Source organism: Pseudomonas sp. V98_8 (assembly GCF_029967975.1).
Lineage (GTDB): Bacteria > Pseudomonadota > Gammaproteobacteria > Pseudomonadales > Pseudomonadaceae > Aquipseudomonas > Aquipseudomonas umsongensis.
On sequence record NZ_JASCAE010000004.1, the window covers coordinates 115344 to 173014 of the forward strand.

Consider the following 57671-nt stretch of genomic DNA (forward strand, 5'->3'; position numbering starts at 1 on the left):
GCATATCCTGGCGCGGTTCATGGCGGCCGATTCGGTGAAATCGATTGCCAAAGCCCGTCGCATCTCCATGGCCTGGATGATCCTGTGCCTGGGCGGCACCGTGGCTGTCGGTTTCTTCGGTATCGCCTACTTCTCGGCCAACCCGGCCGTGGCCATGCCGGTCAGTGAAAACCACGAGCGTGTGTTCATCGAACTAGCCAAAATCCTCTTCAACCCATGGGTTGCCGGCGTTTTGCTGTCGGCCATCCTGGCTGCCGTCATGAGCACCCTGAGCTGCCAGTTGCTGGTGTGCTCGAGCGCCCTGACCGAAGACTTCTACAAGACCTTCCTGCGCAAATCCGCTTCCCAGGTTGAACTGGTCTGGGTCGGCCGCGCCATGGTGCTGCTGGTTGCCCTGATCGCCATCGCCATGGCGGCCAACCCGGAAAACCGTGTACTGGGCCTGGTGAGCTACGCCTGGGCAGGTTTCGGTGCCGCGTTCGGTCCGGTCGTACTGATCTCCGTGATCTGGAAAGACATGACCCGCAACGGCGCACTGGCCGGCATCCTGGTCGGCGCGATCACCGTGATTGTCTGGAAGCACTTCGAATTGCTGGGCCTGTACGAAATCATCCCTGGTTTCATCTTCGCCAGCCTGGCGATCTACATCGTCAGCAAGCTGGGCACGCCGACTGCTGGCATGCTGCAGCGCTTTGCTGCGGCTGAGGCGGATTTCCGTCTGAACAAGTGATGGGGATGAGCTGAGGCTCTGACCTTTCGCAAAAACGGCCCGTCTCCTACTGGAGGTGGGCCGTTTTTTTTGGGCGGAGGCTTACGAAATTTCCGGGCAAGGTCCTAGGACGTTTCCTTCAAGACGTAGCGGTTTCCATGAACTGGTGGGGCGTAGGTTTCATGGATAGTCTTTGGTGGTCACTGACTATTCAGTGGTGGGGTGTAGGAACCCGTTAAGACCATGAGAAACGCTTTGACGTCGACACTGATTTGCGGCCACTAACGTGCGCCCGTAAGATCTGTTGCGGCGGCTGTGCGCGGGCACGCTTCGGCGTGGTCGAGTTCTCTGGTCTCGATATTCCTACCCCGCGTATGGCTGCCACCCAAGCCTGTAGGAAGGCCGATGGTAGCCCCGCTTCTACCAGAGGATAAAAAATGCAAGCCATTCATCCCGATCCACCCTACGAAAAGCCGATCCCCCATCCCGACAACCGCTTCATGGCATTGACCAGCAACTGCACCGACATGCCCACGCTGTTCGTCGACACCCACGCGCCACTCGACATCCTTACCGATGCCGCAAACTACAGAATCCGCGCAGTTACCCAAGTGCTTGACAATCTGTCGATGCGCGGCTCGATCGAGTGCGAGTCCTTCATCCTCAGCGACTTTGCCTTACTCTGCGCCATTCCGTTGCGCGATGGCTGTGACGTGCTGGATGTGGTTGGGCGGCGGTTGCGGGCGCGGCCTTCATCAGGGGCGTAGGCCTCGCCAATGGGCGGAGTTCGTTCATGTAAAAAATGGTTCGCAGCTTGATAGTGCGGATCTTTTTTGGGTATTTCCACTGTAGGGGCGAGCATGCTCGCGATGAACCTGAGAACGCCGTGGGGTGTCAGGCACCCAGCGTCATCGTTGACGACCATCGCGAGCATGCTCGCTCCTACAGTTTCCTAGGATTCTGTGACGAACCCATTTTTTGGGAAGCCAGGACCGAAAACAGGCTTAGTCATTCAGTTTTCGTGGTCCTTTTCAGTGCGGCTCGTAAGACATTTCCTGATTTTCTCAACCATCTTGAGTTTCCTCTCTGTCCACGTACTTTGCGTTAAGCCACTCATGCCGAGTCGGCTTATCGATCGTTAACAGGGGTGCGCTTTTCATGACTGGGGCGCCCGTAGAGAGGGAGATCAGCAATGGCACAAGGACATTTCATTCGCCTGGGTGACAAGACCACTTGCGGTGGCCAAGTTTTGGAGGCCGACACGCGGGTCATGATGTTTGGCATCGCCCATGCTCGTGAAGGCGACCGGGTTTCCTGCGGCAAGAACGACGAAACCTACACCATCGTGGGAGGCGTCTCCTACATCAACAGTCATGGCAGGATCGTGGCGGGCTCGCTGGACAGCTTCAGCACTTGTCCGTGCAGAGCCAGGTTGATCCCCTCGGTGTTTACCGCCACTTATGAGTCGCGTAGCAGTGCTGCGCCCCAGACCACAAGGGCCGCGGCGCAACCGAACACACCTCTCGCCAGCAATCCGGCACCACGATCAGCCGGTTTCGCGCCTGCGTCGAGCACTCCCAAGCCAGTGCCCTTAGGCAGTGCAGCTGCCCAAGAGCCAGGCTTCTACATCGTGCCCAAAAGCACCACCCGCGAAGAGCTCGAAGCCTCCTTGTTCACCCTGCGTGACCCGGCGGTGATGGGCAAATTCAAGCTGCTCAATCCCAACCTGCGCGACGTCAAAGCCGGTTCGATGATCGTGCTGAGCGACCCGAACAACTACCAGTGCACCCGTGAAGAAGCCCTGCTCATGGATGTGGCAGCCAAGACCAACCAGATCATTGAAACGCTTAGCCCTGAAGAAGCGGATTTCATGGTGCAACACCGTGATGTCATCCAGACCTTCCTGACCTATGGCTCGAACGCTACTGGCATTGGCGCGAGCGTGTTCAAGAACAACCTGGACAATGTAGGCAATGCCTTGAGGGATATTGAAGCGTTGCAAAAGAATACGCTGCAAAGAGATGGGCACCTGCGTTCGCCAGCGTTCTTTGTAGAGCGCCAGCGTCTGCTCGCGCAACTGAACAGCCATATGACGACGCTGACCCGCAAGGGCATTGGATTCCCTGACCATATCAATTTGAAAAAAATGTTGGGGATTTCCAGTCAAAGCATGGTCCACCACTGGACCAATGCCAGTCCCGGGGGGCAAATACCGGGTCATGCGAGCCATCTTCAAGGTGTGGCGAAGGCTTCTAAGTACGTCAAATACGGCGGTTGGGTAGGGACTGCAGTCGGCGGTGGAGCATCTGCCATGAAGGTGCAGGATGTGTGTACGGCTGGAAATACCGAGGCTTGCGAGCGGGTTAAGTTTACTGAAGCAGGGAGTTTTACCGGAGGAGTTGTAGGTGGCGCAATCGCAGGTGCAGCTCTATCAACCTCCGCAGTCGGCGGACTTTGTGTTGGGCTGGGTATACCATCAGGCGGTGTGGGATTACTGGTCTGTAGTATTGTTGTGGTGGGGGTAGGCTCCTTTTCTTCCAGCGCTATTGGGGGCGCTGTTGGTGAAGTAATGGGCGAGCGTATTTTCGAGGCCACTCAATGAGCGTTAGCGTTGCAGACGCACTATTTCTGGCATCAGGGCTAGTAGTTTTCGGTGGGGCACTTGTTGTTTTTGGGGTTGCATTGCACCTGGGCTACACCAAGGGAGACGTCATGTCTGAGCATTTCCAAAACAGTTCTCCACTTATAACTGTTGCAGTGCGCATAGACAAAGGATTGAGGGGTAAGACTCGGATGGTTTACTCAATATCCAGTGTCGTTACGTTTCCCCGCTTTTTTCTGAAGCGCGGCCTTGTCACTGCTGAGGATATCGACAATTTCCCCCATGACCTCAGGCGAAAGCTTGTAGTGCTGCAATGGACTCTTCTAGGGGTGGTAGCAGGGATGGTGCTACTTGGCCTTATAGTGATGTCGGGGATATACAGGTAACTACTCCATAAATATGGGCATCCAACTTGTTTGGCGTGCCCATTCATCATTCCGCTCCGCGATGTAAGTTGGCCGCTCGGCCGCGAGCCCCTGACTTGCCGCCCAGTAAAAGGTAAACTTGCCGGCCTTCGCAGGAGCAACCATGAATTATCGCCACGCCTTCCATGCCGGCAATCACGCCGATGTGTTCAAACACCTGACCTTGACCCGCCTCATCGCCCTGATGTCGCGCAAGGAGCAGCCGTTTGCCTATCTCGATACGCACGCCGGCATTGGCCTGTACGACCTCCAGGGCGATCAGGCCAGCCGGACCGGTGAGTATCTGGAAGGCATCGCGCGTTTGTGGGATCAGCCGGATCTGCCGATCCTGACTGCCGATTACATGCAGGTGTTGCATGAGATGAACCCGGACGGCCAGTTGCGTTTTTACCCGGGCTCACCGGAGTTGGCGCGGCGCCTGACGCGCCCGCAGGACCGGGTGTTGCTCAACGAGAAGCACCCGGAAGATGGCGTGCTGCTCAAGGACAACATGGCCGGTGATCGTCGGGTCAAGGTGCATCTCGGCGAAGGCTGGCATGTGCCGCGGGCGTTGTTGCCGGTGCCGGAGAAGCGGGCGGTGATGTTGATTGATCCGCCGTTCGAAAAACTCGACGAGATGCAGCGCTGCGCCGCGGCCTTGAAAGAGGCGGTCGGGCGGATGCGCCAGACTGTGGCGGCGATCTGGTATCCGGTGAAGGATCAGCGCGCGCTGCGGCGGTTCTATCAGGACCTGGCCGGTACCGGTGCGCCGAAGTTGTTGCGGGTGGAGCTGCTGGTGCATCCGCTGGATACGCCTGACAGCCTGAACGGCTCCGGCCTGGCCATTGCCAATCCGCCGTGGGGGCTGGAGGAAGATTTGCGCGAGTTGCTGCCGTGGTTGTCCGAGAAGCTCGGGCAGACCCAGGGTGGGTGGCGAATGGATTGGTTGATCGCCGAATGAGGCGTTGATCGTTCCCACGCTCTGCGTGGGAATGCAGCCCGGGACGCTCCGCGTCCCAAATCAAAAGCCGAACGCGGAGCGTCCGTTGAGCCATTCCCACGCAGAGCGTGGGAACGATTAGCGTGAGAGCGCTCGGGCAGTGGTCAGATCGGGCAGGTCACGCCGGTGCCGCCAATGCCGCAATAGCCTTCCGGGTTCTTGGCCAGGTACTGCTGGTGGTACGCCTCGGCGAAGTAGAACGTCGGCGCTTCGTCGATTTCGGTGGTGATGATGCCCTTGCCGGCCTTGGTCAGTTCGACCTGGAACACTTGTGCGCTTTTTTTCGCGGCTTCCAGTTGGGCCGGGTTGGTAGCGTAGATCACCGAACGATACTGGGTGCCGAGGTCGTTGCCCTGGCGCATGCCTTGGGTCGGGTTGTGCAGTTCCCAGAACATCTTCAGCAGTGCTTCGTAGCTGACCTTTGCCGGCTCGTAGACCACCAGCACGACTTCGCTATGGCCGGTCAAGCCGGAGCAGACTTCTTCGTAAGTCGGGTTCGGGGTGAAGCCGCCAGCGTAACCTACGGCCGTGCTGACCACGCCTTCCCGCTGCCAGAACTTGCGCTCCGCGCCCCAGAAGCAGCCAAGGCCGAAGATCGCAAAATCCACATCCATCGCGAATGGGCCCAGTAGCGGGGCGTCGTGGACGAAGTGTTTTTCCGGCACGGTCATGGGGGTTTCGCGGCCAGGCAGAGCTTGTTCTTTTGTTGGGAGCACGTTTTTGTTCACCAGAATTTCCGAGCGCAGAACCATCTTCAGTCCTCTCAGTCGTTGGAATAATCAGAAATGCAGTTTGCCCGAGAGTTGACGCGATGTCAGGCAATCGGGCCGCGCGGATAGCGTTTGAGCTTGTCGATCAGGTCGAGGCCCGGGATCGGTTGGTCGAACAGGTAGCCCTGGCCGACGTCGCAACGGTGGCGACGCAGGAAGGCCAACTGCTCGGCGGTCTCGATGCCTTCGGCCACGACCTTGAGTTTCAGGTTGTGAGCCATGGCAATCACGGCAGAGGTGATTTCCATGTCGTCCTGGTTATCCGGGATTTCGTGAATGAAGCTTCGATCGATCTTGATGATGTCGATGGGGAATTTTTTCAAGTAACTGAGCGACGAGTAACCGGTGCCGAAATCGTCCATCGCCAGGGTCAGCCCCAGGCGCTTGAGCTGGTCGAGCTGCAGGCGAGTGTCATCGGTGGCTTCCAGCAACAAGCCTTCGGTCAGTTCCAGTTCCAGCAGGCGCGAGGGCAGTGCTTCCTCCTTGAGGATGTTGGCGATGGACGCCACCAGGTCCGGGTCGGAGAACTGCTTGGGCGACAGGTTGATTGCCACCTGCAGGTTGCCCAGGCCGGCGGCGGTCAGCGCCTTGCTCATGCGGCAGGCCTGGCGGGCGATCCATTTGCCGATCGGAATGATCAGGCCGGTTTCTTCGGCAACACTGATGAACTGGTCCGGGCGGATCATGCCCTTTTCCGGGTGGTTCCAGCGCAACAGCGCCTCCATTCCCAGCAGGCGTCCGCTGCGCAGGCAGAGCTTGGGTTGGTAGAACACGTCCAGTTCGTTCTGGGTCAGGGCGCGGCGCAGGTTGTTTTCGACGAACAACTTGTAGCTGGCTTCGGCGTTCAGGGCTTCGGTGAAAACCTGCACCTGATGTTTGCCGTTGGCCTTGGCCTTGTGCAGAGCCAGGCCGGCGTTACGCATCAGGGTCTGCGGGTCTCGCCCATGCAGGGGCGCGCAAGCCAGGCCAACAGAGCCGGTCACGCTGATCAATTGGTTGTCGACGAACATCGGTTTGTCGAGGGTCGTGAGCAACTGGTTGGCGACCTGCTGCCCGAGTTCAAGGCCAGTGTTGTCGAGCAAGACCGCGAACTCGTTGCTGGCAAACCGCGCCAGGCTGCCGCCCGGGTTGAGGCTGTTGCGCAGGCGCCGGGCCAGGCTGATCAGCAGCTTGTCGCCGGTCTGGTGGCCGAGGCTGTCGTTGATCCGCTTGAAGTTGTCGATGTCCACCAGTAGCAGGCTGATAGGTGCGTCACTGTCGCGGGCGAAGCGTTCATCGAGGTTGCGGATGAAAGCCGGGCGGTTGCCGAGGTTGGTCAGGTTATCGGTGTAGGCCAGGCGCTCGATGCGTTGCTGGGCGAGCTTGGTCTGTGTGATGTCTTCGTAGATACCGATGTAATGGGTCAACTCGCGGTTGTCGCCATAGACCTTGGATATCGACAGTTGCCCCCAGTAGGGTTCGAGGTTTTTGCGTCGACTCTTGAACTCCCCCTGCCAACTGTTGCTCTTGGCCAGCGCCGAGGGCGCGTCGAACAGCAGTTCACTGAGGTTCTCCAGTGCCGGCAGTTGCGCCAGGCGCTGGCCGTGGACTTCTTCGGTGGTGTACTGGGTGATTGCCGTGAAACTCGGGTTGACGTACTCGACGATGCCATCGCAATTGACCAGCAAAAAGGCGTTGGCGCTTTGCTCGACCGCACGCTGGAACAGATGCAGGGCGCTGGTGGCGGTGCGTCGATTGTGATTGCTGATGACCTGGGCGAACTGATCCGCCAGCTCGCCGGCGAAGGCGATTTCGTCCTGCTGCCAGGCGCGGGTCACGCCTGTTTGTTCCAGGCACAACACGCCGACCACCTGGCCGTCGACTCGAATGCTGGCATCGAGCATCGCGTTGACATCACGCGAGCGCAGGCTTTCGGCGATTTCCCGGGTGCGCGGGTCGCGCATGGCGTTGTGGGCGTCGATGGCGCGACCGGTATGCAGGGCGTCGAGGTAATCGGGGAACACGCTGACGTCGATGGGTGCCGGCAGCAGGTATTCCTGGGTCGAACGGTGATAGGCCGAGATGGGCGCCAGCATCGAGCCTTCCAGGTGCCACAGGCTGGCGCAGTCGATCTGGTAGATCTCGCAGGCGCTGCGCGTGATCAGTTTGGCGGCTTCCTGCAGGGAGTTGTTGCTGCTGTAGCGTTGGCGAGTCAGCAGCAGGATCAGGTCCTGCTGGGCGCGCACCCGGTCCAGATGCTGCAGTTGTTCCTGCTGGGCGCGCTGATTGAGCTCCAGGGCGATTTGCAGGCGCGAGTTCTGGGTTTCGAGATCCAGCGCTGGCAGCAGTGGGTCATCCTCGAACAGGCCGTCGATGACCAGCAGGTAGCCGCGCAGCAGGTGTCGATTGTGTTGTTTGTAGGCTTCGCCCAGCTCCAGCAGGTTCAGCGCGCCCGAGGCGGTGTGCAGGGTATAGCGGATCAGATAGTGGGTGCTCTCGCTCAACTGCGCCTGGATCGCGTCATGCAGCTGATAGCGTGCTTGCGCCTCCATCAGGCTGGCGTAGGGCGAACCGACCAGGGCGCACAGTTCCACGGCCGGCAGGCCAAACTGACGTTCGCAATTGGGATCGAGAAACAGCAGTGCCCAACTGGGTTCATTCAGCCGTTCGAAACGCAGCATGCCGAGCCGCGAGGGCACAGGCAACTGCGTCACTACCTCGGCCACCATACGGCTGGCGGCATCGGGTTGGCTTTTCATGGAGGGGACTCGCTTCGAATGTGCTGATCGCGCCGGGCTCTCGCCCTCTTTACTGTTGCCTGCGGCAAGGTTGCATCATTGCGACACTGACTGACAAGAGAGATGAAGGCCAAGTGCTATAAGAATATGTCGGCAGAGGCGAAGATTTCTCCAGCGCGTGACTGAAAGATTGTATTGAGCCCAAAAGATCGCAGCCTGTAGGAACTGCCGCAGGCTGCGATCTTTGCTTTTTAATGCAGCGAAATAGCGATCGATTGCAAAAGGCCGCCATCCCGGTCGTGATATCGCACCTGAACCCGTTCCGCGTCGACGATCAGGTGCGCGAAGTTATCCTGGCTGATGACCTTGCCCTTCAATTCGTGCCGATAATTGCCTTGAGCGGTTCGCGCGAGCGGCTGGTCAAGCAGGAAGGTAGACGCCTTCGCATAGGGCAGCAGTTTGCTGTTGCACAGGGGCGAGGAGACGATGGTGTGAACTTCAAAGCCCGGGTCCTCGCTGTGGGTCAGGCGGCTGATCAGTGAGCCATGGACGTCGCCTGATACGATGAAGACATTCTTGATCGCGTGTGTGCGAATCGTTTCCAGCAGCCGCAGCCGCTGTTCGGGAAAGCCTTTCCAGGCGTCATCACCCTGGCGCTTGCTGTCGGGATAGAACATGACGCTGGTGACCACGAATTTGACCCGGGCCGAGCTGTTGACCAGCCAGGTGCACAAGGCCTGCTCCTGCTCGATATCGAGGATGCGTCGGTCGCTGGCTGCAAGATTGCGCCGGGTTCGGCTGTCGGTGACAAACCACTCGATATCGCCATCGGCAAACAGGTACCAGTATTTGTCCAGCGTCTTGTCGACTTGGCCATCGGCGCAGAGTTCGTGTGCCGGGCCATGGCTGGCCTGGTAGATCTCATAGGCGTTTATCGCATTGGCATACAGAAAGTCATCGGACTTGTTTCTGTTGGCCGGCCAATTGTCTTCGATCTCATGATCATCCAGGATCATGTAAGTCGGCAGGGTCGACATTAACTTTGCAATGTTTGGCTGGGAAAAGGCCACGCGATACTTGAGAAGAATATCCTTGAGCTCGCGGTCCGGAGCAATGAGGTTCAAGTCATCGACATAGATCTGGTCGCCGGCCATCAGCATGGCGCTGATCGGCGGTTCGGCCTGCCCGGCCAGTCTTGATATTGTTGCGAACATCCTGTCACCCAGGTGCGGTTCGGCGGCAATGCCTGCGGTGAGGCGTAGATAGCGACAAGAGCCCACGACATAGGCCCTGGATTTTCCGGTCTGGTTCGAGCGGGTACGCAGGCGATGAATCTGCCCTGGCCATTGCAAGCTCAGTTCCTGCATTGCCTCGGCAGCGCACACAGGATGCATCGCGCTGAACCATCCAGCCTGATATTCATACACGGTGTCGGCAGCCAGGTCGCTGAGAGCCAGGACCGCGGACATGTCCCGGGCTTTCTCGAGTTCAGCGAAAATTTCGTTTGACCAATGCTCGTCATCGAGTCGCCGATAGCGAATGCCGGCGAATGCATGGGCGTCTTTACTTGATTCTCCACGCAAGAATATACGTGCATGGTTCGTGGTGGTGTGGCCGATGATCGGCCCGACAGTTGGTTTGAACATATTCGAATCCATTCGATTTTTAATCAATCGGCTTTAAATGGCCTTGCAGGCAAGGCTAGTTATTTGGCCTTGAAAAAAACCGGGCGCAAATGGATTCGATTTGTGGGGGATATCAGCCACAAATGTAGGAAGGGATCTGTCGAGGTAATTACAGTGGGCAAAAAAAAGCCCCGCCAAATTGGCGGGGTTGAGGTACGAGCGTGGCGCTCGGAAAACGTGAAACGCGACAGGCCCTCCCCTGAAGGAGGGCCCGCCGGTGTTACAGCAGGATGGTGCGGATGTCCGCCAGCAGGTCGCTCAGTCGCTTGGTGAAGCGAGCAGCAGCGGCGCCGTTGATCACACGGTGATCGTAGGACAACGACAGCGGCAGCATCAGTTTCGGCTGGAAGGCCTTGCCGTCCCAGACTGGCTGGATGGTTGCCTTGGAAACACCGAGGATCGCCACTTCCGGCGCGTTGACGATCGGCGTGAAGCCGGTGCCGCCAATGTGGCCGAGGCTGGAAATGGTGAAGCAGGCGCCTTGCATGTCGTCAGCGGTGAGCTTCTTGTCGCGGGCCTTGGCGGCCAGCGCAGCGGCTTCGGCTGCCAGTTGCAACAGACTCTTCTGGTCAACGTTCTTGATGACCGGTACGAGCAGGCCTTCAGGGGTGTCGACGGCGAAGCCGATGTTCACGTATTTCTTGCGGATGATCGCTTTGCCGCTTGGTGCCAGCGAACTGTTGAAGTCCGGCAGCTCCTTGAGCAGGTGCGCGCAGGACTTGAGCAGCAGCGGCAGGATGGTCAGCTTCACGCCGGCCTTCTCTGCAGCGGCTTTCTGAGCGATACGGAACGCTTCCAGCTCGGTGATATCAGCCGAATCGAACTGAGTCACATGCGGGATGTTCAGCCAGCTGCGGTGCAGGCTCGACGCACCGATCTGCATCAGGCGGGTCATCGGCACTTCTTCGATTTCACCGAAGCGGCTGAAGTCCACGACCGGAATCGGCGGGATACCCGCGCCGCCGGTTGCGCCAGCAGCGGCGGCCGGTGCTTCCTTGGCCTTCTGCATCATGGCCTTGACGTAAACCTGCACGTCTTCTTTCAGGATGCGACCGTGCGGACCGCTGGCGCCGACAGCGCTCAGCTCGACACCGAATTCACGAGCCAGTTGGCGTACGGCCGGGCCTGCGTGAACCTTGGCGCCAGGCTTGGCTGGAGCAGCAACCGGAGCGGCCGCAGCAGGTGCGGCGGCAGCAGGAGCAGGAGCAGGAGCAGCGGCTGGCGCAGGAGCGCTCGCAGCAGCGCCAGCAGGTGCCGGGGCAGCGGCAGGCGCTGCACCTTTGACTTTCAGCTTGAGGATCAGGTCGCCGGTACCGACTTCGTCGTCCAGCTTGATGGAAACGCTTTCCACCACACCAGCGGCAGGCGATGGAATTTCCATGCTCGCCTTGTCGGATTCCAGGGTGATCAGCGACTGATCGGCTTCAACCGAGTCACCGGCCTTGACCAGCACTTCGATGATCTTGGCCTTGCCCGCCGAACCGATGTCCGGAACGTGGATGTCCTGAACGCTGTCTGCAATGGGAGCAGCAGGGGCAGCTGCCGGAGCAGGCGCAGCGGCAGGTGCAGGCGCTGCAGCCTGGGCAGGAGCGGCGGCAGGTGCAGCAGCACCGGCCACTTCCAGGTCTAGGATCAGGTCGCCGGTGCCAACTTCGTCATTGAGCTTGACGCTGATGGCCTTGACCACGCCAGCGGCAGGCGACGGGATTTCCATGCTCGCCTTGTCGGATTCCAGGGTGATCAGCGACTGATCAGCCTCGACGGTGTCGCCGACCTTGACCTGGATCTCGATGATCTGGGCCTTGCCCGACGAACCGATGTCCGGCACGTGCACTTGCTGTACCGAAGCGGCAGCCGGTGCAGCAGCGGGCGCGGCCGGCGCTGGAGCTGCGGCAGGAGCAGGTGCAGCCGCAGCTTTTGCAGCAGGCGCAGCGGCAGCCGCTGGAGCCGCAGCAGCGGCGCCTTCGACTTCCAGTTCCAGCAGTTCGTCGCCTTCTTTCAGACGATCGCCCAGCTTCACTTTCAGGCTCTTGATGATACCGGCCTTCGGCGCAGGCACTTCCATGCTCGCCTTGTCCGACTCAAGTGTCAGGATGCTCTGGTCGGCTTCGATGCGGTCGCCGACCTTCACAAACAGTTCAATTACTTCACCTTCACCGCTGCCGATGTCAGGTACGCGAATGAGTTCGCTCACAGAATCTCTCCTCAGCAGTCCAGTGGGTTGAGTTTTTCCGGGTTGATACCGAACTTGGCAATGGCTTCAGCCACCACCTTAGGTTCGATGTCACCACGGTCAGCCAGTGCTTCCAGGGCTGCCAACACCACGAAATGACGGTCGACTTCGAAGAAATGACGCAGTTTCTTGCGGCTGTCGCTGCGGCCAAAACCGTCGGTGCCCAGGACTTTGAATTCCTTGGACGGTACCCACTGACGGATCTGCTCGGCGAACAGTTTCATGTAGTCGGTAGAGGCGATGACCGGACCTTTACGGCCATTCAGGCACTCTTCCACATAGCTCAGCTTAGGCTTCTGGCCAGGGTGCAGACGGTTGGTGCGCTCAACGGCCAGGCCGTCGCGACGCAGTTCGTTGAAGCTGGTAACGCTCCACACGTCGGCACCGACGTTGAACTCTTCACGCAGGATCTTCGCCGCTTCGCGCACTTCACGCAGGATGGTGCCGGAGCCCATCAGCTGAACGTGGTGTGCCGCTTCGCGGTTGTCTTCCTCGAGCAGGTACATGCCCCGCTTGATGCCTTCTTCGGCACCGGCCGGCATGGCTGGCTGCTGGTACGACTCGTTCATCACGGTGATGTAGTAGAAGACGTCCTGTTGCTCTTCGGTCATCTTCTTCATGCCGTCCTGGATGATCACCGCCAGCTCATAGCCGTAGGTTGGATCGTAGGTGCGGCAGTTCGGGATGGTGGCAGCCAGCAGGTGGCTGTGACCGTCTTCGTGTTGCAGGCCTTCACCGTTCAAGGTGGTACGGCCGGCGGTACCGCCGATCAGGAAGCCACGGGTACGGCTGTCGCCAGCGGCCCACGCGAGGTCGCCAATACGCTGGAAGCCGAACATCGAGTAGAAGATGTAGAACGGCAGCATCGGCTGGTTGTGGCTGGAGTACGAAGTACCGGCAGCGATGAAGGAGCTCATGGCGCCCGCTTCGTTGATGCCTTCCTCGAGGATCTGGCCCTTCTTGTCTTCCTTGTAGAACATCACCTGGTCTTTATCGACTGGCTCGTAGAGCTGGCCGACGGACGAGTAGATGCCCAACTGACGGAACATGCCTTCCATACCGAAGGTACGGGCTTCGTCCGGAATGATCGGCACGATGCGTGGGCCGATTTCCTTGTCCTTGACCAGTTGCGCGAGGATGCGCACGAAGGCCATGGTGGTGGAGATTTCACGGTCGCCCGAGCCGTCCAGGATAGCCTTGAGGGTATCGAGTGGTGGAGTCGGTACGGCGAAGCTCTGCGCGCGACGCTGTGGCACGAAGCCGCCCAGTGCGGTACGACGCTCGCTCAGGTAGCGGGCTTCGGCGCTGTTTGGCTCAGGCTTGAAGAACGGCAGGTTCTCCAGTTCTTCGTCCTTGACCGGGATGTCGAAGCGATCGCGGAACAACTTCAGGCTGTCGACATCGACTTTCTTGGTGTTGTGCGCGGTGTTTTTCGCTTCGCCGGCACCGGTGCCATAACCCTTGATGGTCTTGGCCAGGATGACGGTCGGTTGTTCTTTGTGGTTGACCGCTTCGTGGTATGCCGCGTAGACCTTGTACGGGTCGTGGCCGCCACGGTTGAGTTTCCAGATCTCGTCGTCCGACAAGTCTGCAACCATCGCCTTGAGTTCTGGCGAGTTGAAGAAGTGTTCACGTACGAACGCGCCGTCTTTGGCCTTGTAGTTCTGGTACTCGCCGTCGATGACTTCGTCCATGCGACGTTGCAGGATTCCGTCGACGTCCTTGGCCAGCAGTGGGTCCCAGAAACGGCCCCAGATGACTTTGGTCACGTTCCACTGGGCACCGCGGAACACGCCTTCGAGTTCCTGGATGATCTTGCCGTTGCCGCGAACCGGGCCGTCGAGGCGCTGCAGGTTGCAGTTGATGACGAAGATCAGGTTGTCCAGCTTCTCGCGGCCAGCCAGGGAGATCGCGCCCAGGGATTCCGGCTCGTCGCACTCGCCGTCGCCCAGGAAGCACCAGACTTTTTGCTTGCCGGCAGGAATGAAGCCACGGGCTTCCAGGTACTTCATGAAACGCGCCTGGTAGATCGCCTGGATCGGGCCCAGACCCATGGATACGGTCGGGAACTGCCAGAAGTCAGGCATCAGCCAAGGGTGTGGATAGGACGACAGGCCCTGGCCGTCGACTTCCTGGCGGAAGTTGTTCATCTGGTCTTCAGTGATGCGGCCTTCCATGAACGCGCGGGCGTAGACGCCTGGCGAAGTGTGGCCCTGGAAGTAGATCAGGTCGCCGCCGTGTTCGTCGGTCGGGGCCTGGAAGAAGTAGTTGAAGCCGATGTCATACAGGGTCGCGCTGGAAGCGAAGCTGGAGATGTGACCGCCGAGGTCAGAATCTTTCAGGTTCGTACGCATTACCATGGCCATCGCGTTCCAGCGTACCAGCGAGCGAATGCGGCGTTCCATGAACAGGTCGCCAGGCATGCGTGCTTCGTGGGTTACCGGGATGGTGTTGCGGTAAGGCGTGGTGATGGCGTAAGGCAACTGCGAACCGCTGCGGGTTGCGAGTTCACCCATACGGGTCATCAAATAGTGAGCACGGTCTTCGCCTTCTTTGTCGAGAACCGATTCCAGGGCGTCCAGCCATTCCTGGGTTTCGACGGGATCGAGGTCTTGCATGGCTTGCTCCAGGGCGGAAAGGCTACCAGAATCGGTTGCCTGAGTTAGCGACTGGCCTTGTGGGCAGACGTTATGAATTCTTGGATTGCCGATAGGTTGTTCCGGCGGTGTGTAGTTTTACTACAAATCATCCGGCATTTCAGCCTTGCTAATGTATATACGAGTAGTAAAACTACAGATGAGCGGCTTGTGGCCCCCGGCTGCGTTGTGAGAATAATCGTTAAGGTTGGTCTTTTGCCAACCGAAAAAGGTGAAACCTTGATGTTGGCTGCCAATAATAAAGAATTTTCAGCTATTTCTAACTTTTGTTCGACACTCCTTCAGGTAGTGGGGTTACGAGATTCACTACATGCAGCCTGTTACACGCCGATCAAGGATAGACCATGAGCCTGCCCCCGCTTGTCGACCTGCCCGCCATTCTCTTGCCGTTTGTCACCCGCGCCGAGCAGTCGTTCCATGCTGCTGTCGAGTCATTGGATGACGACCATGGCCTGTCCGCATGGACGCCCGAGCGCTGGGCGCAATTTTCCCGAGTAACTGCCGCCAGCGACTTTGTCACCGAGCAATCGGTGCGCGATCCGCTGATGCTGCTGGAGCTGGTGCGCTCCGGCGAACTGGACCGTGGCTATGCCCCCGGCGAGTTATGCGCGCAGATCGCTGCAGCCGTAAATGCCGCCGAGACCGATGAACAGCTCAGCCGGGCATTGCGCCGCCAACGGGCGCGCCACCAGGTGCGGATCGTCTGGCGCGACCTGACCCGCCAGGCCGATCTGGTCCAGACGTGCCGCGACCTTTCGGACATGGCCGATGCCAGCATCGACCAGGCCTATCAATGGTTGTACGCACGGCATTGCCAGCAGTTCGGCGTGCCCACCGGCCGGCGCAGCGGCGAGCCGCAGCAGATGGTCGTCCTCGGCATGGGCAAGCTGGGTGCGGTCGAACTCAATCTGTCCTCGGACATCGACCTGATCTTTGCCTATCCCGAAGGCGGCGAAACGGTCGGGGTCAAGCGCCCGCTGGACAACCAGGAATTCTTCATCCGTCTTGGCCAGCGCTTGATCAAGGCGCTGGACCCGATGACCGTCGACGGTTTTGTGTTCCGTGTCGACATGCGCTTGCGGCCCTACGGTTCGTCGGGTGCCCTGGTGTTGAGCTTCAACGCGCTGGAGCAGTACTACCAGGACCAGGGCCGCGACTGGGAACGCTACGCGATGATCAAGTCGCGGGTAGTGGCCGGGGATCAAGTGGCCGGTGCGCAATTGCAAGAGATGCTGCGACCGTTCGTATATCGGCGCTACCTGGACTTCTCGGCGATCGAAGCGTTGCGCACGATGAAGCAGTTGATCCAGCAGGAAGTGCGGCGCAAGGGCATGGCCGACAACATCAAGCTCGGCTCCGGCGGCATCCGTGAGGTGGAGTTCATTGCCCAGGCCTTCCAGTTGATTCACGGCGGTCGCGACCTGAGCCTGCAACAACGTCCTCTATTAAAAGTACTGAGTACGCTGGAAGGTCAGGGCTACCTCCCGCCGGCGGTGATCAGTGAGCTGCGTGAAGGTTACGAGTTCCTGCGTTACACCGAGCATGCGATCCAGGCGATTGCCGATCGCCAGACCCAGATGCTGCCGGACGGCGCCCAGGATCAGGCGCGCATTGCCTTCATGCTGGGCTTTGCCGATTGGCCGGCGTTTCATGAGCGCCTGATGTACTGGCGCGGCCGCGTGGCCTGGCACTTTGCTCAGGTGATCGCCGACCCTGACGAGGAGCAGGGCGCCGAAAACGAAGTGGTGGTCGGGGGTGAGTGGCTGCCGCTGTGGGAGGAGGCTCAGGATGAAGAAGCCGCCTGCCGACAGTTGCAGGAGGGCGGTTTCGCCGATGCCCCCAAGGCACTTAAAGCTTTGGCCAGTTTACGCGGCAGCCCGCAATTGCGCGCCATGCAGCGGCTGGGGCGTGAACGTCTCGACGCCTTTATTCCGCGCTTGCTGGCCCAGGCTGTCGAGCACGCCAATCCGGATCTGGTGCTGGAACGGGTGTTGCCACTGGTGGAAGCCGTGGCCCGCCGTTCTGCTTATCTCGTCTTGCTGACCGAAAATCCCGGTGCCCTGCGCCGCTTGCTGACCTTGTGTGCAGCGAGCCCGTGGATCGCCGAACAGATCACCCGCTTTCCGCTGTTGCTCGATGAGTTGCTCAACGAAGGCCGGCTGTTCAAGCCGCCGTTGGCGCCGGAGTTGGCCGCTGAGTTGCGCGAACGCCTGACCCGGATTCCCGAGGACGACCTCGAGCAGCAGATGGAAGCCTTGCGCCATTTCAAGCTGGCGCACCGCTTGCGGGTCGCCGCTTCGGAAATCGCCGGCAGCCTGCCCTTGATGAAAGTCAGCGATTACCTGACCTGGCTCGCCGAAGCGATTCTGGAACAAGTACTGGCCCTGGCCTGGCGGCAAACGGTCGCCAAGTACGGCACGCCGCTGCGCACCGATGGCACCTTGTGCGATCCCGGCTTCATCATTGTCGGTTATGGGAAAGTCGGCGGCCTGGAATTGGGGCATGGTTCGGATCTGGACCTGGTGTTCATCCATGATGGCGATCCACAGGCAGAGACCGACGGGCCGAAGTCGATCGATGGCGCGCAGTTTTTCACCCGGCTGGGACAGCGGATCATTCACTTGCTGACAGCGCAGACCAACTCCGGTCAGCTCTATGAAGTCGACATGCGCCTGCGTCCGTCCGGTGCATCCGGGCTGCTGGTGAGTTCGCTGGGGGCATTTGCGCGCTACCAGGAAAATGAAGCCTGGACCTGGGAGCATCAGGCGTTGGTCAGGGCGCGGGTATTGGTGGGTAGCGACGACGTCGGCCGGGCATTCGAGCAGGTTCGCGCAGCGATCCTGGGCAAGGCACGCGACTTGCCGACCCTGCGCCAGGAGGTCAGCGAGATGCGCGCCAAGATGCGCGATAACCTGGGCAGCAAGAGTACCGCGGCCGGCACCGGGGCAAATGCCTTCGAAGCCACAGTGCCCTTCGACCTCAAGCAGGACGCCGGAGGTATCGTCGATATTGAATTTATGGTGCAATACGCGGCCCTGGCGTGGTCCGAAACGTACCCGCCATTGCTGCGCTGGACAGACAACATCCGTATTCTGGAAGAATTGGAGAAGGCCGGGCTGATGCCTGTCGAGGACGCCACTCTGTTGCGTGAAGCTTATAAAGCTTACCGCTCCGCCGCCCACCGGCAGGCCTTGCAGAAGAATGCCGGGGTGATACCGGGCGACCAGTTCGCGGACGAACGGCGACAGGTCATGCGGATCTGGCATGAACTGGGGCTAAGCTGATATCGCGATAGCAGAAGCGACAAGATTCAAATGTGGGAGCGAGCCTGCTCGCGAAGAGGTCGTCATAAGCAACATGTATGCTGACTGTCACTCCGTCTTCGCGAGCAGGCTCGCTCCCACAGTAGATTTGCAGTGTTTTGTAGAATTCTCGAGGCGGGGAGGCGTAGGCCTCCCCGGTTCGTTTATGGAAACCACATGAAAATTCTGATCGTTGGGCCCAGTTGGGTCGGTGACATGGTGATGGCGCAGACACTGTTTCAGTGTCTCAAGCAACGCCACCCGCAATGCGAAATCGACGTGCTGGCCCCCGAGTGGAGCCGGCCGATTCTTGAGCGCATGCCCGAAGTTCGCCAGGCCTTGAGCTTCCCGCTCGGCCACGGCGCACTGGAACTGGCGACGCGTCGGCGCATCGGCAAATCCCTGGCCGGCCAGTACGACCAGGCGATCCTGTTGCCCAATTCCCTGAAGTCGGCACTGGTCCCGTTCTTTGCCGGCATCCCCAAGCGCACCGGCTGGCGTGGTGAGTTCCGCTACGGCCTGCTCAACGACGTACGCACGCTGGATAAAGAACGTTACCCGTTGATGATCGAACGCTTCATGGCCCTGGCCTACGAGCCAGGCCTTGAACTGCCCAAGCCTTACCCGCGCCCAAGCCTGCGGATCGACCCGGTGACTCGCGAGGCGGCATTGGCCAAGTTTGGCCTGGCCCTCGACCGCCCGGTGTTGGCGCTGTGCCCCGGTGCCGAGTTCGGCGAGTCCAAGCGTTGGCCGTCCGAGCATTACGCCAAGGTGGCCGAAGCGAAGATTCGCGAGGGCTGGCAAGTCTGGCTGTTCGGTTCGAAAAACGATCACGCCGTGGGTGAAGACATCCGTTCGCGGTTGATTCCCGGCCTGCGTGAAGAGTCGGTGAACCTCAGTGGCGGCACGTCGTTGGCCGAGGCTATCGATTTACTGTCCTGCGCCGATTCGGTGGTGTCCAACGACTCTGGCCTGATGCACGTCGCCGCCGCGCTGAACCGCCCGCTGGTGGCAGTCTATGGCTCGACGTCACCGGGGTTCACGCCACCCTTGGCCGAACACGTCGAGATCGTGCGCCTGGGCATCGAATGCAGCCCATGCTTCGACCGCACCTGCCGTTTCGGGCATTACAACTGCCTTCGGCAACTGATGCCGCAGGCGGTGAACGAAGCCTTGCAGCGTTTGCAGGGCACTGTGGTCGAGGTCAAATAGTTTGCGGGTATTGCTGATCAAGACTTCATCGCTGGGCGACGTGATTCATGCGCTGCCGGCGCTGACCGACGCCTCGCGGGCCATCCCCGGCATCACCTTCGACTGGGTGGTGGAAGAAGGCTTCGCTGAAATTCCGACCTGGCACCCGGCGGTGGGCAAGGTGATTCCGGTGGCGATCCGTCGCTGGCGCAAAAACCTCTGGCAGACCATCAAGAGTGGCGAGTGGAAGCGCTTCAAGCAGAGCCTTCGCGCCACGAAATACGATCTGGTCATCGATGCCCAGGGCCTGCTCAAAAGCGCTCTGCTGACCCGGTATGTGAAAGCCCCGGTGGCCGGCCTCGATAAAGGTTCGGCGCGCGAACCCGTCGCCGCGCGTTTCTATAACCGGCGCCTGGCGGTTGCCCGCGGTCAGCATGCGGTAGAGCGGGTGCGTCAGTTGTTCGCCATCGCCCTGGGTTATGACTTGCCCAAGGGGCTGGGCGACTACGGCCTGAGCGTCGAGCGCTTGGTGGAATTGCCGCGCAAGAACCCCTATGTGGTGTTCCTGCATGGCACCACCTGGGACACCAAGCACTGGCCTGAGGCCTACTGGCGCGAGCTGACCGAACGGGTCGGTTACCTCGGCGTGGGCGTGAAACTTCCCTGGGGCAACGGCGCGGAAAAGGCCCGTGCCGAGCGTATCGCTGCCGGCTTCAAGCACGTCGAGGTTTTGCCCAGGCTGAATCTGGCCGGGGTCGGCAAGGTGCTGGCTGGCGCGCAAGCCTGCGTGGCGGTGGACACCGGCCTCGGTCATCTGGCTGCGGCCCTTGATGTGCCAACGCTGTCGCTGTTCGGCCCGACCAATCCGGGCCTGACCGGGGCCTACGGCAAGTCGCAGATTCACATGGCCAGCGATTTCCCCTGCGCCCCGTGTTTGCAAAAGAAATGCACTTATCAACCGACGGCCGAAGATGCCAATCGGTTTGACCTGAAACGCGAGTGGCCATTGTGCTTCACGCGCCTGAATCCCGAGCGTGTCGCGAGCCGACTGAGCACGTTGTTACTGGCTGAGGAGCTGCGCTGATGCAATTGGCATTTGTCCTGTACAAGTACTTTCCCTTTGGTGGCCTGCAGCGAGATTTCATGCGCATCGCCCTGGAGTGCCAGAAGCGCGGACACCAGATTCGCGTCTACACGCTTATCTGGGAAGGCGAGGTGCCACCGGGTTTCGAGGTGCTGGTGGCGCCGGTCAAGGCATTCTTTAACCATCGGCGCAACGAAAAACTCAGTGAGTGGATGGAAGCGGACCTGGCCAAGCGTCCGGTGGATCGCTTGATCGGCTTCAACAAGATGCCGGGTTTGGACGTCTACTACGCCGCTGACGGCTGTTTCGAAGACAAGGCGCAGAACCTGCGCAATTCGCTGTACCGACGCTGGGGTCGCTACCGCCATTTCGCCGAGTACGAGCGTGCGGTGTTCGCCAAGGACGCCAAGACTGAAGTGTTGATGATTTCCGAGGTCCAGCAACCGCTGTTCATCAAGCATTACGGCACGCCACTGGAGCGCTTCCACCTGCTGCCGCCAGGCATTGCCCAGGATCGTCGCCGGCCGGTGGATGCGGACGAAATTCGTGCCGGGTTCCGCGCTGAATTCAATCTGAAGGACGATGACTTGCTGCTGGTGCAGATCGGCTCCGGGTTCAAGACCAAGGGCGTGGATCGCAGTCTCAAGGCCCTGGCCGGGTTGCCCGCTGATCTGAAGAAGCGCACCCGGCTGTTTGTAATTGGCCAGGACGACCCCAAGTTATTCCAGATGCAGAGCGCCACGCTGGGGCTCGGCGACAACGTGACGTTCCTCAAGGGTCGCAGCGATATTCCGCGTTTCCTGTTGGGCGCCGATCTGTTGATCCACCCGGCCTACAACGAAAACACCGGCACCGTGCTGCTTGAAGCATTGGTGGCTGGGTTGCCGGTGCTCGTCAGTGCGGTATGCGGGTACGCCCATTACATCGCCGAGGCCGACGCCGGCCTGGTGCTGGACGAGCCATTCGATCAAGTCCAGTTGACCCAGTACCTGACCGGTATGCTGAACGACGCTCAAGCAAGGGCGGCCTGGAGCCGCAACGGTTTGGCCTTCGCCGAGACGGCCGACCTCTACAGCATGCCGCAGCACGCGGCCGATGTGATTCTGGCGGAGCACGCTTAAATGAAGTTGATGCTGGCTGAACCGTTCAAGAGCCTCTGGGCCGGACGCGATCCGTTCGCCGAAGTCGAGGGCTTGCAGGGCGAGGTATACCGGGAGCTTGAGGCTCGCCGCACGCTGCGTACCGAAGTGAACGGCAACGGGTTTTTCGTGAAAATCCACCGTGGCATCGGCTGGGGCGAAATATTCAAGAACCTGCTGACCGCCAAGCTGCCGGTCCTGGGGGCTGGCCAGGAGTGGAAGGCCATCCAACGCCTGCAGGAAGTCGGCGTGCCGACCATGACCGCCGTCGCTTATGGCGAGAAGGGCACCAATCCGGCGGACCAGCATTCGTTCATCGTCACCGAAGAGCTGGCCCCGACTGTCAGTCTCGAAGATTACAGCATCAACTGGATCAAGCAGCCGCCCGAGCCAAAACTCAAGCGTGCGCTGATTGCCGAAGTGGCGCGCATGACCGGCATGATGCACCGTGCCGGGGTAAACCACCGTGACTGTTACATCTGCCACTTCCTGCTGCACACCGACAAGCCGGTGACCGCGGACGATTTCAAACTCTCGGTGATCGACCTGCACCGCGCCCAGACCCGTCCGACGATCACCGCGCGCTGGCGTAACAAGGATCTGGCGGCGCTGTATTTTTCCGCGCTGGATATCGGCCTGACCCGACGCGACAAGCTGCGTTTCCTCAAGGGCTATTTCCAGCAGCCGCTGCGCCAGGTCTTGAGCGAAGAAGCCGGTCTGCTGAGCTGGCTCGAAGGCAAGGCCAACAAGCTTTACGAGCGTAAACAGCGATACGGGGACGCGCTCTGATGGCAGGCTGGAGGCTTGAGCCTGCTTACAACGATCTGGCAGAAGACTTCGGCAGCCTTGATGCCGTGTTTGCGCTGCAAGGTGAGCGCCTGACCCGCGATCCGTTGTCGGAGGTCATTCGCGTCCAGCGCAATGGCGTCAACTATTACGTCAAGCGCTACGTGGGGGCGGGCAAGGGCTTGCGGCGCTACCTGGGTAAGCCACGGGTGAAAATGGAGTGGCAGAACCTCAAGCGTTTCGCCAAGTGGGGCATCCCCACCGCCGAGGTAGTGGCCTGGGGCCTGGAGCGGCGCGGTGCGGCGTACGATCGTGGGGCGATGATCACTCGCGAACTGCCACATACCGAAGACCTGTCGGCACTGGCCGAGCGGCACGATGCGAAACTGGCGGACCGCGCCTGGGTCGACAACATCAGCCGACAATTGGCCAGTTACACCCGCACAATGCACGAACATCACTTTACCCATAACGATTTGAAGTGGCGCAACCTGCTGGTCGACGATCAGGCCCGCCTGTTCCTGATCGACTGCCCCAACGGTGATTTCTGGAGCGGTTTCTGGCTCAAATACCGAATCACCAAGGACTTGGCCTGCCTGGACAAGGTCGCCAAGTATCAACTGTCGGCTACCCAGCGCCTGCGCTTTTACCTGCAATACCGCCAGTGCAGCCGACTCAATGCCGCCGATAAAAAGCGCATCCGGCACGTGGTGAGATTTTTCGAGGGACGCGAATGACTGATTTTCTGGCCGCTGAAGACCGTGCGCTGCTTGAGCGCCACGGCCTCGGTACTTTCGATGCGCTCTGGGCCCGGCAGCTCGATGCCGTGGACGAACCCAACACCTCGCGTGGAGGCTGGAGCAGCGTGTTTCGACTGGATCTGGAGGGTCAGGGTTTCTACCTCAAGCGTCAGAGCAATTACCAGATGCACACCTTGCACGCGCCCTTTGGCGAGCCGAGTTTTGCCCGGGAGTTTCGTAACATCAGCCGTTACGAAAAGCTCGGCATTCCAGCGCTGAAAGCGGCGTTTTTCGGTGAGCGCAAGGTCGACGGCGAAGTCCGTGCGATTCTCCTCACGCGCGCCCTGGACGGCTGGGATGACCTGGATGCGCTGCTGAAGCGCTGGTCGGACCTCGGCGAGGCACAACATGTGGCGATACTTCAAGCCTGCGGAAAACTGGCGCGGCACCTGCACGGCAAGCGTCAGGTGCATGGCTGTTTTTACCCCAAGCATATTTTCCTGTGTGCCACCGGTGACGGCTACCAGGCGCAACTGATCGATCTGGAAAAGACTCGGCCACTGCTGTTCGGCCAGCGGGATCGGGTCAAGGATCTGGAGCCGCTGTTGCGTCGGGCGCCGGAATGGAGCGAGGCACAGCTGCGCATTTTGCTGGCCGCCTATCTGGATCAATCTCAGGACAGCACGCTGATCGATAGCTGGCTGGCGCGTCTGACCGCGCGACGTAGCCATAAGGAGAAGCGCTGATGCGTTTGTCCGAGCTGAAGAACGCTGGCCGTCAGCCGAGCCTGCCCATCAGTCTTTCATTGGCCGATGCTGCCGGGCCGGCGCAGTTGCAGTTGCTGACCCTGTTGCGGGTATTGCCTGGGCAGCGTTATGTCGGTGCCGGTGTCTGGCGCGGCCGGCCGGTGCTGGCCAAGTTGCTGGTTGGCAACAAGGCGGCGCGGCATTTCCAGCGCGAGTTGGACGGCGTGCGACTGCTCTGCGCCCAAGGCCTGACCACGCCACTCCTGTTGGCTGATGGCCTGAAGGATGGCGAGGGTGGCTGGCTGCTGTTTGAGTTCCTCGAGGGTGCCCAGAGCCTGGGAGATGCCTGGCAGCAGGTGGAAGGCCTGCCGGTGCTGGCCGACGAGCAGTCAGCCGTGCTGGCGCAAGCCTTGGGTGCGATCGGCCAGATGCATCGAAAAGGTTTGTGGCAAGAAGACCTGCACCTGGACAACCTGTTGCGCCAGGGCAATCGACTGTATTTGATCGATGGCGCCGGGATCTGCAGTGAAACGGCGGGCCAGCCACTCTCGCGCCAGAAGGTCCTGGAAAACCTCGGGGTGTTTTTCGCCCAGTTGCCCAAGTCGCTGGAGCCGTTCACCGAAGAATTGCTGGTGTACTACCTGCTGAGCAACGGCGAGCATGCCCTGCCCATGGAGGCGCTGCAAAAGCAGGTCGACAAGGTTCGTAGCTGGCGCCTGAAGGACTTCCTGATCAAGACCGGTCGCGAATGCACGCTGTTCAGCGTCCGGCGCGGTGCGTTCGGCTTGCAGGCGATCCGTCGCGAGGAAGAGGCGGCAATGCTGCCGGTATTGGCCCAGGCTGATGCCTTGCTGGATCAGGGGCATCTGTACAAGACCGGCGGCGCGGCGAGCGTCGGCAAGGTCGAGGTGGACGGTCGTACGCTGGTGATCAAGCGGTACAACATCAAGGGTTTCGCCCACTGGCTCAAGCGCTTCTGGCGCCCGAGCCGCGCCTGGCACTCCTGGCGCGAGGGCAATCGCCTGGCCTTCCTCGGCATCGCCACGCCCAAGCCGCTGGCGGTGCTGGAAAAGCGTTTTCTCTGGTTGCGCGGTCGTGCCTATCTGATCACCGAGCATCTGCCGGGGCCGGACATCATCGAGCGTTTTGCGCCGTACATTGAAAGCGGCGATGCTCCTGAGGCGGAGCTACTGGCGCTGGATCACCTGTTCGCCGAATTGATTCGTGAGCGCATCAGCCACGGCGACTTCAAGGGCCACAATCTGTTCTGGCAGCAGGATCGTTGGGCGCTGATCGATCTGGATTCGATGTGCCAGCATGGCTCGCTCGCCAGTTTCGCGCCGGCGTATGCTCGGGATCGGGCGCGGTTCATGCGCAACTGGCCTGAGACAAGTGCGCTTTATCAGGTCATCGATCAGCGATTGCCCAAGGACATCTCTGGCGCGGCCTGAGTCCCTTCAAAAGATAGGCGGACAAGTTCCTGCGAACGGTCCTACATGATTTTGAGAAGCCATGAACTGTGGCCTGAATGACCGCGATGCTAGTTTGCCTGACGCTTTCGGAGGGCAGGCTTTGACGATCAAGACGGTAGTTGCATCAGGTGTCATCTCACTGGCTTTGACAGGGTGCGGGACCGTCTCGACGGTCTTTCAGGACGAGGCCGACGCGGCCCATGGCCTTCGACGGCAAAAAACCTATTGTCAGTCCATTCCTCGGGTCTACAGCGGCCTGGCCTACGATTTTTGCATCTTGAATGCGCCGCCCGATCCAACCGGCATCTACGTCCCGGTCATTTTGGTGGACCTGGTGTTAACCGGTGTGCTGGATACTGTTGTCCTGCCGTATACGATTTACCGGCAGGGCATGGATGGCAATATCCGCATTTACTGGCGGCCTGCGGGCGGGTAACCAGCGGCAAGCTCCACACCGCGGTCGCTTGCAGCTTGCCGCTAGAGGCTTGAAGCTGCTTTTAAGCTATAATCCCGCCCTTTAGCTGTCTCTCGCCCGTTGCGAGGGCACATTAATTTTTGAGGCGCATCGCGCCTGCACGCAGACTAAAGAGGCTAGACCCCTGTGGCATTGACGATTCTTGGCCTGTCCGGCGCCCTTAGCCATGATCCTTCCGCAGCCCTGTACATCGACGGCAAGCTGGTCGCGGCGGCGGAAGAAGAGCGCTTCGTACGCGATAAACATGCAAAGAACCGCATGCCCTACGAGTCGGCGAAGTTCTGCCTGGAGCAGGCAGGCATCAAGCCGTCCGACGTTGACGTGGTGGCGATTCCGTTCGCCCCGATCAGCATTTTCGGCAAGGCTCGCTGGCAGTACGCCAAGCGTTACTGGTACGCCCCGGACCGTGCACTCGACGCGATCCTGATGGGCAACCGTCGCTACAAGCGCTATCGCAACAAGATCGTCTGGTGCCTGGAGCAACTGGGTTTTGATCCGAAGAAGATCAAGATCGAGCCGGTTGAACACCACCTGGCCCACGCCTCCAGCGCCTATCACTGCTCCGGTTTCAAAGAGAAAACCGCGATCCTGGGCATCGACGGCAAGGGCGAGTACGCCACGACCTTCTTCGGTTATGGCGAGAACGGCAAGATCCACAAGATCAAGGAATTCTTCGATCCGGACTCCCTCGGCGGCCTGTACGGCGCGATCACCGAGTTCCTCGGTTTCGACATGCTCGACGGCGAGTTCAAGGTCATGGGCATGGCGCCGTACGGCGACGCCAGCAAGTACGATTTCTCGCGTTTGGCTTCGTTCGAAAACGGCGAGCTGGTGATCAACACCGACTACGCCAACGTGATCGGCCTGCGTCGCTATAAAGAGAAGGGCAAGGGTTACTACTTCTCGCCGAAGCTGATCGAGTGGCTGGGTCCGAAGCGCGAAGGCGACATCGCCGACGAGCCTTACATTCACTATGCCGCCAGCATTCAAGCGCTGTTTGAAAAAATTGCCTTGCAGATGATCGACCATTACCTGGGCGACGTGCTCAAGGAAACCGGCAAGCTGGCCTACGCCGGTGGCTGTGCGTTGAACGTCAAGCTCAACCAGAAAATCATCGCTCGCGACGACGTCAAGGAGCTGTTCGTACAGCCGGCATCCGGCGACGCCGGTACTGCGGTGGGCGCGGCAGCCTATGTGTCCCATGCCCGCGGCGTACCGGTCGAGAAGATGGAACACGTTTACCTCGGTCCGTCGTACAGCAACGAAGACGTGATCGCGGCCTGTGCTCGTCACGAGAACAAACCAACGTGGCGCAAGCTCGACAACATGCCCGAGCAGATCGCCAAGATCATGGTCGACGGCAACCCGGTGGCCTGGTTCCAGGGCCGCATGGAGTTCGGTCCGCGCGCGCTGGGCGGTCGTTCGATCATCGGTTGCCCAAGCGTGGCCGGCGTGGCCGATCGCATCAACCACCAGATCAAGTTCCGCGAGCGCTGGAGGCCTTTCTGCCCGTCGATGCTCGACACCGTCGCACCACAGATGATCAAGATCGATCACCCGGCGCCGTTCATGACCTTCACCTTCGAAGTAGCTGAAGAGTGGAAAACCCGTGTGCCGGAAGTCGTTCATGAAGACGGCACGTCCCGGGCCCAGGTGCTCAAGCGCGAATACAACCCACGCTACTACGACATGATGAAGGCGCTGGAAAACCTGACGGGCAACGGCGTGTCGCTGAACACCTCGCTCAACCGTCGTGGCGAACCGATGATCTGCTCGCCGACGGACGCCTTGAACATGTTCTTCGGTTCGGATCTACAGTATCTGATCATGGAAGACATCCTGGTGGTCAAAGAGGGCGCGGACACCTATGACACGCTCGGCTGAACGCCATGTGCTGCAGTTTTGTCACGGCTATGACGGGCCGTTCCTGGACTGCGCCCGGCAGTACGCCAGCCTGTTCGCGGGCACCGGCTATCGCGTGACCACGGTGTTTCTGACCGGGGTCGCCGACGCCGAGGTGGCCGCCGGTTGCGCCTCGGATGAAGTGTTGTTCATGGAGTACAGCTCCAAGGCCATTCGTGGCCTGAAGCTGGGCGCCATTGGCGATCTGCGCAAGATCGCCGCGTCGCGCAATTTCAGTTTCTGCATTGCCCATCGCTTCAAGCCGATCTACATCGCCTTGCTCGGCACCTCGTTGCCGGTGATTGGCGTGCACCATGCGTTTGACGATTACAAGCGCGGCACACGCAAGCTCTTCGCGCATATTTTCCGCAAGCGCCTGAGCCTGCTCGGGGTGTCCGATGCCGTGCGTGATGACATGCGCCAATGCCTGCCGAAGTGGCCGGCGGCAAGGATCCAGACACTCTATAACCGGATCGATGTACCGGCTTTGCAGGCTAGCCAGGTGTCGGCTCGCGAGGCGCGCGAGACCCTTGGCCTGTCTGCGGATGCCTGGATCGTCGGCAACGTCGGACGTCTGCACCCGGACAAGGATCAAGCCACGTTGCTGGAAGGTTTTGCCCAGGCGCTCCCCGGGTTGCCGGCCAACAGCCAACTGGTCATTTTGGGTAGCGGTCGTCTGGAACAGGATCTGAAGGCCCAGGCTCTCGAGTTGGGGATTGGCAACCGGGTACTGTTCCTTGGTCAGGTCCCTGAGGCCCGGCGGTATTTCAGCGCTTTCGATGTGTTTGCCCTCAGTTCCGATCATGAACCATTCGGCATGGTGCTGCTCGAAGCCATGGCGGCGGGCGTGCCATTGCTCGCAACGGCCTGTGGCGGAGCCAAGGAAGTGGTCGAAGGCGTTGGTATCCTGTTTCCCCTGGGCGATGCCGAGCACTTGGCTCAAGGCCTGCAACATCTGGCCGCAATGGACGAGCAGCAACGTCGCCAGTGCGCCGAGTTGATGCTTGAGCGCCTGCGTGAACGCTTCTCCGACCGCGCGGTGCGCGATGCTTTCTGGCACCTGCCGCACGTTACCGAACTGGCACAGAGGGGCTGATGCTCAACCGATTTCAAGGCTGGCGCGAACGCGGCTGGTCGCTATCCGATGCCTCGACTTATGCCGAGGCCTGGCAGCGTTATGGCGGCAGCGTCGCCACTCACCCGCTGGTGGTCGAGCGCCTGGCGCGGCTCGCCGACATCCCAGTGCGATACCTGGCGTGGGAGCAAGGCGGCGAAATCAAGGCGGCGATTCCGACCTGGGGTCGCGACCTTGCCTTGTCCAAGGACGTGCTCAAGCGTCACGGCAAGAAGGGCTTGTTCGACCTGGGCAATGCCGAAATCATCCTGCCGGCTGCCGCCGATGCCCAGGCACCTTTGCGCCATCGTGGTCGCTACTTGTCGGCGCTCAACGAAAACCGTTTCACCGGTATCAGGCTGCAGGCCGAACAACTGGCCATGGCCCGCACGCCCGAAGAGTTGTCGAAGAAATTTCGCTACAACCAGCGTCGCGAACTCAGGTTGCTGGAGGAGGCGGGTGGCGTCGTGCGAGCGGTTTCCGAGTTTTCCAGCCAGCAGCTGGGCGCGATTTATTGCGATTTGTTCCTGCGCCGCTGGGGTTTCCCGGCGACCGGTGCCGAGCGCATGGCCGAGGTCATCGAGTTGTTGCGCGAGTTTCTGATCGGTTCGGTGATCTTCCTCAATGATGCCGCCATCGCCATTCAACTGGTTTATCGCGTTGAGACGCCGCAATGGATCAGCGTTGAATACATCAATGGCGGTGTCGATCCCGAAACCCGCGAGTTCAGTCCCGGTAGCGTACTGAGTTTTCTCAACACCCAAAGCGCCTGGGAGCACGCCAGGGCACTGGACAAGCCCCTGCGCTTTTCCTTTGGCCGTGCCGACCGGGAATACAAGGATCGCTGGTGCAACCCTGTGCCGGTCTACACCGTATGAGTCAAGCCATGACCCGCAAACAGCAATTGCTCAAGCGCCATCGGCGCAATAAACGCATCGGTCTGCTGGTCGCGCTGGTGCTGTTGATCCTGTCCGGCATCCTGGTGGTGTGGTGGTTGCCACTGGTGCTTGCGCTGCTGGGCTGGGTGGCGCACGAAGCCTGGTTTGCCGATCACCTGTTCTATAGTGCCAAAGACGACTATCAGTACACCTTTACGCCCTATACCCCGCAGCCCAAGGTTCACCTGAACGGGGAGCACCTGCGCCTGGATGAGGGTGTCATGCTGGTCGACGACGCGACGCTGGTGCTGGCGCTCAAGGTAAAAAGCACGTGGCTGGGCCGCTTCTTCGATCCAGTGGTCGAGTTGACGGGGGGCGACAGCCCTGACCGGCAGACCTTCGAACGGGGAGTGGACGGCCTGCGTTACCTCAACCTCAGCGGCCAGGCCCAAGTGCTGTCGCGCGGTGAGTTGCGGCTGCGTGGGCGATTCTGCCGGCTACAGGGTGAGCCTGTGTTGTGGGCTTTTGAACATCCGGACTTTCGCCGTCAACGAGTGATGGTCATCGCCCCCCATGCCGATGATGCCGAGCTCGCGGCTTACGGTTTGTACAGTCAGGCGGACGAGGCCTGGATCGTGACGCTCACCGCCGGTGAAATCGAAGCCGAACATTATCAGCGCATGGGCATGAACAAGGTCGAGGCGGCGCGCCTGAAAGGCCGTTTGCGTGCCTGGGACAGTATTGCCGTGCCGCGCTGGGCGGGAGTGCCGCCAGGCCATTGCGTGCAGTTGGGCTATTTCTGTTTGCAACTGGAAGCCATGCAGGCATCGCCCGCCAAGCCGATAGGTTCACGGGAAGCGGATTTGCATGACACCCGGTTATTTCGCCAATTGAACCCGTTTGGCCTGCCGGGCGATGTCGATGGCGCGCCCACCTGGAACAATCTGCTGGCAGATCTGCAAGCCCTGCTGTTGCGTGCCCGGCCTGAGGTAATTGTATTGCCGCACCCGACCCTTGATCCCCATCCCGATCATTTCTGTGCGCAGGCAGCAGTGCTCGAAGCGCTCAAGGGGCTTGATTGGCAACCGACGCTGTTGGGCTATGCCAATCACCTGCATGACAACGATCGCTGGCCGATGGGTGACACCGGCACCGGTATTGCCCTTCCTCCGGTATTCGATCTTGGTCAGCAGATGCATCCCTACTGCCTGCAGCTTTCCCAGGCTCAGCAGCGTGACAAGGCAATGGCATTGGCGATGATGCACGACCTGCAACCGCCGCCGCCATTCAAGCGTCGCTTGCGGCGTAGGTTGCAGCGGTTGCTGGCGGGCCGGGCCGGTTCGCGTTACGGCGAAAATGAATTTTTTCGCAAGGCTGTGCGGCGCCAGGAACTGTTTTGGCGTTTGTAAAGTGTCATGGGCCTGAAGGTCGGCCGTCTGAGGGCAGGTCCGGTTTCAGGTGTTGCTCCATTTGCCTGTTGTGGCAAGGAAGACGATGAAAGTTCTATTTCTGGTGCAGAAAGATCAGCGGGCCATCCTGGACCGTCTGTACGACGGGGTGGCGGCTCATTGCGAGTGCGACTTGCGGTGGTTGAGCAGCGAGGAACAGCGCAACCTGCGCAGTTATTTCCGGCGTGAAGTCGATGTGTCCCGGTACGACCGGATCGTGTTTTTCCTGCGGTTCAAGCAGGAGATCCGCCAGGTCGGATTTATCCGCACGATTCCCAACCTGGTCATCCTCGAGCACGATGCCTACCAGAACTACATTCCTTGCAAGTACACCGGTAAGTTCAGTGCGCACTACCGTCGATTGCCATGGGCGCGAGTCATCAGTTCCGGTTTCGTTGTCACCGAGCGCCTGCGTTCGGAGGGCTTCGATGCAGTGTTCGTTCCCAAGGGCTACGACCAGACGCAGCTTGAAGATCAAGGGCGCGAGCGGGATATCGAGCTGGCGTTCGTTGGCAGTACCAACAGCGTTGCCTATAGCGGCCGCAAGGCGCTGCTCGATGAGCTGGCGAGTGTCGAACCCCTGGTTGTCACGCGTACCAAATCCGGCGAGGAATACCGCGATACGCTTAACCGCATTCGCTTTTTCGTCAGTGCGGACGTCGGCATGGGCGAATTCATGATCAAGAACTTCGAAGCCATGGCCTGTGGCTGTGTCTTGCTAGCCTATGACCAGGGTGCCGCGGAATGCCAAGCGCTGGGCTTGCAGGATATGCACAACGTGGTCTTGTATCGGGACATTGCACAGCTTCAGGAAAAGCTCGCCATTCTGCGCAGCGACCCGCAACTGGCGCAGCGTATCGCGCACAACGGTCAGGAGCTGGCGGTCAGCCAGTTCAGCTTTGCACGCATCGGCCAGCGTATCGTCGAGGAGCTTGAGCCCGCACTGCGTGCTCGTGCGCCGCTGAGTCTGTTGGAAAGAATTCGACTCAATTTGGGTGTTTGACAAGTGTAGGCCGGCCATTGATATTGCTGACCACTTTTACCCTATTGAGAAAACCGTGCATTTTTCCCGCGAGAGTGACATCACGCTAGTGGTCACAAGCTGTGGTCGCCTGGATCTGCTGAAGACTACTCTCGAGAGCTTCGATCGATTCAATACGGCCCCTATCCGTGAAGTGTTCATCACTGAGGATGCGGGTGACGAAGGCGTTCACGCAGTCATTCCAGCCAACTGGAAGGAACACTGCACGGTGTTCGTCAATCGACCCAAGCTGGGTCAACTGGCGTCAATCGACCTGGCGTACGAACACGTCAGCACGAACTACATCTTCCATTGCGAGGATGACTGGGAATTCTATCGCCCAGGGTTTGTGGAAGACTCCATGACCATTCTCCAATTGCGCCCGGAAATCCTGCAAGTGTGGCTGCGTAGCTATACTCATGATCTGCGGGTTCACAGCCCCTACATTCATTTGGGGCCGCGTGAGGTCGTCGGTGGAGTGGCTTGCCATCCAATGATTTCCGACAAGCCGCAGTGGCAGGGGTTCTCGCTGAACCCGGGCCTGCGGCGGGTAAAGGAATATCGATTGTGCGCGCCATTTTCCGGGCACGGTGGCGAGAAAGCGCTGTCACAGCGATACGCACAGCTGAATCTGACTGCCCTGACGCTTGAAGCGGACGCAGTCATGCACACCGGGTTTGGCCTGCACGTGCAAACGCCGATCGAGCGACAGCGCAAGGCGCGTCGTAGTCGGCGCGAACAGGTCAAATTCGTTTTGTTTTTGTTGTTGGGAGTCTGCATTGGCTGGACCATCAAGTAGCAACACCGCAGCTTATCCCCATTACCTTTTGTATTGGCTGCTTGCCCTATGAGTATTCTCAATGTGATGTGGGCCGGTGGCGCTCCCTTTGCCTCGATCCACAAGGTGCATCAGCAGATTCTGTCTCATGCCTTGCCCTCGGCCCCGGTGAAAACCTGGTTGCTTCAGGGAGGTGCGCGCGAATGTGGAGTGAACGTTGGTGAGATCCGGGAATGGGGGCTGACTTCTGCCCAATTGAAAGGTCGGCATTTCTGGCGATTGACCAAACCCTGGATGCGCGCCCGGTTTCACCGCGCTCTCAAGGACAGCGACGCGCGTTTGCTATTGCTTGACGGGTTGGGAGTGGCGCGCACGCTGTTGCCGATACTCAAGGGGTTGCCGCATATCCGCGTGGTGGTCATTTTCCATGGGGCGACGCGACTGCATGCAGGTGACCGAGCGCTCTTCCAGCAGCTCCCACCTTCCCAGCTGGCATTGGCTGCCGTGTCGAACACCCTCGCAACTTCCCTGAACCGTGACTTGCAGGTACCGGTCGTGACATTGCGCAGTGCCTTTGAGCCTGCCGCTTTCCATAGCGCTTTACTTCCTCGGGAAGAGGCGTTGAACCGCTTGGGCCTGTCTGTGGCCGGAGGGCCAATATTGGGAGCGGTGGGGCGCCTGGTTTCGGAGAAGGGCTTCATTTGCCTGCTCGATGCCTTTGCAGGGGCATTGCAAAAGCGCGCCGACCTGCGATTGGTCATTGTCGGGGAGGGCAGCGCCCGGGCCACGCTGCAAGCCCGAATCGATGACCTGGGACTGCGTGAGCAAGTCTTGCTGCCGGGCCATCTCGATGACGCGGCGCGTCTTTATCGTGCCTTCGACTGGGTGGCGATCCCTTCGCGGGAAGAAGGCCTGGGGTTGATCATGCAGGAGGCGGTCATGGCGGGCGTTCCGGTACTGTGCAGTGAGTTACCGGTGTTTCGCGAACAGTTGGCCGATAGCGGCTGGTATGCCCCGGTTGATGACGTGAGTGCGTGGCGAGAAGCGATCTTGCGAGCGTTCAGTGTCTCTGCCGAAGCGGTCGCTGCTGAACAATTCCAGGCGTTAGCGCCGGATCAAGCCTGGCTGAGCTTCAGCCAGACCGCCCGTGCGCTACTCTCATGATGGCAATACTGCCTGCTCCAATGCCTGCATCGGAAAGGTGTCGTTCAGGTTCTCGCGCGCAATATAGCGAGCGAAATGCTGCAGGTTTCGCTTGATCAAGTGGCGAGGCAATGGGGCTCGCAGGAACCGCATGTCAGCCACGTCAATCAGTCCCATACGATTGTCGGGCGTGATCACGATGTTGCCCAGATGCAGTGAGCGGAAGTAAATCCCCGATTGATGGAGGCTGCGTATCAGTCCGGCCAGTTCGGGCAAGGCTTGCGGCCAGTTGAATCCGTCCTTGCTGGCGACCTGGCGCAGGGTCTGGCCTGGCAATGGCTGGTACAGCACGGCTGTCATGCCCGGCGCCTGCAGTCGGTAATACTGCAGGACCTGCAAGGTCGGCACACCGAGCTTTTGCAGTTCGAGCGCGTTGTCGATAAAGCGTTTCGAGTATGGACGAAACAAGGCAGAGGAAAAAATACGCTTGCGGCGAAATAGTTTGAGGATATTCCCATCTTGCAACAGGTAGACTTTTGGCCCGTAACTGTCGGCCTCGAGTACTTTGGCACCGTCAATCAATTGATCTAGGGCTGCTTGAGGAAGCCGGGAACATTGCATCGTAGAAAGCCTTGTTGGAAGAACGGGGCACAGTGGCGGGCAATGATGCCGAAAAAATTCAGCTTTAACCATGTCGGGTTGGGTAGGCGAACGCTTACAGGAGCAATTTGATGCAAGAAACTCGTTGGGCGCAAGCATGGATGGCAGTAGGTCTTTTGTGGTTTTTGTTGGCCATCGCCATTGCGCCTACCAACAAGCTCTATCAACAAGGCTTGGTGGCGTTTCTCTGGTTGCCTGCAATCATCTTCTGCTGGCCCGCGCGGGCCCGGCTTCGGGAATTATTCCATGACCAGCGCTGGATCTACCTGCCGTTGCTCGGGCTGGTGATCTGGTCACTGCTCAGCCTTTCCTGGTCGAATACCCCTGACCTGGAGCGCGCAGCCAAGCGTGTGCTGTACGTCGTGGTATTCCTGTTGTTTTTCCCGCTATTCGCCAGTGCCCGTCCCGAGCGCGTGATCCGCATCATGCAGTGGGGAGGTATAGGGTTGGCTGTCACTGCATTGGTGGCGATCGTCAAATTTTATGGGATGCAAGGCAACGCCTGGAGTTCACGTGTGGAAGGGTTGGGCGAATTGGCCCATCCGATTCTGGGCGGCTACGTCATCGGGCTGGCTGCGGTGTGGCTGGTGCTCTGGGCGCCACGTACTGGCGTGATGCAGGTGGTTTGTGCCGTTGCGTTGGGTTTCCTGGGGGTATTCGTTCTGCTCAGCCAGAGCCGCGGCGCTGCCTTGGCAATGTTTCTCACGATACTTGCCATGCCAATCTGGTGCCGTGACCGGCGCAGTCGCATCATTGCGGCGGCCGCACTGATTGTCGCCATGCTTGCGTTCTGGCTTTTCGAATCCCTGGTACTGGCGCGCGGCGCTTCTTATCGCCCGCAGATCCTGTTGGCCAGTCTGCAAATGATCGCCGAGCACCCATGGCGGGGCCTGGGCCTTGGCAGTCACTACACGGTGTTTGCCGATGGGCAGTATTTTGACCACGCGCACAACCTGTTCACCCATGTGGCCATCGAATTGGGCCTGCCGGGATTATTGTTGTGGGCTGCGACCTGGATCGCTGTACTGCGCGAAGCGTGGAAGGTTAGGGAAACACTCTATGCCAAGGGAATCATCGGCATATGGCTTTTCTCTACCCTGGCGATGCAGTTTGACGCCGCCAGCCTGAATGGCACGCCAAGGGCTGAATGGTTTATCAGCTGGTTGCCCATTGGCCTGGCCAGTGTTTTGGTATGGGCGCGGGCCAATCCTGACGCTTGTGATAAAATTTCGCGTTCTTCCTAACCAGTGAGCTCTACGATGAGTGACGCACCGCCCAAAGCGGGACAGGACTCCAGCCTGAAAATCTATTTTCGGCTGTTGGGTTATGTAAAACCTTATCTCGGCCTTTTCTTGCTGAGTATCGTGGGCTTCGTGATCTTTGCCTCCACACAGCCGATGCTGGCGGGGATTCTCAAGTATTTCGTCGATGGCCTGAGCAATCCTGAAGCGGTGCTCTTTCCCGATGTCCCCTACCTGAAAGACTTGCAGCTGCTGATGGCCGTGCCATTGCTGATCATCCTGATCGCGGCGTGGCAAGGCCTGGGCTCTTTCCTCGGTAACTATTACCTGGCGAAGGTGTCATTGGGGCTGGTGCATGACCTGCGCGTCGAGTTGTTCAATAAATTGCTGGTGCTGCCGAATCGCTACTTCGATACCCACAATTCCGGGCATCTGATCTCGCGAATCACGTTCAACGTGACCATGGTGACCGGTGCCGCCACCGATGCCATCAAGGTAGTTATCCGCGAAGGCCTTACCGTGGTCTTCCTGTTTGCCTACCTGCTGTGGATGAACTGGAAACTGACCCTCGTGATGCTGGCGATCCTGCCGCTGATTGCACTCATGGTGGGCAATACCAGCAAGAAATTCCGCAAGCAGAGCAAGAAGATCCAGGTGGCGATGGGCGACGTGACCCATGTGGCTTCCGAGACTATCCAGGGTTATCGCGTAGTGCGCAGTTTCGGTGGCGAGAGCTACGAAGAGCGGCGTTTTGCCGAAGCCAGCCAGGGCAACACCGACAAGCAACTGCGCATGACCAAGACCGGTGCGGTCTATACGCCGATGTTGCAGCTGGTGATCTACACCGCCATGGCCGCGCTGATGTTCCTGGTGTTGTTCCTGCGTGGTGATGCAACCGCCGGTGACCTGGTGGCCTACATCACTGCGGCGGGTCTGTTGCCCAAGCCGATCCGGCAGTTGTCGGAAGTCAGTTCGACCATTCAGAAAGGTGTCGCGGGTGCCGAAAGCATTTTCGAGCAACTGGACGTTGAGCCGGAAGTCGACAACGGAACCGTTGAGCGTGATCGCGTCAACGGCTATCTGGAGGTGCGCAACCTGAGCTTCACCTATCCAGGCACCGAGCGTGAGGTGCTGAAGAACATCAGCTTTACCGCCGCGCCTGGACAGATGATCGCCCTGGTGGGTCGCTCTGGCAGCGGCAAATCGACTCTCGCCAGCCTGATACCGCGCTTCTACCATCATGAAGTCGGTGAAATCCTGCTCGACGATGTCGAAATCGAAGACTATCGCTTGCGCAATTTGCGTCGGCACGTAGCGCAAGTTACACAGCATGTGACCCTGTTCAATGACACCATCGCTAACAATATCGCCTACGGCGATTTGGCTGGCGCACCTCGCGAAGACATTGAAAAGGCTGCCGCGGACGCCTATGCAATGGATTTCATCGCGCAGATGCCACAAGGCCTGGATACCCAGGTCGGGGAAAACGGCGTACTGCTGTCCGGCGGTCAGCGCCAGCGCCTGGCGATTGCCCGGGCCTTGTTGAAAAATGCTCCGTTGCTGATTCTCGACGAAGCAACCTCGGCACTTGATACCGAGTCCGAGCGCCATATTCAGGCAGCGCTGGATCAAGTCATGAAGGGGCGTACCACGCTGGTCATCGCTCACCGGTTGTCGACTATCGAAAAGGCCGACCTGATCCTGGTGATGGACCACGGCGAAATCGTCGAGCGTGGCACCCACGCCCAGTTGCTGGCGCAAAATGGCTACTATTCGCGGCTGCACGCGATGGGGCTCGATACGCCGGCCGAAGACATCGCCTGATACCGACATCAGGGTGAGCCAGACTCACCCTGTGTTAATATCGCGCCCCTGTTCATTTTGTATGTGGGTTGCTCCATGAAGTTGTCCATGCCGCGATTCGATCAAGCCCCTGTCTTGGTGGTCGGCGATGTCATGCTCGACCGTTACTGGCATGGTGGTACCTCACGGATTTCCCCTGAGGCGCCAGTACCGGTGGTCAAGGTCGATCACATCGAGGACCGCCCGGGCGGTGCCGCCAACGTTGCGTTGAACATTGCCGCCCTCGGCGCACCGGCCTCGCTGGTCGGAGTGACCGGCGACGATGAAGCCGCCGACAGCCTGGTCAATAGCCTCAAGGGTGCCGGTGTGCGCGCGTTGTTCCAGCGCATTGCCCACCAGCCGACCATCGTCAAGCTGCGGGTCATGAGTCGTCACCAGCAATTGCTGCGCATCGACTTCGAAGAACCCTTCGCCACCGACGCTTTGGCGTTGTCCGTGCAGGTCGATGAATTGCTCGAAGGCATCAAGGTGCTGGTACTGTCCGACTACGGCAAGGGCGCGCTGAAAAACCATCAGGCGTTGATCCAGGCCGCCCGTGCCCGAGGCATTCCGGTGCTGGCGGATCCCAAGGGCAAGGACTTTTCCATTTATCGCGGTGCAAGCCTGATCACGCCGAACCTCAGCGAGTTCGAAACCATCGTCGGGGGGTGCGTCGATGAGCATGATTTGGTGAACAAAGGCGCGAAGCTGATGCACGACCTGGACCTGGGCGCCTTGCTGGTGACCCGTGGCGAGCACGGCATGACCTTGCTGCGCCCGGATCATCCGGCTTTGCACCTGCCGGCACGTGCCCGTGAAGTGTTCGACGTGACCGGTGCTGGCGATACGGTAATTTCCACTTTGGCAGCGGCGATTGCTGCTGGCGAGGAACTGCCACACGCAGTGGGCCTGGCCAACCTGGCGGCAGGCATCGTGGTCGGCAAGCTCGGTACGGCGGCTATCAGCGCGCCGGAATTGCGGCGTGCCATCCAGCGCGATCAGGGTTCAGAGCGCGGTGTGCTGGGCCTGGAGCAGCTGTTGCTGGCAGTCGATGATGCGCGTGCGCATAACGAGAAGATCGTTTTTACCAACGGTTGCTTCGACATCCTGCATGCCGGGCACGTGACGTACCTGGAGCAAGCACGCGCTCAAGGTGATCGCCTGATCGTTGCGGTTAACGACGATGCGTCGGTCAGCCGCTTGAAAGGGCCTGGCCGTCCGATCAACAGTGTCGACCGACGCATGGCGGTGCTGGCAGGCCTGGGCGCCGTCGATTGGGTGATCAGCTTCGCTGAGGGCACACCGGAGAACTTGCTGCGCGAGGTGAAGCCGGACGTGCTGGTCAAGGGTGGGGACTACGGGATTGACCAGGTGGTCGGTGCAGACATCGTGACCGCTTACGGCGGGACGGTGAAAGTGCTGGGGTTGGTGGAAAACAGCTCCACGACTGCCATTGTCGAGAAGATCCGCCAGTCTGAATGATGCGCTGATCATTCCCACGCTCTGCGTGGGAATGATCAGGGGCGTGCGGCCTTGCGCGGTACGATCTTCTTCAGCAACTGCTTTGCCTTCCCACGCAACCGCGCCAATCCCGAATCCTTCGCTGGAGGCGTCAAGCCCTGCTGCCGTACCCAGTCCTTCCAGCGAATCCGCTCATCTTTCACCAGCCAGCCTTCCTGCCTGGCAAAGCTTTCGGCCAGGTACAGTCCACGGGTGCTCGCTGGGTGCAGTTGATCCTTTTTCAAGGTGTAGAGCTCGGCCAAGGGATGGCCATCCTTCAATGGCATCAGGTACAGATCCGGGCGCTTGCGATCCAGGCGGGCCACCAGTTGATCGCCTTCCAGTCGTTCGTCGACGTGAAACAGGCTCAGGGATTTGGCTTCCTTGGGGACCTCCAAGCGTAAATCGTAAATCAATTGCAGCGATGCGGTTGGCAAGTGCACATAGGCCCGAGGCCGTTCGATCAGTGGCAGGTTGGCGCAGCGAACCGGACGCGCCGAGCCGGACAGCGGCGACAGGCGAAACGGCAGGGCTTCGCGGTAGTGCAGTGCGCTCGAATAGGGGGCGGGTAACCAAGTGTCGATGAAGCGCCCACCGAGCCAGCCTTCCGGGGTTTCCAGCAGGCATTCTTCGGCGATTTCCTGAATGGCGGTGTGCAGCGGCAGGTTCAGCTCGTGGGCGGGCACGTAGCCGGAAATCAGCTTGAGCACCACGTCGCCGCGATCCTGCCGCCGTTGACGTACCAGCACCCAGTAATCGCGATTCTGCCAATGCAGTGTCAGGCGTACAGAGACTCCAAGGTTGGCCAATTCAAGGGAAAACCGTTCCGTATCGGCGACGCTTACCGGGCGTCGACGTTGCAGGATCTGGGCGAAATTCAACGGTCTCCCGACGCTCTGGTAACTCAGGCCTTCGGGAGTCGCTTCGACGAATAACGGCAGGGTCTTGAAGTTGCTCGGGTTCTTTCTAATGAGCGTACGCGGCATGTCGGCTCCTGCTTTAGGCCGCGTGAGGCGGCATCAGTTGCTACGTAGGACCTGTGCAACGGTCGCCACGTTATGGGCGAGGTGCAGCGGATTGATCGTTCCGACAATAGCGCTGGCCACACCGGGATGTTCGAACAACAATTGGAAACTGGCGCGCACCGGGTCCACCCCTGGACTCAGGCACACATGACCGCTGGCGAGGGCTTTTTTGACCAGAATGGCTTTGCCATGAGCAGCAGCATAGTCAATGACCGCTTTTTCGCTTTGCTCGTTCAGATTGTAGGTGACCATTGCGCAATCACCTTGCTCCAGCGCCTTCAAGCCGCCTTCGACTGTCTTGCCGGAAAAGCCAAAGCCACGGATCTTGCCTTCGGCCTTGAGCGCGGCGAGCGTGGCATAGACTTCGCTTTCATCGAGGATCGCCAGGTCGTTGCCGTCGGAGTGCACCAGCACCAGGTCGATGAAGTCAGTCTCAAGGCGTTGCAGGCTGCGTTCGACAGAGAGACGGGTGTGCGCGGCGCTGAAATCGTGGCGGGACTGACCGTCGGCAAATTCTTCGCCGACCTTGCTGACGATCACCCAATCCTGACGCTGACCACGCAACAATGGGCCAAGGCGCTCTTCGCTGCGGCCATAGGCCGGCGCGGTGTCGATCAGGTTGATACCCAGGTCGCGCGTGAGCTTGAGCAACATCCGCGCTTCATCGTCGTCGGGAATCTGGAAGCCATTGGGGTACTTCACGCCTTGGTCGCGGCCGAGTTTTACCGTGCCCAGGCCCAGGGGCGATACCAGCAGGCCGGTGCTGCCCAGGGGACGATGCAAGTCGTGCAGAGTCGGTTGGCTCATGGCAGCAATTGCTCCCAGGCCGGGATGGCCATCGGCGGTTTTGGCAGTGGCGGCAAAGCGGTGACCGGACCCGGTTGAATGCCATCGCGGTCAAGGCTGGCGATGACGCGGTCGGCGAAGTCCGGCGCCAGGGCCAGTTTGGTTGGCCAGCCCACCAGCAGGCGACCTTCCTCGGCCACGAAGGCGTTGTCGGGACGTGTCAGCCCCGATTGCAGTGGTTCCGCACGGTCTACACGCAACGTTGCCCATCGCGCTGTGCTGAGGTCGATCCATGGCAATAACTGGCCAAGTTCTTTCTGCGCGGTGGCGATTTGTTCGGCCGGCTCACGATTCACGCCTTCGGTTTCAGCGATATCGCCGCCCAGGTACCAGACCCACTGGCCATCGGCCGCCGGGTGCGTGGTCACGGTGATGCGTGGTTTGGTTCCACCGCCCAGGCAATGGGCGTACAGCGGTTTGAGGCTTGGGCCTTTGGCGATGATCATGTGCAGCGGGCGGCGTTGCATGGCGGGCTGGGTCAGCCCCAACGCTTCGAGCAACGCCGCCGTTCCGCCTCCGGCGCTCAAGACGATGCGTTGGGCGCGGATTTCGCGCTCGTCCACCTTCAGGCCAATCAGCACGCCACCCTCCAGCAGCGGCTCGATCTTCTGGCCGGCGAGCAGGCCATCGCCCGCGAGGTCGGCCAGGCGCTGGATCAGGCTTGGTACGTCGATCACCAGTTCCGCCAGGCGATAGACCTTGCCCTTGAAGCGTTTGTCCTGGAGGGCCAGCGGCAGTTGATCGCCCTTGACCTGATCGACTCGACCGCGCACGGCTTTGCTGGCGAAGAAGCTGGTGAGGTTGCCGGCGATGGTTCCCGGGGACCAGAGGTAATGCGCCTCAGACAGCAGGCGCACGCCCGAAAGATCCAGTTCGCCATTCCCGGCCAGGGCTTCACGCCAGCGACGCGGCATGTCGGCGATGGCTTCCGAGGCGCCGGTCAGGGCGCCATGCAGAGCGTACTTGGCGCCGCCATGGATGATCCCCTGGGACTTCACACTTTGCCCGCCGCCGAGGCTGGCGCTTTCCACCAGCACGGTCGAGAAACCCTGGCGACGCAGGCGCGCATTCAGCCAGAGGCCAGCAACACCAGCGCCGACAATGAGAACGTCGGTGGAAATAACGGATGGCATGCAGCGACCTCAGTGTTCAAGACGAGGTCGCAGTATACAGAGCTCAGACGATCTTTTTCCTCAATGCCCTGCAGTCTTGGAGAACAGCTGAATCACCACAACCCCCAGCACAATCATCGCCATCCCCAGCATCGCCGGCACATCCAGCTTCTGCCCGTAGATGAACAACGCCGCGACGCTGACCATCACGATGCCCATGCCGGCCCATACCGCGTAAGCGACGCCCACCGGCACGCTGCGCACCACCAGGGTGAGCATCCAGAAAGCGATACCGTAGCCGACGATGACCAGCAGTAGCGGCAACGGCGTACTGAAGCCCTTGACCGCTTTCATTGAAACAGTGGCAATCACTTCGGCGCAGATGGCAATGGCCAGGTAGTAGTAAGCGGTCATGGTTCAATCCTCGTATGAAGTGTTGCCTGTTGAGTTCGGCATTCTAGAGATTCTCCAGATGCGGTAAAGTCATTACCTATCTGTTATGAAGATGGGTTTGTCGATGCAATGGAATCTTGAACAACTGCGTTTATTCGTCGGTGTGGCGGAGCAGCGTTCGTTTTCTGCCGTGGCACGGGACCAGCGCAAAGCCCAGTCGGCGGTTAGCAGCGCGATAGCACTGCTGGAGGAAGACCTGGGTGTGAGCCTGTTCGATCGCAGTAGCGGTCGCCAGCCGAAACTCACCGAGGCCGGCAACGCTTTGCTGGAAGAAGCGCGAGAAGTGCTGCGCCAATGCGAGCGTCTCAATGGCCGGGCGCTGGCGATGATGCGCGGCCAGGAAGCTCGCTTGCGCCTGGCGCAGGACGAGGCCATGCCGTACCAGCCGGTTATCGAAAGCTTTGAAGCCCTGGCGGAAAAATTTCCCAGCCTTGAAGTGCAACTGACCAGCGCCGCCCAAGGCGATGTGGCGCGCAAACTGGTGGAGCGGCGGGCCGACCTGGGGCTGTTGTTTTATCACGATCAAATTCCTGAAGCCCTGGAACGGCGGGTATTGGGCAGCGTTGAGATGGTCACGGTGTGTGGCGTCGGGCATCCGTTGGCGGCGAAGGCCGAAGTGAATTGCCAGGAACTGGCGCAGCATCGCCAGTTGCTGATGTCCACGCAGTCCAGCATTTACCCCGGCAGCGAACCGGCCAGCCCGCAGGTCTGGCGGGCCGACAGTTTTTACGTGATGGCCGAATGGCTGGTACGCGGCCTCGGCTGGGCCTGGCTGCCCCGGCACGTGGTGCAGTACTCGGCATACCAGGGCTTGATCGTCGAATTGGCCAGCGAATGGACCCCGCCGGCCTTGGTGGTTGAGTTGGTGTGGCGCCGCGATGAGCCACTCGGGCCGGCCGCTCGATGGTTGGCGGAGCGTTTTGCCGTGCATTTGCAGGCGATCGGTGAAAAAACCGATAAACTCCGCCGCCATGAATAGAACTCTCTACACCGCGCTGTTTTACCTGGGGCTGCCATTGGTGGCGATTCGTCTGTGGCTGCGCTCGCGCAAGGCACCGGCCTATGCCAAGCGCATCGGCGAGCGTTTCTCCTACGGGATGCCGACGATGAAGCCCGGTGGGATCTGGGTACATGCGGTGTCTGTAGGCGAAAGCATTGCCGCCGCACCGATGATTCGGGCCTTGCTGCAGCGTTACCCACAACTGCCGATCACCGTGACCTGCATGACGCCGACCGGCTCGGAGCGCATCCAGGCGTTGTTCGCCAACGAACCGCGCATCCAGCACTGCTATTTGCCGTACGACTTGCCGTGCGCCGCCAAGCGTTTTCTTGATCGGGTCCGGCCGAAGCTGGCAGTGATCATGGAAACCGAGCTCTGGCCCAACCATATCCATCAATGCGCCAGGCGGGGGATTCCCGTGGCCCTGGCCAATGCTCGACTGTCTGAACGTTCGGCCAGGGGCTATGGCCGCTTCGGTAAGCTCACCGGGCCGATGTTGAGCGAGATGAGCCTGTTCGCGGTGCAGACCGAGGCCGAGGCCCAGCGTTTTCGTGAGTTGGGTGCGCGGGCGGAAACCGTTGAAGTCACCGGCTCGATCAAGTTCGACCTGACCATCGATCCGCAACTGTTGCAACGTGCCGCCGAGTTGCGCGGGCAATGGCAGGCACTGGAACGCCCGATATGGATCGCCGCCAGTACCCATGATGGCGAAGACGAGGTGGTACTGGCGGCCCATCGCCAGTTGCTGGCGAGCCATCCCGACGCCTTGCTGATTCTGGTGCCGCGCCATCCCGAGCGTTTCAACGCGGTATTCGAACTGTGCCGCCAGCAGGGTTTTGCCACGGTGCGGCGTTCCAGCGCAGAAGCGGTCACCGCCACCACGTCGGTGCTATTGGGTGACACCATGGGCGAACTGTTGTTTCTCTACGCCCTGGCCGACAGCGCATTCGTTGGCGGCAGCCTGGTGCCTAATGGCGGGCATAACCTGCTTGAGCCGGCGGCTTTGGCCAAGCCGGTGCTCAGTGGCCCGCACCTGTTCAACTTCCTTGAAATTGCCGCGCAGTTACGCAGTGCCGGCGCATTGCTGGAGGTTGAGGATGCACAAGGGCTGGCGGTGGCGGTGCAGCGGCTGTTCGAATTTCCGCGGGATGCGCAGCGGATGGCCGAGGCGGGGTTGAAGGTGATGCGCACCAATCAGGGGGCGTTGCAGCGGTTGCTGGATGGACTAGGCCGTTTAATTGACCGCTAACCTGCAGGAGCCGGCTTGCTGGCGATGGCGTTGTTGAAATCGCCCTCGCCAGCAAGCCGGCTCCTACAGTTTTTCAGGGGCGGGCCTTGAGCTGTTCCGCCGCAGCCTTCGCCAGGTCCGGCGGCAGGAAGTCCTTGTCCGGGTTGTAGTTGGGGTTGAGCCAACGTGCCAGATCCTGCAGATCCCCCGGGTTCAATGTTCCGGCCTGCTGCTTCAAGCGCAGGTTGTCGAGGATGTAGTCGTAGCGGGTGTTGTTGTAGTCGCGTACCGAGGTGTAGAGCGAACGCTGCGCATCCAGCACGTCGACGATGTTGCGCGTACCGACCTGATAACCGATTTCCGTCGCTTCCACAGCACTCTGGTTGGAGATGATCGACTGCTTGCGCGCCTGCACCTGCTCGACGTCAGTATTCACCGCACGGTGCAGGTCGCGGGTGTTTTCGACGATTTGCCGGCGCAGGGATTCGCGTTGCTGTTCGGTCTGGTCCAGTTGCGCATAAGACTGGCGCACCTGGGAGTTGATCAGGCCGCCGCTGTAGATCGGGATGTTCAATTGCAGGCCCACGGTGGTTTGCTCGACGTTACCGCCATAAGCCTGGGGAAAGCCGTTCGGGTTGCTGAAACCCAACGCATCGTTGTCGCCTTTTTCGTACTGCGCCACCGCGTCGAGGGTCGGCGCATGGCCGGCCTTGCGCTGCTTGAGGGTTTGCTCGGCGGCGCTGACGGCGTAGTTACTGGCCAGCAGGTTGAGGTTCTGCTTGGCCGCGGTTTCAACCCAGGCCTTGGCGTCGTTCGGTGCCGGCGGCAGGATCGGCAAGTTGTGGCTGATGCCCTGGATCGAGTTGTACTGGCGGTTGGTCAGTGTCACCAGGGCTTCGAAGGCATCATCCACCTGGCGCTGGGCAACGATGCGGTTGGCGCGCGCGGTGTCGTAACTGGCTTGTGAGTTGAGCACGTCGGTCTTGTCCGAGAGCCCGACATCGAAGCGTTCGTTGGACTGATCGAGTTGACGCTTGAACGCGGCTTCCTCGGCCTTGGTCGAGGCCAGGTTGTCCTGGCTGCGCAACACGTTGAAGTAGCTGTCGGCGGTCTGCAGGATCAGGTTCTGCTGGGTCGCCGAGAGTTGCAGCGCAGCCTGTTCATTGACGTCCTTGGCGGCCTGGAACTGGAACCAGCGATCGGCGCGGAAAAGCGGCTGCGCCAGGGTTGCCTGGTACGAATGCGCATTGCGGTTGGTCGTGGCCGAAGGCTGGTCGATGGCCGTGCGTACGCTGGCGACATTGGCGCCGCCCGACAGGTTGGGCAGCAAGCCGGCGCGGGCCTGGGGCACGACTTCCTTCTGGGCGCCATATTGGGCGATGGCGGCGGCGAGGTCGGCGTTGTTGTTGACCGCTTCCTGATAGACGCTGACCAGATCGGTCTTGGTCGATAAGGGCGCTTCTGCTGCCCAGGCCATTCCATTGGACGCACAAGACACGGCAAGGGCCAGTGAGAGTTTGCGCAGCATGAGGCGATCCCTAAAAGATTATGCTGATAATTTGAGCGCCAAGGCTACGGCGCGGCACCTGCAGCGTCAATGCGCAGCGTGGCCGTAGCGAGTGTAGTTGCGCGTTCGTCCGGCAACAATCCTGTAATTGCGCCATTCATCACGGTGTTTGCAGCGGTGTTGGCGTTCTTGGGCAGTTATGTCTAGACTGGCCGGGTTCTTGTCGGGGTGCCTTGCTATGAGGCTGAGATCGAATAATTTCGGATCCCGTTGAACCTGATCAGGTTAGCGCCTGCGTAGGGAACAAGATTTCTCGTCACCCGGCGAGTCCTCTTGTGCTTCGTCCGGGATGTTGTTCGACAATCGAATACCCCTCGAGCACTGAGCACAGCACAGCTGGTTTTCCCAGCGCACGTGCGTCCATTCGTTTACAGGTTCGCTCCGACAAAATTCCACTGCCTGGATGCTGTCTGGAGAGCCCGTGATGACTACAAAAGCAAAAATCGCCACCAACCTGAGTGACTCGGCCAAGGTCGATCAACAATCGGTTCAGCCGTTTACCCGTTCGCAAAAAATCTATGTCCAGGGCACTCGCCCGGATATCCTCGTGCCGATGCGCGAAATCAGCCTGGACGTGACGCCGACCGACTTCGGAGGCGAGGTCAACGCGCCGGTGGTGGTGTACGACACCTCGGGTCCTTACACCGATCCCAATGTCATCATCGATGTGCGCAAAGGCCTGGCCGATGTGCGTTCGCCATGGATCGAATCCCGCGGTGACACCGAGCGCCTGAGCGGCCTGAGTTCCAATTTCGGCCAGGAGCGCCTTGCCGATCCGGAACTGACCAAGCTGCGTTTCGCCCACGTCAACAACCCGCGTCGCGCCAAGCCGGGCGCCAACGTCAGCCAGATGCATTACGCGCGCAAAGGCATCATCACCGCCGAGATGGAATACGTCGCCATCCGCGAGAACATGAAACTGGAAGTGGCCCGCGCGGCCGGCCTGCTGGACCAGCAACACGCCGGCCACAGCTTCGGCGCCAGCGTGCCGAAAATCATTACGCCAGAGTTTGTCCGTGACGAGATTGCCCGCGGTCGCGCGATCATTCCGGCCAACATCAACCACACCGAGCTGGAACCGATGATTATCGGCCGTAACTTCCTGGTGAAGATCAACGGCAACATCGGCAACAGTGCGCTGGGTTCGTCCATCGAAGAAGAAGTGGCGAAATTGACCTGGGGCATTCGCTGGGGTTCGGACACGGTCATGGACCTGTCCACCGGCAAGCACATTCACGAAACCCGCGAGTGGATCATCCGCAACTCGCCGGTACCGATCGGCACCGTGCCGATCTACCAGGCCCTGGAAAAAGTCGGCGGCGTGGCTGAAGACCTGACCTGGGAGCTATTCCGCGACACGCTGATCGAGCAGGCCGAGCAGGGCGTCGACTACTTCACCATCCACGCCGGCGTGTTGCTGCGCTACGTGCCAATGACGGCCAAGCGCGTGACCGGCATCGTTTCCCGTGGTGGTTCGATCATGGCCAAGTGGTGCCTGGCGCACCACAAGGAGAACTTCCTTTACACCCATTTCGAAGACATCTGCGAAATCATGAAGGCCTACGACGTCAGCTTCTCGCTGGGCGATGGCCTGCGTCCGGGCTCGATTGCCGACGCCAACGACGAAGCGCAGTTCGGCGAACTGGAAACCCTCGGCGAGCTGACCAAGATCGCCTGGAAGCACGACGTGCAGTGCATGATCGAAGGCCCGGGCCACGTGCCGATGCAGTTGATCAAGGAGAACATGGACAAGCAGCTCGAATGCTGCGACGAGGCCCCGTTCTACACCCTCGGCCCGTTGACTACCGACATTGCGCCGGGCTACGACCACATCACCTCCGGCATCGGTGCGGCCATGATCGGCTGGTTCGGTTGCGCCATGCTCTGCTACGTGACGCCGAAAGAGCACTTGGGGCTGCCGAACAAGGATGACGTGAAGACCGGGATTATCACCTACAAGATCGCCGCGCACGCCGCCGATCTGGCCAAAGGACATCCCGGCGCGCAGATCCGCGACAATGCCTTGAGCAAGGCGCGTTTCGAATTCCGTTGGGAAGACCAGTTCAACCTGGGCCTGGATCCGGACACCGCTCGTTCGTATCACGATGAGACGTTGCCGAAGGATTCGGCCAAGGTCGCGCACTTCTGCTCCATGTGCGGGCCGAAATTCTGCTCGATGAAAATCACCCAGGAAGTCCGCGAGTATGCGGCCAACCAACGGATCGAAGCGGTCGACGTGGACATTGCCCAAGGCATGGCGGAACAGGCCGAGCGCTTCAAGCAGGAAGGCAGTCAGCTTTACCAGAAAGTTTGATCTGACCCGGGATTGGCGGTGCCTGTGGCGCCGCCTTCGCGAGCAAGCCCGCTCCCACATTCGACCTGTGTACGCAGGACCAATGTGGGAGCGGGCTTGCTCGCGAAAGCGCCAGATTAGACAGCGAAATTCTCAATGACAAAACATATTCCTCTGAGATAACACCCTTGAGCATTCAACCGAGTACTTATTCACCTGGCATCGCGGTGCCAGCCGACAAGCGTGTGTTCGGCGGTCGCGATCTGTTTTCCCTGTGGTTCTCTCTCGGCATCGGCCTGATGGTCTTGCAGACCGGTGCGCTGCTCGCGCCAGGCCTGGGTCTGTCCGGCTCGTTGCTGGCGATTTTCCTCGGCACGTTGGTCGGCGTCCTGTTGCTGGCTGCCGTCGGCGTGATCGGCAGCGATACCGGACTGTCGTCGATGGCCGCACTCAAGCTCAGCCTGGGCAATCGTGGCGCGAGCCTGCCAGCCGTACTGAACCTGCTGCAGCTGATCGGTTGGGGCTCGTTCGAGATCATCGTCATGCGCGATGCCGCCAGCCTGTTGGGCGCAAAGGCCTTCAGCGACGGCAGCGCGCTGTCCAATCCAGTGCTGTGGACGCTGTTCTTCGGCGCGCTTGCGACCCTATTGGCCGTCAGCGGCCCCTTGACCTTCGTGCGCCAGATCCTGCGCAAATGGGGCATCTGGCTGCTGCTGGCAGCGTGCACGTGGCTGAGCTGGAACCTGTTCGCCAAGGCCGACCTCGCTGCCTTGTGGGCCCAGGCCGGCGACGGTTCGATGCCGTTTGCCGTGGGTTTTGACATTGCCATCGCGATGCCGCTGTCGTGGCTGCCGCTGATCGCCGACTATTCGCGTTTCGGCAAGCGGGCGAAAAACGTTTTCGGTGGTACCGCAATCGGCTTCTTTATCGGTAACTTCTGGCTGATGAGTTTGGGCGTGGCCTACACCCTGGCGTTCGCGCCGAGCGGTGAAGTCAATGCCTTGCTGTTGGCACTGGCGGGCGCGGGCCTGGGCATTCCGCTGTTGCTGATTCTGCTGGACGAATCGGAAAACGCCTTCGCCGACATTCACTCGGCAGCCGTTTCCAGCGGCATTCTATTGCGCCTGAAAGTCGAGCACCTGGCCTTGGCCATTGGCGTGATCTGCACCCTGATCGCCCTGCTGGCGCCACTGGCCCAGTACCAGAACTTCCTGCTGTTGATCGGCTCGGTGTTCGCGCCGCTGTTCGGCGTGGTGCTGGTGGATCACTTCATCCTGCGCAAGCGCAGTGGCCAGGTTGCCTCAGCTGCATTGCGCTGGCCGGCGCTGCTCGCCTGGTTGGGCGGGGTCAGCACCTATCACCTGCTGGCTAATCTGTATCCGGATGTTGGCGCAACCCTGCCGGCGTTGATCCTCGCAGGGCTACTGCAGTTGGTGCTGGGTCGGGCCTTCAGTTACGGCCAGGAAACAGCTCGGGCTTGATGATGCCGTTCAGGCGAGGGTAGGGGATCTTCAATTCGACATGGCCCAGCGCGTAAGGCGCGATGCTGCTGGTTTCGTACTTGAGGATCACCCCGCCATAGGTCAACGCCACGTTCTGGGTTTTCTGGAACGGCCAGCTCTTGACGAACTCCGGTTCCTGATCGAGCTTGGTGCTGATCAACCAGCTGTTGTGCGCCACCTGCGCCGCTTTCCAGAACGCCTCTTCCTGCCCTGGCACCAGCATGTCTGTAAGCGTCAGCACTTTCTGCTGTTGGCGAGAGTAGTTGATGAAACCTCGACCCGGTGTGCCATGGGCGCCGCCGGTGTCCAGGTAACTGGACAATTCGATGATCACCAGGCCGTCATGCTGTTCACGTACCTTGGCCTGCAAATAGCTGCTGTTGCGCGGGCCGGCGGTGCGCAAAAACTGTTCGCGATAGGCCGCCAGTGTCGGCGCCACCGGGGCGTCGGGCGAGGTGCGGGTCATTTGCAGCAGGCGTTTTTCGATGATGCCGTCAAGCGCAGGCTCGGCGGGAAAGTGCAGGGTGTCGATGTTCACCAGCGGGCAGTCCTGGTCCGAACAGCCTGGCTTGAGCTGCTCGGTGGCGTCGCGGGTGGTTTCCAGCGGCGCGCGATAATTGGGCTGGAACAGGCTTTGGCAAGCGCCAAGGGTCAGGGCGAGAGCGGCCACGGAGGCAATTTTAAAAAGTGACATGGGCGTCCTTGATAAAACAGGGAAAGGCAAAAAGTTACCCGCTTCGACTATCAACGGAGCAGTCAGTTCGCCACTAAGCTAATTAGAGTGGGTTTCGCACTCACCGTCTATCTCGCTGAAGGTAAAGGGGCTGCATCAAACCTCACGGGCGCGTTAGGATGGCGCGAAGTCGAGGTTCCGGGAATGAGCCTCGTATCGGTTTGAAGTAAGAGGATAGTCATGACTGATTTTGCCAAAGCCATTCCGACCGCCGTGGATATCGTTCGGCGTGAAAAGTGCTTCGAGGGTTTCTACAAGCTCGATCGGGTGCACTTGCGCCACGAATTGTTCGCCGGCGGCATGAGTCGCGAAATCAGCCGTGAACTGTTCGTGCGCCACGATGCGGTGTGCATGCTGCCCTATGACCCGCAGCGCGACGAAGTGGTGCTGATCGAGCAGTTTCGCGTCGGCGCCATGGGCAAGACTGACAATCCATGGCTGATCGAACTGGTCGCTGGTCTGATCGACAAGGATGAGCAACCGGAAGAAGTTGCTCACCGCGAAGCGCAGGAGGAAGCTGGGCTTGTGATCGGGGCACTGTGGCCGATGACCCGATATTTTCCATCGCCGGGCGGCAGCAACGAATTCGTGCATTTGTACCTCGGACGTTGCGATAGTAGTGGGGTAGGCGGCCTGCATGGGCTGGAGGAAGAGGCTGAGGATATCCGCGTCACGGTGTGGGCCTTTGAAGATGCCCTGCAAGCCGTACGCGACGGACGTATTGCCAACGCGCCCAGCATCATTGCCTTGCAATGGCTGGCACTGAACCGCGTTGAAGTGAGGGGGCTATGGTCGTAAACAAGTTGCGCGATCGCTATCGGGTTGACCTCGTGGGGCTGCAGGCGTCCTGTGAGGCGAACTACGCGCGCCTGATGCGACTGTTGCCGGACATGCGCAGCGAGCCAGCGGCGCGGCGAATTGCCGTGACCCATGGCGACCAGATGCTGGGCGTGCTGGCGCTCGAAGTGCTGCAGGTTTGTCCCTACACCACGACCCTGCAGGTACGCCAGGAACACAGCCTGCCGTGGCTGCCGGTGCCGCAACTGGAGGTGCAGGTCTATCACGACGCGTGCATGGCCGAAGTGGTCAGCGCCGAACATGCACGGCGCTTTCGCGGCATCTATCCTTACCCGAACGCCTCGATGCACCAGCCCGACGAAAAGGCCCAGCTGAACATGTTTCTGGGCGAGTGGCTTAGCCATTGCCTGGCACTGGGGCATGAGTACGAAGTCGTCCGTTAGTTGTGAACTGCGTCAGGTTCACAGGTTTCCCCTTTCGATCGTCTCCCAGCATAATCACGTCTCTCACCCAATCCGTGTTCACGCCCTGGGAGAACACCTTGCCGAGCGTATCCTCATTGACCAGCGCCGATCCGGCATTCCTGGTGCAACTCTCCGACAGTCATCTGTTTGGCGAGGCGCACGGCACGCTGTTGGGCATGAATACCCGCGACAGCCTGCAAAAAGTCATTGAATTGGTGCGAGTGCAGCAGTCCCAGATCGACCTGCTCCTGGCCACGGGCGATCTGTCCCAGGACGGTACTCTTGCGTCATACCAGCAGTTTCGTGAATTGACCCGGCAACTCGGCGCGCCGGCGCGTTGGATTCCCGGCAACCACGACGAGCCGCAAATCATGGCCGAGGCCGCGGTGCAAAGTGCTTTGCTGGACTCGGTGGTGGATATCGGCAACTGGCGGGTCACACTGCTCGATTCGGCAGTCCCCGGCTCGGTGCCGGGGTATTTACAGGACGAACAGTTACAACTGCTGGCTCGTTCATTGAGCGAAGCACCGGAGCGGCACCATCTGGTGTGCTTACACCATCATCCGGTATCGATCGGCTGTGCGTGGATGGAGCCTATCGGGCTGCGTAATCCTGAAGCGTTTTTTGAGGTTCTGGATCGTTTTCCACAGGTGCGCGCCGTGCTGTGGGGGCATGTGCATCAGGAAATCGATCAATTGCGTAACAACGTGCGTCTGATCGCCTCGCCATCGACCTGCATTCAGTTCGAACCGGGCAGTGAGGATTTCAAGGTCGGAGAGCAGGCGCCGGGGTATCGCTGGCTGCGGCTGTTGCCGGATGGTCGGCTTGAAACCGGTGTGGAGCGGGTGACCGGGTTCAATTTTCAGGTGGATTACGGATCAAGCGGCTACTGACACGCCTACCTTCACTGTAGGAGCAAGCACGCTCGCGAAAAACGCGATGACAACACTGCAAAACAGGTAACCAGCGTTATCGTTGGCGACCATCACGAGCATGCTCGCTCCTAAAGGGGGCATCCAACATCTACGACACCCTGTAAACTCCGTCTCTTTACCCGACGCTCAGGGAGTTCAAATGTCCGGCTCGATCCTTTATATCCATGGCTTCAACAGCGCGCCGGCGTCGAAAAAGGCCACTCAATTGAGTGAAGTGATGGAGCGCCTGGGCTTGAGCGACCATCTGCGTGTGCCGGCCCTGCATCACCATCCCCGCGAGGCCATTGGCCAGCTGGAGCAGGCGATTGAAGCGCTCGGACGGCCACTGCTGGTCGGAAGCTCACTCGGCGGCTACTATGCGACTCACCTGGCCGAGCGCCATGGCTTGAAAGCCCTGTTGATCAACCCTGCCGTCAGCCCGCATCGGATGTTCGACGGGTTCCTGGGTACACAGAAAAACCTGTATACCGAACAGACTTGGGAAATGACCCACGACCACGTAACGGCCCTCGCCGAGCTGGAAGTGCCGGCACCCCAAGACCCACAGCGCTATCAGGTATGGTTGCAGACCGGTGACGAAACGCTGGACTATCGCCTTGCCCAACAGTATTACCGGGCTTGCGCCTTACGCATCCAGGCGGGTGGCGACCATGGTTTCCAGGGTTTCGCCGAGCGGCTTCCGGCAATGCTGAGTTTTGCCGGCATTGGCGCAGATTTGTACCAGGCGATTGATTTCACCGCGCTGTGAAACCTTGCCTCTATTTTCAATGAAAGACTGACGACGAGACCCCATGGCCACTCCCAGCGCTAGCTCTTATAACGCCGACGCCATCGAAGTCCTCTCGGGCCTCGACCCGGTGCGTAAACGCCCCGGCATGTACACCGATACCAGTCGGCCGAATCACCTCGCCCAGGAAGTCATCGACAACAGTGTCGACGAAGCCTTGGCCGGGCATGCCAAATCGGTGCAGGTCATCCTCCACGCCGATCACTCGCTGGAAGTCAGCGATGACGGCCGTGGCATGCCAGTGGATATCCATCCCGAAGAAGGCGTTTCGGGCGTCGAACTGATCCTCACCAAGCTTCATGCGGGCGGCAAGTTCTCCAACAAGAACTACCAGTTCTCCGGCGGTCTGCACGGGGTGGGTATTTCGGTGGTCAACGCCTTGTCGACCGAAGTCCGGGTGCGTGTAAAACGTGACGGCAACGAATACCAGATGACCTTCGCCGACGGTTACAAGAAAACCGAGCTGGAAATCCTCGGGACGGTCGGCAAGCGCAACACCGGGACCAGCGTATTCTTTTCCCCGGACCCGAAATACTTCGATTCTCCGAAATTCTCCATCAGCCGCCTCAAGCACGTGCTCAAGGCCAAGGCTGTCCTGTGCCCGGGGTTGCTGGTCAGTTTTGAAGACAAGGCCAGCGGCGAGAAAGTCGAATGGCATTACGAAGATGGGCTGCGTTCCTACCTGGTCGATGCCGTCAGCGAATTTGAGCGTCTGCCGGACGAGCCGTTCTGCGGCAGCCTGGCCGGTAACAAGGAAGCCGTGGACTGGGCGCTGCTGTGGCTGCCGGAAGGTGGCGACGCGGTGCAGGAAAGCTACGTCAACCTGATCCCGACCGCCCAGGGCGGTACCCACGTCAACGGCCTGCGCCAGGGCTTGCTCGATGCCATGCGCGAGTTCTGCGAGTTCCGCAGCCTGTTGCCGCGCGGTGTGAAGCTGGCGCCGGAAGACGTCTGGGAACGCATTGCTTTTGTGCTGTCGATGAAGATGCAGGAGCCGCAATTTTCCGGCCAGACCAAGGAGCGCCTGTCGTCCCGTGAAGCGGCGGCGTTCGTCTCGGGTGTGGTCAAGGACGCCTTCAGCCTGTGGCTCAACGCCAACCCGGAAACCGGACTGGCACTGGCGGAACTGGCGATCAACAACGCCGGCCGTCGCCTGAAGGCGAGCAAGAAGGTCGAGCGCAAACGCATTACCCAGGGGCCGGCATTGCCGGGCAAGCTCGCCGATTGTGCCGGGCAGGACCCGATGCGCTCCGAGCTGTTCCTGGTGGAAGGTGATTCCGCCGGCGGTTCGGCCAAGCAGGCGCGGGACAAAGAGTTCCAGGCGATCCTGCCGCTGCGCGGCAAGATCCTCAACACCTGGGAAGTCGACGGCAGCGAAGTGCTGGCCAGCCAGGAAGTGCACAACATTGCCGTGGCCATCGGCGTCGATCCGGGCGCTGCGGACATGAGCCAGCTGCGCTACGGCAAGATCTGTATCCTCGCCGACGCCGACTCCGACGGGCTGCACATTGCAACGCTGCTCTGCGCATTGTTCGTCCAGCATTTCCGCCCATTGGTGGATGCTGGTCACGTCTACGTCGCCATGCCGCCGCTGTACCGTATCGACTTGGGCAAAGAGATCTACTACGCCCTGGATGAAGCCGAGCGCGACGGGATTCTCGATCGCCTGGTGGCCGAGAAGAAGCGCGGCAAGCCGCAGGTCACTCGATTCAAAGGCCTGGGTGAGATGAACCCACCGCAGTTGCGCGAAACCACCATGGATCCCAATACCCGGCGTCTGGTGCAACTGACCCTCGGTGAAGATTTCGCCGCGACTTCGGAAATGATGGACATGCTGCTGGCGAAAAAACGCGCCGGTGACCGCAAGAGCTGGCTGGAGTCCAAGGGCAACCTGGCGGAGGTGCTGGGCTGATGCGGCTGGGCTTTGCCCTGGCGTGTGCGTTGCTGCTGACCTCGATGACGGTGTCTGCCAGGCCGACACCGCAGTTGCGCCTGTTGTCCGAACATGTGGTGGATGGCATGCGCGGTGGCAACCTGTCCGGGCTGGCCCAGTGCGGCAACGAGCTGTGGACAGTCTCCGACCGTGACGACGATCAGATCTACCGCCTGGAGACTGGCGAGGGTGCCTGGCACGCGGAAGCGGTGGGCATCGGTGTCCCGCCCGTACCCGACAGCGGCTTGCCCTGGGGTTTGCGTTCGCGGGCCTGGGTGTCGTCGTTCGTGCGCGGCGGTGACCTGGACTTCGAAGGGATCACCTGCGACAGCACCGGAAATCGCTACGTGGTCAGTGAGTCCCATGCGGCGGTTCTGCAAATTCCGCCAACCGGACCGACCTCCTGGCTGAAGATTTCGCCGATCATGGTTCGCGAGGCCCGGGCCAGTGGCCTGTTGCTGCGTTTCAATGCATTGTTCGAAGGCCTGGCGATCAATCCGCAAGGTGACCAATTGTGGTTGGCTGCCGAGCGCGAGAGTCGCGGTTTGCTACTGGTCAAGCGCAAGCAAACCGTGTGGGACTGCGATGGCGGTTGTGTGCTGCTGAGCGAAGGGGGAAAGGAAATGCAACCTGCACAATTTCCCAGCGCCAGAGCCATGCCCCGGGATTTTGCCGATATGTCATGGTTCGACGGCAAGCTGTTTACCCTCGAGCGCAACGCGTACGAGATTTGTCGTCGTGATGCGGTGACGGCCAAGGTCGAACGCTGCTGGTCGTTTGCCGAAGAGGCATTGCAGGAAAATCGTCGTTATCCCCAGGACTTTGCACTGACCGAAGCGTTGATCGTGGACGCCGAGGGTGCCTGGATCGGTGTCGATAACAACAACGGTGCCCGCGCCGATGGCGAGGTACGTCCGATCGTCTGGCGCTTCGCTGCACCTGAAGGTGGCTGGAGTGCCAAGCCATGAGCCAGCAAACGCCGGGCAAACGTGCCGGTCGGGTGTTGATGGTCTTGGCCTGGTGCGCCGCGTTGTTCCTGGCGACGCGGTTTTTCGGCCAGTGGGAAGAGCGTCAGCAAAACCCGAATGTGGTAGTGAGCTCGGAGCTCGGCGATGGTTTCGTCGAAGTGAAACTGATCGGCAACGGCCAGGGACATTTCGTTGCCAGCGGCCATATCAATGGCCAGCCGGTGAATTTCATGCTCGATACCGGGGCGACCGACGTGGCGATCCCGGCACAATTGGCGCAGCGGCTGAAACTGGAACAAGGCTTCGGGGTGACCCTGAGCACCGCCAATGGTCGCACCGAGGGTTATCGAACCCGCGTCGACCGGCTGCAACTGGGCGACATTGTGTTGCGTGATGTGCGCGCCATCGTCGTGCCAGGCCTGGATGGCGATCAAGTGCTGCTCGGTATGAGCGCGCTGAACAAACTTGAATTTACCCAGCGCGGTGGCACCATGCTGCTGCGCCAGACAACGAACCGATGAGGCCCGCATGAGCGACTCCCTTGATCTCAGCCTGGACGGTGTAGAACGCCGATCACTGGCTGACTTCACCGAAAATGCCTACCTCAACTACTCCATGTACGTGATCATGGACCGTGCCTTGCCGCATATCGGCGACGGCCTGAAACCGGTACAGCGGCGTATCGTCTACGCCATGAGTGAGCTGGGGCTGGACGCCGATTCAAAGCACAAGAAATCGGCGCGTACCGTCGGTGACGTGCTCGGCAAGTTCCACCCCCATGGCGACTC

At 60.2% G+C, this 57671-nt stretch carries 47 protein-coding genes and 1 riboswitch (2 of these 48 cut by a window edge); of the genes, 35 read left to right on the plus strand and 12 right to left on the minus strand.

Going from position 1 to position 57671, the window contains the following annotated elements; translation table 11 throughout:
- The 4 genes from putP to rlmJ all read left to right on the plus strand — a co-directional run.
- On the plus strand, positions 1-730 hold the final stretch of the coding sequence (gene putP / locus QLG10_RS04460) for a sodium/proline symporter PutP (RefSeq protein ID WP_033044748.1). The gene continues 755 nt to the left of window position 1, outside the view; only the last 730 of its 1485 coding nucleotides appear in the window; the start codon falls outside the window, past its left edge; the stop codon is at positions 728-730.
- Positions 731-1146: 416 nt separating this feature from the next.
- Positions 1147-1476 (plus strand): hypothetical protein, encoded by a 330-nt coding sequence (locus tag QLG10_RS04465; RefSeq protein ID WP_282485749.1) that lies wholly within the window; start codon positions 1147-1149, stop codon positions 1474-1476.
- Between the two features lie 425 nt (positions 1477-1901).
- Complete coding sequence (locus QLG10_RS04470) at positions 1902-3311, plus strand: PAAR domain-containing protein (RefSeq protein WP_282485751.1); 1410 nt, start codon at positions 1902-1904, stop codon at positions 3309-3311.
- Positions 3312-3839: 528 nt separating this feature from the next.
- Positions 3840-4676: a 23S rRNA (adenine(2030)-N(6))-methyltransferase RlmJ gene (rlmJ, locus tag QLG10_RS04475; protein ID WP_282485753.1), complete on the plus strand. Its 837-nt coding sequence runs from the start codon at positions 3840-3842 to the stop codon at positions 4674-4676.
- Positions 4677-4819: 143 nt separating this feature from the next.
- Here rlmJ and msrA read toward each other — a convergent pair whose 3' ends face one another.
- The 5 genes from msrA to aceE form a co-directional block, all read right to left on the minus strand.
- Positions 4820-5467, minus strand: coding sequence for a peptide-methionine (S)-S-oxide reductase MsrA (gene msrA, locus QLG10_RS04480; RefSeq protein WP_110754095.1), 648 nt, complete (start codon positions 5465-5467; stop codon positions 4820-4822).
- A 62-nt stretch (positions 5468-5529) separates the two neighbouring features.
- A complete protein-coding gene (locus tag QLG10_RS04485) occupies positions 5530-8223 on the minus strand; it encodes a GGDEF and EAL domain-containing protein (RefSeq protein WP_282485756.1) in 2694 nt (897 codons plus the stop codon).
- Between the two features lie 230 nt (positions 8224-8453).
- Positions 8454-9848, minus strand: a complete 1395-nt coding sequence (locus QLG10_RS04490; protein ID WP_282485758.1) for an alkaline phosphatase D family protein — start codon at positions 9846-9848, stop codon at positions 8454-8456.
- 259 nt (positions 9849-10107) lie between these two features.
- A complete protein-coding gene (aceF, locus tag QLG10_RS04495; RefSeq protein WP_282485760.1) occupies positions 10108-12081 on the minus strand; it encodes a dihydrolipoyllysine-residue acetyltransferase in 1974 nt (657 codons plus the stop codon).
- Positions 12082-12092: 11 nt separating this feature from the next.
- Complete coding sequence (gene aceE / locus QLG10_RS04500; RefSeq protein WP_179056889.1) at positions 12093-14738, minus strand: pyruvate dehydrogenase (acetyl-transferring), homodimeric type; 2646 nt, start codon at positions 14736-14738, stop codon at positions 12093-12095.
- A 383-nt stretch (positions 14739-15121) separates the two neighbouring features.
- On the opposite strand from aceE, the gene glnE reads away from it, so the two are divergent.
- The 16 genes from glnE (at position 15122) to QLG10_RS04580 (ending at position 34017) form a co-directional block, all read left to right on the plus strand.
- Positions 15122-18061: a bifunctional [glutamate--ammonia ligase]-adenylyl-L-tyrosine phosphorylase/[glutamate--ammonia-ligase] adenylyltransferase gene (glnE, locus tag QLG10_RS04505; protein WP_282485765.1), complete on the plus strand. Its 2940-nt coding sequence runs from the start codon at positions 15122-15124 to the stop codon at positions 18059-18061.
- Between the two features lie 195 nt (positions 18062-18256).
- Positions 18257-19291: a lipopolysaccharide heptosyltransferase II gene (gene waaF, locus QLG10_RS04510; RefSeq protein WP_110754084.1), complete on the plus strand. Its 1035-nt coding sequence runs from the start codon at positions 18257-18259 to the stop codon at positions 19289-19291.
- A 1-nt stretch (position 19292) separates the two neighbouring features.
- Positions 19293-20354 (plus strand): lipopolysaccharide heptosyltransferase I, encoded by a 1062-nt coding sequence (gene waaC / locus QLG10_RS04515; protein WP_188264579.1) that lies wholly within the window; start codon positions 19293-19295, stop codon positions 20352-20354.
- The gene (locus QLG10_RS04520) at positions 20354-21475 is read left to right on the plus strand and encodes a glycosyltransferase family 4 protein (RefSeq protein ID WP_110754079.1); all 1122 of its coding nucleotides are present in this window, start codon (positions 20354-20356) and stop codon (positions 21473-21475) included. Before waaC ends, QLG10_RS04520 begins: the two co-directional genes overlap by 1 nt.
- Positions 21476-22282, plus strand: coding sequence for a lipopolysaccharide core heptose(I) kinase RfaP (gene rfaP / locus QLG10_RS04525; protein ID WP_282485768.1), 807 nt, complete (start codon positions 21476-21478; stop codon positions 22280-22282).
- Positions 22282-23016: a lipopolysaccharide kinase InaA family protein gene (locus QLG10_RS04530; protein ID WP_188264581.1), complete on the plus strand. Its 735-nt coding sequence runs from the start codon at positions 22282-22284 to the stop codon at positions 23014-23016. Before rfaP ends, QLG10_RS04530 begins: the two co-directional genes overlap by 1 nt.
- Positions 23013-23765: a lipopolysaccharide kinase InaA family protein gene (locus QLG10_RS04535; RefSeq protein WP_110754075.1), complete on the plus strand. Its 753-nt coding sequence runs from the start codon at positions 23013-23015 to the stop codon at positions 23763-23765. The genes QLG10_RS04530 and QLG10_RS04535 overlap by 4 nt, the downstream gene beginning before the upstream one ends.
- Positions 23765-25216: a lipopolysaccharide kinase InaA family protein gene (locus QLG10_RS04540; RefSeq protein WP_110754073.1), complete on the plus strand. Its 1452-nt coding sequence runs from the start codon at positions 23765-23767 to the stop codon at positions 25214-25216. Before QLG10_RS04535 ends, QLG10_RS04540 begins: the two co-directional genes overlap by 1 nt.
- Positions 25217-25277: 61 nt before the next feature.
- Entirely contained in the window at positions 25278-25673 is a 396-nt protein-coding gene (locus tag QLG10_RS04545; protein WP_188264584.1) for a YceK/YidQ family lipoprotein, read from the plus strand.
- A gap of 165 nt (positions 25674-25838) precedes the next feature.
- A complete protein-coding gene (locus tag QLG10_RS04550) occupies positions 25839-27596 on the plus strand; it encodes a carbamoyltransferase (protein ID WP_110754068.1) in 1758 nt (585 codons plus the stop codon).
- The gene (locus tag QLG10_RS04555) at positions 27580-28710 is read left to right on the plus strand and encodes a glycosyltransferase (protein ID WP_110754066.1); all 1131 of its coding nucleotides are present in this window, start codon (positions 27580-27582) and stop codon (positions 28708-28710) included. The genes QLG10_RS04550 and QLG10_RS04555 overlap by 17 nt, the downstream gene beginning before the upstream one ends.
- Entirely contained in the window at positions 28710-29606 is an 897-nt protein-coding gene (locus tag QLG10_RS04560; protein ID WP_188264586.1) for an antimicrobial resistance protein Mig-14, read from the plus strand. Before QLG10_RS04555 ends, QLG10_RS04560 begins: the two co-directional genes overlap by 1 nt.
- An 8-nt stretch (positions 29607-29614) precedes the next feature.
- Positions 29615-31015 (plus strand): PIG-L family deacetylase, encoded by a 1401-nt coding sequence (locus QLG10_RS04565; protein WP_188264587.1) that lies wholly within the window; start codon positions 29615-29617, stop codon positions 31013-31015.
- Between the two features lie 85 nt (positions 31016-31100).
- Entirely contained in the window at positions 31101-32057 is a 957-nt protein-coding gene (locus QLG10_RS04570; RefSeq protein ID WP_110754062.1) for a glycosyltransferase, read from the plus strand.
- 55 nt (positions 32058-32112) lie between these two features.
- The gene (locus tag QLG10_RS04575) at positions 32113-32874 is read left to right on the plus strand and encodes a glycosyltransferase family 2 protein (RefSeq protein WP_110754060.1); all 762 of its coding nucleotides are present in this window, start codon (positions 32113-32115) and stop codon (positions 32872-32874) included.
- Positions 32875-32922: 48 nt separating this feature from the next.
- Positions 32923-34017: a glycosyltransferase gene (locus QLG10_RS04580; protein WP_110754058.1), complete on the plus strand. Its 1095-nt coding sequence runs from the start codon at positions 32923-32925 to the stop codon at positions 34015-34017.
- Here QLG10_RS04580 and QLG10_RS04585 read toward each other — a convergent pair.
- Complete coding sequence (locus QLG10_RS04585; RefSeq protein WP_110754056.1) at positions 34012-34617, minus strand: serine/threonine-protein kinase; 606 nt, start codon at positions 34615-34617, stop codon at positions 34012-34014. The two genes, QLG10_RS04580 and QLG10_RS04585, sit on opposite strands and share 6 nt — an antisense overlap.
- Positions 34618-34727: 110 nt before the next feature.
- Here QLG10_RS04585 and QLG10_RS04590 point away from each other — a divergent pair, with 110 nt between their 5' ends.
- From QLG10_RS04590 to hldE, 3 genes are all read left to right on the plus strand, one after another.
- Entirely contained in the window at positions 34728-35900 is a 1173-nt protein-coding gene (locus tag QLG10_RS04590; RefSeq protein WP_110754054.1) for an O-antigen ligase family protein, read from the plus strand.
- A 15-nt stretch (positions 35901-35915) separates the two neighbouring features.
- A complete protein-coding gene (gene msbA / locus QLG10_RS04595) occupies positions 35916-37721 on the plus strand; it encodes a lipid A export permease/ATP-binding protein MsbA (protein WP_110754052.1) in 1806 nt (601 codons plus the stop codon).
- Positions 37722-37796: 75 nt separating this feature from the next.
- Positions 37797-39221, plus strand: a complete 1425-nt coding sequence (gene hldE, locus QLG10_RS04600) for a bifunctional D-glycero-beta-D-manno-heptose-7-phosphate kinase/D-glycero-beta-D-manno-heptose 1-phosphate adenylyltransferase HldE (protein WP_110754050.1) — start codon at positions 37797-37799, stop codon at positions 39219-39221.
- A 35-nt stretch (positions 39222-39256) separates the two neighbouring features.
- On the opposite strand, the gene QLG10_RS04605 is transcribed toward hldE, so the two are convergent.
- From QLG10_RS04605 to QLG10_RS04620, 4 genes are read right to left on the minus strand one after another with little or no spacing between them, the layout of a single operon-like run.
- On the minus strand, positions 39257-40225 hold the full coding sequence (locus tag QLG10_RS04605; protein WP_110754048.1) for a metal ABC transporter ATPase: 969 nt from the start codon (positions 40223-40225) through the stop codon (positions 39257-39259).
- Positions 40226-40258: 33 nt separating this feature from the next.
- Positions 40259-41071, minus strand: coding sequence for an aldo/keto reductase (locus QLG10_RS04610; RefSeq protein ID WP_110754047.1), 813 nt, complete (start codon positions 41069-41071; stop codon positions 40259-40261).
- The gene (locus QLG10_RS04615; RefSeq protein WP_282485781.1) at positions 41068-42243 is read right to left on the minus strand and encodes an FAD-dependent oxidoreductase; all 1176 of its coding nucleotides are present in this window, start codon (positions 42241-42243) and stop codon (positions 41068-41070) included. The genes QLG10_RS04610 and QLG10_RS04615 overlap by 4 nt, the downstream gene beginning before the upstream one ends.
- A 60-nt stretch (positions 42244-42303) precedes the next feature.
- Entirely contained in the window at positions 42304-42636 is a 333-nt protein-coding gene (locus QLG10_RS04620) for a multidrug efflux SMR transporter (protein ID WP_008055699.1), read from the minus strand.
- A gap of 103 nt (positions 42637-42739) precedes the next feature.
- Between QLG10_RS04620 and QLG10_RS04625 the strand changes: the two genes are divergently transcribed.
- Together QLG10_RS04625 and waaA are read left to right on the plus strand one after the other, a co-directional pair.
- Positions 42740-43654, plus strand: a complete 915-nt coding sequence (locus QLG10_RS04625; protein ID WP_248678177.1) for a LysR family transcriptional regulator — start codon at positions 42740-42742, stop codon at positions 43652-43654.
- Positions 43647-44924 (plus strand): lipid IV(A) 3-deoxy-D-manno-octulosonic acid transferase, encoded by a 1278-nt coding sequence (gene waaA / locus QLG10_RS04630; protein ID WP_282485788.1) that lies wholly within the window; start codon positions 43647-43649, stop codon positions 44922-44924. Before QLG10_RS04625 ends, waaA begins: the two co-directional genes overlap by 8 nt.
- Positions 44925-44997: 73 nt before the next feature.
- On the opposite strand, the gene QLG10_RS04635 is transcribed toward waaA, so the two are convergent.
- A complete protein-coding gene (locus QLG10_RS04635; RefSeq protein WP_179056868.1) occupies positions 44998-46431 on the minus strand; it encodes a TolC family outer membrane protein in 1434 nt (477 codons plus the stop codon).
- A 193-nt stretch (positions 46432-46624) separates the two neighbouring features.
- Positions 46625-46730, plus strand: a riboswitch (TPP riboswitch).
- A 164-nt stretch (positions 46731-46894) separates the two neighbouring features.
- Here QLG10_RS04635 and thiC point away from each other — a divergent pair.
- Positions 46895-48784, plus strand: a complete 1890-nt coding sequence (gene thiC / locus QLG10_RS04640) for a phosphomethylpyrimidine synthase ThiC (protein ID WP_110754039.1) — start codon at positions 46895-46897, stop codon at positions 48782-48784.
- Between the two features lie 167 nt (positions 48785-48951).
- On the plus strand, positions 48952-50244 hold the full coding sequence (cytX, locus tag QLG10_RS04645; RefSeq protein ID WP_282485791.1) for a putative hydroxymethylpyrimidine transporter CytX: 1293 nt from the start codon (positions 48952-48954) through the stop codon (positions 50242-50244).
- Here the strand turns inward: cytX and QLG10_RS04650 are convergent.
- Entirely contained in the window at positions 50213-50959 is a 747-nt protein-coding gene (locus tag QLG10_RS04650) for an RsiV family protein (protein WP_110754035.1), read from the minus strand. The two genes, cytX and QLG10_RS04650, sit on opposite strands and share 32 nt — an antisense overlap.
- Positions 50960-51178: 219 nt before the next feature.
- Here QLG10_RS04650 and QLG10_RS04655 point away from each other — a divergent pair, with 219 nt between their 5' ends.
- The 8 genes from QLG10_RS04655 to parC form a co-directional block, all read left to right on the plus strand.
- The gene (locus tag QLG10_RS04655; protein WP_110754032.1) at positions 51179-51796 is read left to right on the plus strand and encodes an NUDIX domain-containing protein; all 618 of its coding nucleotides are present in this window, start codon (positions 51179-51181) and stop codon (positions 51794-51796) included.
- On the plus strand, positions 51787-52239 hold the full coding sequence (locus QLG10_RS04660) for a DUF1249 domain-containing protein (RefSeq protein WP_008063540.1): 453 nt from the start codon (positions 51787-51789) through the stop codon (positions 52237-52239). Before QLG10_RS04655 ends, QLG10_RS04660 begins: the two co-directional genes overlap by 10 nt.
- Positions 52240-52337: 98 nt before the next feature.
- Entirely contained in the window at positions 52338-53153 is an 816-nt protein-coding gene (cpdA, locus tag QLG10_RS04665) for a 3',5'-cyclic-AMP phosphodiesterase (protein WP_282485795.1), read from the plus strand.
- A 181-nt stretch (positions 53154-53334) separates the two neighbouring features.
- Complete coding sequence (locus QLG10_RS04670) at positions 53335-53943, plus strand: YqiA/YcfP family alpha/beta fold hydrolase (RefSeq protein WP_110754028.1); 609 nt, start codon at positions 53335-53337, stop codon at positions 53941-53943.
- 43 nt (positions 53944-53986) lie between these two features.
- Positions 53987-55894 (plus strand): DNA topoisomerase IV subunit B, encoded by a 1908-nt coding sequence (gene parE, locus QLG10_RS04675; RefSeq protein WP_110754026.1) that lies wholly within the window; start codon positions 53987-53989, stop codon positions 55892-55894.
- The gene (locus tag QLG10_RS04680) at positions 55894-56883 is read left to right on the plus strand and encodes an esterase-like activity of phytase family protein (RefSeq protein WP_282485799.1); all 990 of its coding nucleotides are present in this window, start codon (positions 55894-55896) and stop codon (positions 56881-56883) included. The genes parE and QLG10_RS04680 overlap by 1 nt, the downstream gene beginning before the upstream one ends.
- Entirely contained in the window at positions 56880-57404 is a 525-nt protein-coding gene (locus QLG10_RS04685) for a TIGR02281 family clan AA aspartic protease (protein ID WP_020798564.1), read from the plus strand. The genes QLG10_RS04680 and QLG10_RS04685 overlap by 4 nt, the downstream gene beginning before the upstream one ends.
- Positions 57405-57411: 7 nt before the next feature.
- Positions 57412-57671 carry the beginning of a DNA topoisomerase IV subunit A gene (gene parC / locus QLG10_RS04690; protein WP_110754022.1) on the plus strand. It continues 2008 nt past the right edge of the window, so the window shows 260 of its 2268 coding nt (coding positions 1-260); its start codon is at positions 57412-57414; the stop codon falls past the right edge of the window.

What these genes read in the sequence shown, in the direction of transcription:
- QLG10_RS04465 (WP_282485749.1), top strand. Translation starts at nt 1,147, where the DNA reads ATGCAAGCCATTCATCCCGATCCACCCTACGAAAAGCCGATCCCCCAT.
- QLG10_RS04470 (WP_282485751.1), top strand. Translation starts at nt 1,902, where the DNA reads ATGGCACAAGGACATTTCATTCGCCTGGGTGACAAGACCACTTGCGGT.
- rlmJ (WP_282485753.1), top strand. Translation starts at nt 3,840, where the DNA reads ATGAATTATCGCCACGCCTTCCATGCCGGCAATCACGCCGATGTGTTC.
- msrA (WP_110754095.1), bottom strand. Translation starts at nt 5,467, where the DNA reads ATGGTTCTGCGCTCGGAAATTCTGGTGAACAAAAACGTGCTCCCAACA.
- QLG10_RS04485 (WP_282485756.1), bottom strand. Translation starts at nt 8,223, where the DNA reads ATGAAAAGCCAACCCGATGCCGCCAGCCGTATGGTGGCCGAGGTAGTG.
- QLG10_RS04490 (WP_282485758.1), bottom strand. Translation starts at nt 9,848, where the DNA reads ATGTTCAAACCAACTGTCGGGCCGATCATCGGCCACACCACCACGAAC.
- aceE (WP_179056889.1), bottom strand. Translation starts at nt 14,738, where the DNA reads ATGCAAGACCTCGATCCCGTCGAAACCCAGGAATGGCTGGACGCCCTG.
- glnE (WP_282485765.1), top strand. Translation starts at nt 15,122, where the DNA reads ATGAGCCTGCCCCCGCTTGTCGACCTGCCCGCCATTCTCTTGCCGTTT.
- waaF (WP_110754084.1), top strand. Translation starts at nt 18,257, where the DNA reads ATGAAAATTCTGATCGTTGGGCCCAGTTGGGTCGGTGACATGGTGATG.
- QLG10_RS04520 (WP_110754079.1), top strand. Translation starts at nt 20,354, where the DNA reads ATGCAATTGGCATTTGTCCTGTACAAGTACTTTCCCTTTGGTGGCCTG.
- rfaP (WP_282485768.1), top strand. Translation starts at nt 21,476, where the DNA reads ATGAAGTTGATGCTGGCTGAACCGTTCAAGAGCCTCTGGGCCGGACGC.
- QLG10_RS04530 (WP_188264581.1), top strand. Translation starts at nt 22,282, where the DNA reads ATGGCAGGCTGGAGGCTTGAGCCTGCTTACAACGATCTGGCAGAAGAC.
- QLG10_RS04535 (WP_110754075.1), top strand. Translation starts at nt 23,013, where the DNA reads ATGACTGATTTTCTGGCCGCTGAAGACCGTGCGCTGCTTGAGCGCCAC.
- QLG10_RS04540 (WP_110754073.1), top strand. Translation starts at nt 23,765, where the DNA reads ATGCGTTTGTCCGAGCTGAAGAACGCTGGCCGTCAGCCGAGCCTGCCC.
- QLG10_RS04545 (WP_188264584.1), top strand. Translation starts at nt 25,278, where the DNA reads ATGAACTGTGGCCTGAATGACCGCGATGCTAGTTTGCCTGACGCTTTC.
- QLG10_RS04555 (WP_110754066.1), top strand. Translation starts at nt 27,580, where the DNA reads ATGACACGCTCGGCTGAACGCCATGTGCTGCAGTTTTGTCACGGCTAT.
- QLG10_RS04560 (WP_188264586.1), top strand. Translation starts at nt 28,710, where the DNA reads ATGCTCAACCGATTTCAAGGCTGGCGCGAACGCGGCTGGTCGCTATCC.
- QLG10_RS04565 (WP_188264587.1), top strand. Translation starts at nt 29,615, where the DNA reads ATGACCCGCAAACAGCAATTGCTCAAGCGCCATCGGCGCAATAAACGC.
- QLG10_RS04570 (WP_110754062.1), top strand. Translation starts at nt 31,101, where the DNA reads ATGAAAGTTCTATTTCTGGTGCAGAAAGATCAGCGGGCCATCCTGGAC.
- QLG10_RS04580 (WP_110754058.1), top strand. Translation starts at nt 32,923, where the DNA reads ATGAGTATTCTCAATGTGATGTGGGCCGGTGGCGCTCCCTTTGCCTCG.
- QLG10_RS04585 (WP_110754056.1), bottom strand. Translation starts at nt 34,617, where the DNA reads ATGCAATGTTCCCGGCTTCCTCAAGCAGCCCTAGATCAATTGATTGAC.
- QLG10_RS04590 (WP_110754054.1), top strand. Translation starts at nt 34,728, where the DNA reads ATGCAAGAAACTCGTTGGGCGCAAGCATGGATGGCAGTAGGTCTTTTG.
- msbA (WP_110754052.1), top strand. Translation starts at nt 35,916, where the DNA reads ATGAGTGACGCACCGCCCAAAGCGGGACAGGACTCCAGCCTGAAAATC.
- hldE (WP_110754050.1), top strand. Translation starts at nt 37,797, where the DNA reads ATGAAGTTGTCCATGCCGCGATTCGATCAAGCCCCTGTCTTGGTGGTC.
- QLG10_RS04605 (WP_110754048.1), bottom strand. Translation starts at nt 40,225, where the DNA reads ATGCCGCGTACGCTCATTAGAAAGAACCCGAGCAACTTCAAGACCCTG.
- QLG10_RS04610 (WP_110754047.1), bottom strand. Translation starts at nt 41,071, where the DNA reads ATGAGCCAACCGACTCTGCACGACTTGCATCGTCCCCTGGGCAGCACC.
- QLG10_RS04615 (WP_282485781.1), bottom strand. Translation starts at nt 42,243, where the DNA reads ATGCCATCCGTTATTTCCACCGACGTTCTCATTGTCGGCGCTGGTGTT.
- QLG10_RS04620 (WP_008055699.1), bottom strand. Translation starts at nt 42,636, where the DNA reads ATGACCGCTTACTACTACCTGGCCATTGCCATCTGCGCCGAAGTGATT.
- QLG10_RS04625 (WP_248678177.1), top strand. Translation starts at nt 42,740, where the DNA reads ATGCAATGGAATCTTGAACAACTGCGTTTATTCGTCGGTGTGGCGGAG.
- waaA (WP_282485788.1), top strand. Translation starts at nt 43,647, where the DNA reads ATGAATAGAACTCTCTACACCGCGCTGTTTTACCTGGGGCTGCCATTG.
- QLG10_RS04635 (WP_179056868.1), bottom strand. Translation starts at nt 46,431, where the DNA reads ATGCTGCGCAAACTCTCACTGGCCCTTGCCGTGTCTTGTGCGTCCAAT.
- thiC (WP_110754039.1), top strand. Translation starts at nt 46,895, where the DNA reads ATGACTACAAAAGCAAAAATCGCCACCAACCTGAGTGACTCGGCCAAG.
- QLG10_RS04650 (WP_110754035.1), bottom strand. Translation starts at nt 50,959, where the DNA reads ATGTCACTTTTTAAAATTGCCTCCGTGGCCGCTCTCGCCCTGACCCTT.
- QLG10_RS04655 (WP_110754032.1), top strand. Translation starts at nt 51,179, where the DNA reads ATGACTGATTTTGCCAAAGCCATTCCGACCGCCGTGGATATCGTTCGG.
- QLG10_RS04660 (WP_008063540.1), top strand. Translation starts at nt 51,787, where the DNA reads ATGGTCGTAAACAAGTTGCGCGATCGCTATCGGGTTGACCTCGTGGGG.
- QLG10_RS04670 (WP_110754028.1), top strand. Translation starts at nt 53,335, where the DNA reads ATGTCCGGCTCGATCCTTTATATCCATGGCTTCAACAGCGCGCCGGCG.
- parE (WP_110754026.1), top strand. Translation starts at nt 53,987, where the DNA reads ATGGCCACTCCCAGCGCTAGCTCTTATAACGCCGACGCCATCGAAGTC.
- QLG10_RS04680 (WP_282485799.1), top strand. Translation starts at nt 55,894, where the DNA reads ATGCGGCTGGGCTTTGCCCTGGCGTGTGCGTTGCTGCTGACCTCGATG.
- QLG10_RS04685 (WP_020798564.1), top strand. Translation starts at nt 56,880, where the DNA reads ATGAGCCAGCAAACGCCGGGCAAACGTGCCGGTCGGGTGTTGATGGTC.